Annotated in this window: 44 protein-coding genes and 2 tRNA genes (1 of these 46 running past the window's edge); 27 read left to right on the forward strand and 19 right to left on the reverse strand. The window is 70.8% G+C overall.

Annotated elements, in window-relative coordinates; translation table 11 throughout:
* Positions 1-148 precede the first annotated feature (148 nt).
* From clpX to ACFRKB_RS33390, 5 genes are all read right to left on the reverse strand, one after another.
* Complete coding sequence (clpX, locus tag ACFRKB_RS33370; RefSeq protein ID WP_249949362.1) at positions 149-1,441, reverse strand: ATP-dependent Clp protease ATP-binding subunit ClpX; 1,293 nt, start codon at positions 1,439-1,441, stop codon at positions 149-151.
* Between the two features lie 144 nt (positions 1,442-1,585).
* The gene (locus tag ACFRKB_RS33375; protein WP_030352382.1) at positions 1,586-2,260 is read right to left on the reverse strand and encodes an ATP-dependent Clp protease proteolytic subunit; all 675 of its coding nucleotides are present in this window, start codon (positions 2,258-2,260) and stop codon (positions 1,586-1,588) included.
* Between the two features lie 46 nt (positions 2,261-2,306).
* Entirely contained in the window at positions 2,307-2,912 is a 606-nt protein-coding gene (locus ACFRKB_RS33380) for an ATP-dependent Clp protease proteolytic subunit (protein WP_365972746.1), read from the reverse strand.
* Between the two features lie 345 nt (positions 2,913-3,257).
* A complete protein-coding gene (tig, locus tag ACFRKB_RS33385) occupies positions 3,258-4,661 on the reverse strand; it encodes a trigger factor (protein WP_383110364.1) in 1,404 nt (467 codons plus the stop codon).
* A 180-nt stretch (positions 4,662-4,841) separates the two neighbouring features.
* Positions 4,842-4,918: transfer RNA gene (locus ACFRKB_RS33390), tRNA-Pro, on the reverse strand.
* Positions 4,919-5,069: 151 nt separating this feature from the next.
* Here ACFRKB_RS33390 and ACFRKB_RS33395 point away from each other — a divergent pair.
* Positions 5,070-5,140: transfer RNA gene (locus ACFRKB_RS33395), tRNA-Gly, on the forward strand.
* Between the two features lie 120 nt (positions 5,141-5,260).
* On the opposite strand, the gene ACFRKB_RS33400 is transcribed toward ACFRKB_RS33395, so the two are convergent.
* Complete coding sequence (locus ACFRKB_RS33400) at positions 5,261-5,455, reverse strand: hypothetical protein (RefSeq protein ID WP_030352385.1); 195 nt, start codon at positions 5,453-5,455, stop codon at positions 5,261-5,263.
* A gap of 456 nt (positions 5,456-5,911) precedes the next feature.
* Here ACFRKB_RS33400 and ACFRKB_RS33405 point away from each other — a divergent pair, with 456 nt between their 5' ends.
* Entirely contained in the window at positions 5,912-7,090 is a 1,179-nt protein-coding gene (locus tag ACFRKB_RS33405) for an acyltransferase family protein (protein WP_383110365.1), read from the forward strand.
* Between the two features lie 165 nt (positions 7,091-7,255).
* Positions 7,256-8,479 carry a cation:proton antiporter gene (locus ACFRKB_RS33410; RefSeq protein WP_383110366.1) on the forward strand — a complete coding sequence of 408 codons (1,224 nt, stop codon included), beginning with the start codon at positions 7,256-7,258 and terminating at the stop codon, positions 8,477-8,479.
* A 107-nt stretch (positions 8,480-8,586) separates the two neighbouring features.
* On the opposite strand, the gene ACFRKB_RS33415 is transcribed toward ACFRKB_RS33410, so the two are convergent.
* Positions 8,587-9,732 carry a PP2C family protein-serine/threonine phosphatase gene (locus ACFRKB_RS33415; RefSeq protein WP_365972681.1) on the reverse strand — a complete coding sequence of 382 codons (1,146 nt, stop codon included), beginning with the start codon at positions 9,730-9,732 and terminating at the stop codon, positions 8,587-8,589.
* 106 nt (positions 9,733-9,838) lie between these two features.
* Here ACFRKB_RS33415 and ACFRKB_RS33420 point away from each other — a divergent pair, with 106 nt between their 5' ends.
* Positions 9,839-11,074, forward strand: coding sequence for a GNAT family N-acetyltransferase (locus ACFRKB_RS33420; RefSeq protein ID WP_383110367.1), 1,236 nt, complete (start codon positions 9,839-9,841; stop codon positions 11,072-11,074).
* An 8-nt stretch (positions 11,075-11,082) separates the two neighbouring features.
* Here the strand turns inward: ACFRKB_RS33420 and ACFRKB_RS33425 are convergent, their stop codons facing one another.
* Both ACFRKB_RS33425 and ACFRKB_RS33430 read right to left on the reverse strand, forming a co-directional pair.
* Positions 11,083-11,892, reverse strand: a complete 810-nt coding sequence (locus tag ACFRKB_RS33425) for an Fpg/Nei family DNA glycosylase (RefSeq protein WP_383110368.1) — start codon at positions 11,890-11,892, stop codon at positions 11,083-11,085.
* A gap of 97 nt (positions 11,893-11,989) precedes the next feature.
* Positions 11,990-12,478 carry a ribose-5-phosphate isomerase gene (locus ACFRKB_RS33430; protein WP_326612247.1) on the reverse strand — a complete coding sequence of 163 codons (489 nt, stop codon included), beginning with the start codon at positions 12,476-12,478 and terminating at the stop codon, positions 11,990-11,992.
* 188 nt (positions 12,479-12,666) lie between these two features.
* Between ACFRKB_RS33430 and ACFRKB_RS33435 the strand changes: the two genes are divergently transcribed.
* A complete protein-coding gene (locus ACFRKB_RS33435; RefSeq protein ID WP_383110369.1) occupies positions 12,667-14,112 on the forward strand; it encodes an amino acid permease in 1,446 nt (481 codons plus the stop codon).
* Between the two features lie 5 nt (positions 14,113-14,117).
* Here the strand turns inward: ACFRKB_RS33435 and ACFRKB_RS33440 are convergent, their stop codons facing one another.
* A complete protein-coding gene (locus ACFRKB_RS33440; RefSeq protein WP_383110370.1) occupies positions 14,118-14,702 on the reverse strand; it encodes a biotin transporter BioY in 585 nt (194 codons plus the stop codon).
* 266 nt (positions 14,703-14,968) lie between these two features.
* On the opposite strand from ACFRKB_RS33440, the gene ACFRKB_RS33445 reads away from it, so the two are divergent.
* Positions 14,969-15,610, forward strand: a complete 642-nt coding sequence (locus ACFRKB_RS33445) for a superoxide dismutase (RefSeq protein WP_383110371.1) — start codon at positions 14,969-14,971, stop codon at positions 15,608-15,610.
* 321 nt (positions 15,611-15,931) lie between these two features.
* On the opposite strand, the gene ACFRKB_RS33450 is transcribed toward ACFRKB_RS33445, so the two are convergent.
* Positions 15,932-16,555: a mycothiol-dependent nitroreductase Rv2466c family protein gene (locus ACFRKB_RS33450; protein WP_383110372.1), complete on the reverse strand. Its 624-nt coding sequence runs from the start codon at positions 16,553-16,555 to the stop codon at positions 15,932-15,934.
* A gap of 149 nt (positions 16,556-16,704) precedes the next feature.
* Here ACFRKB_RS33450 and pepN (ACFRKB_RS33455) point away from each other — a divergent pair, with 149 nt between their 5' ends.
* The 5 genes from pepN (ACFRKB_RS33455) to pepN (ACFRKB_RS33475) all read left to right on the forward strand — a co-directional run bounded on the left by pepN (ACFRKB_RS33455) (position 16,705) and on the right by pepN (ACFRKB_RS33475) (position 28,212).
* Positions 16,705-19,305 (forward strand): aminopeptidase N, encoded by a 2,601-nt coding sequence (gene pepN, locus ACFRKB_RS33455; protein ID WP_383110373.1) that lies wholly within the window; start codon positions 16,705-16,707, stop codon positions 19,303-19,305.
* A 133-nt stretch (positions 19,306-19,438) separates the two neighbouring features.
* Complete coding sequence (locus tag ACFRKB_RS33460) at positions 19,439-20,578, forward strand: hypothetical protein (protein ID WP_383110374.1); 1,140 nt, start codon at positions 19,439-19,441, stop codon at positions 20,576-20,578.
* Positions 20,579-20,842: 264 nt separating this feature from the next.
* A complete protein-coding gene (locus ACFRKB_RS33465) occupies positions 20,843-24,163 on the forward strand; it encodes a S8 family serine peptidase (RefSeq protein ID WP_383110375.1) in 3,321 nt (1,106 codons plus the stop codon).
* A 255-nt stretch (positions 24,164-24,418) separates the two neighbouring features.
* Entirely contained in the window at positions 24,419-25,447 is a 1,029-nt protein-coding gene (locus ACFRKB_RS33470) for an aspartate-semialdehyde dehydrogenase (protein ID WP_383110376.1), read from the forward strand.
* Positions 25,448-25,635: 188 nt separating this feature from the next.
* Positions 25,636-28,212, forward strand: coding sequence for an aminopeptidase N (gene pepN / locus ACFRKB_RS33475; RefSeq protein ID WP_383110377.1), 2,577 nt, complete (start codon positions 25,636-25,638; stop codon positions 28,210-28,212).
* A 201-nt stretch (positions 28,213-28,413) separates the two neighbouring features.
* Here pepN (ACFRKB_RS33475) and ACFRKB_RS33480 read toward each other — a convergent pair whose 3' ends face one another.
* From ACFRKB_RS33480 to ACFRKB_RS33490, 3 genes are read right to left on the reverse strand one after another with little or no spacing between them, the layout of a single operon-like run.
* The gene (locus ACFRKB_RS33480; RefSeq protein ID WP_129771144.1) at positions 28,414-28,644 is read right to left on the reverse strand and encodes a hypothetical protein; all 231 of its coding nucleotides are present in this window, start codon (positions 28,642-28,644) and stop codon (positions 28,414-28,416) included.
* Between the two features lie 57 nt (positions 28,645-28,701).
* Positions 28,702-30,891 (reverse strand): 4-alpha-glucanotransferase, encoded by a 2,190-nt coding sequence (gene malQ / locus ACFRKB_RS33485; RefSeq protein WP_383110378.1) that lies wholly within the window; start codon positions 30,889-30,891, stop codon positions 28,702-28,704.
* A 19-nt stretch (positions 30,892-30,910) separates the two neighbouring features.
* Positions 30,911-31,144 (reverse strand): hypothetical protein, encoded by a 234-nt coding sequence (locus ACFRKB_RS33490; RefSeq protein ID WP_383110379.1) that lies wholly within the window; start codon positions 31,142-31,144, stop codon positions 30,911-30,913.
* 289 nt (positions 31,145-31,433) lie between these two features.
* On the opposite strand from ACFRKB_RS33490, the gene ACFRKB_RS33495 reads away from it, so the two are divergent.
* Complete coding sequence (locus tag ACFRKB_RS33495; protein WP_383110380.1) at positions 31,434-34,475, forward strand: beta-N-acetylglucosaminidase domain-containing protein; 3,042 nt, start codon at positions 31,434-31,436, stop codon at positions 34,473-34,475.
* On the opposite strand, the gene ACFRKB_RS33500 is transcribed toward ACFRKB_RS33495, so the two are convergent.
* Positions 34,472-35,011 carry an HNH endonuclease gene (locus ACFRKB_RS33500; RefSeq protein WP_365972665.1) on the reverse strand — a complete coding sequence of 180 codons (540 nt, stop codon included), beginning with the start codon at positions 35,009-35,011 and terminating at the stop codon, positions 34,472-34,474. The two genes, ACFRKB_RS33495 and ACFRKB_RS33500, sit on opposite strands and share 4 nt — an antisense overlap.
* Before the next feature lie 293 nt (positions 35,012-35,304).
* Between ACFRKB_RS33500 and ACFRKB_RS33505 the strand changes: the two genes are divergently transcribed.
* The 14 genes from ACFRKB_RS33505 to ACFRKB_RS33570 all read left to right on the forward strand — a co-directional run bounded on the left by ACFRKB_RS33505 (position 35,305) and on the right by ACFRKB_RS33570 (position 54,717).
* Positions 35,305-36,369: a mechanosensitive ion channel family protein gene (locus ACFRKB_RS33505; protein WP_383110381.1), complete on the forward strand. Its 1,065-nt coding sequence runs from the start codon at positions 35,305-35,307 to the stop codon at positions 36,367-36,369.
* 270 nt (positions 36,370-36,639) lie between these two features.
* On the forward strand, positions 36,640-37,803 hold the full coding sequence (locus ACFRKB_RS33510; protein WP_383110408.1) for an ROK family transcriptional regulator: 1,164 nt from the start codon (positions 36,640-36,642) through the stop codon (positions 37,801-37,803).
* Positions 37,804-37,896: 93 nt separating this feature from the next.
* Positions 37,897-39,231: an ABC transporter substrate-binding protein gene (locus ACFRKB_RS33515; RefSeq protein ID WP_383110382.1), complete on the forward strand. Its 1,335-nt coding sequence runs from the start codon at positions 37,897-37,899 to the stop codon at positions 39,229-39,231.
* Between the two features lie 19 nt (positions 39,232-39,250).
* Positions 39,251-40,192, forward strand: coding sequence for a carbohydrate ABC transporter permease (locus tag ACFRKB_RS33520; protein WP_383110383.1), 942 nt, complete (start codon positions 39,251-39,253; stop codon positions 40,190-40,192).
* Position 40,193: 1 nt separating this feature from the next.
* Positions 40,194-41,105: a carbohydrate ABC transporter permease gene (locus ACFRKB_RS33525; protein ID WP_383110384.1), complete on the forward strand. Its 912-nt coding sequence runs from the start codon at positions 40,194-40,196 to the stop codon at positions 41,103-41,105.
* A 5-nt stretch (positions 41,106-41,110) separates the two neighbouring features.
* The gene (locus ACFRKB_RS33530) at positions 41,111-42,376 is read left to right on the forward strand and encodes a 6-phospho-beta-glucosidase (protein ID WP_383110385.1); all 1,266 of its coding nucleotides are present in this window, start codon (positions 41,111-41,113) and stop codon (positions 42,374-42,376) included.
* A 2-nt stretch (positions 42,377-42,378) separates the two neighbouring features.
* Complete coding sequence (locus ACFRKB_RS33535) at positions 42,379-43,389, forward strand: N-acetylglucosamine kinase (protein WP_383110386.1); 1,011 nt, start codon at positions 42,379-42,381, stop codon at positions 43,387-43,389.
* Positions 43,390-43,652: 263 nt separating this feature from the next.
* Entirely contained in the window at positions 43,653-45,095 is a 1,443-nt protein-coding gene (locus tag ACFRKB_RS33540) for a hypothetical protein (protein ID WP_383110387.1), read from the forward strand.
* Positions 45,096-45,106: 11 nt separating this feature from the next.
* Positions 45,107-46,165 (forward strand): glutamate ABC transporter substrate-binding protein, encoded by a 1,059-nt coding sequence (locus tag ACFRKB_RS33545; protein WP_383110388.1) that lies wholly within the window; start codon positions 45,107-45,109, stop codon positions 46,163-46,165.
* 144 nt (positions 46,166-46,309) lie between these two features.
* Positions 46,310-47,641, forward strand: coding sequence for a hypothetical protein (locus ACFRKB_RS33550; protein WP_383110389.1), 1,332 nt, complete (start codon positions 46,310-46,312; stop codon positions 47,639-47,641).
* Between the two features lie 46 nt (positions 47,642-47,687).
* A complete protein-coding gene (locus ACFRKB_RS33555; protein WP_383110390.1) occupies positions 47,688-50,534 on the forward strand; it encodes a serine/threonine-protein kinase in 2,847 nt (948 codons plus the stop codon).
* Between the two features lie 3 nt (positions 50,535-50,537).
* The gene (locus ACFRKB_RS33560; RefSeq protein WP_383110391.1) at positions 50,538-51,947 is read left to right on the forward strand and encodes a PP2C family serine/threonine-protein phosphatase; all 1,410 of its coding nucleotides are present in this window, start codon (positions 50,538-50,540) and stop codon (positions 51,945-51,947) included.
* A gap of 117 nt (positions 51,948-52,064) precedes the next feature.
* A complete protein-coding gene (locus ACFRKB_RS33565; protein ID WP_383110392.1) occupies positions 52,065-53,423 on the forward strand; it encodes a vWA domain-containing protein in 1,359 nt (452 codons plus the stop codon).
* A 106-nt stretch (positions 53,424-53,529) separates the two neighbouring features.
* On the forward strand, positions 53,530-54,717 hold the full coding sequence (locus ACFRKB_RS33570; RefSeq protein WP_383110393.1) for an FHA domain-containing protein: 1,188 nt from the start codon (positions 53,530-53,532) through the stop codon (positions 54,715-54,717).
* On the opposite strand, the gene ACFRKB_RS33575 is transcribed toward ACFRKB_RS33570, so the two are convergent.
* A complete protein-coding gene (locus ACFRKB_RS33575; protein ID WP_383110394.1) occupies positions 54,698-55,813 on the reverse strand; it encodes a methyltransferase domain-containing protein in 1,116 nt (371 codons plus the stop codon). The two genes, ACFRKB_RS33570 and ACFRKB_RS33575, sit on opposite strands and share 20 nt — an antisense overlap.
* A gap of 145 nt (positions 55,814-55,958) precedes the next feature.
* On the opposite strand from ACFRKB_RS33575, the gene ACFRKB_RS33580 reads away from it, so the two are divergent.
* Positions 55,959-56,363, forward strand: coding sequence for a globin (locus ACFRKB_RS33580; RefSeq protein WP_383110395.1), 405 nt, complete (start codon positions 55,959-55,961; stop codon positions 56,361-56,363).
* A 6-nt stretch (positions 56,364-56,369) separates the two neighbouring features.
* Here the strand turns inward: ACFRKB_RS33580 and ACFRKB_RS33585 are convergent, their stop codons facing one another.
* The 3 genes in view from ACFRKB_RS33585 to ettA are tightly spaced (at most 1 nt apart) and all read right to left on the reverse strand, a layout consistent with a single transcriptional unit that may run on beyond the window.
* Complete coding sequence (locus ACFRKB_RS33585; protein WP_383110396.1) at positions 56,370-57,068, reverse strand: serine/threonine-protein kinase; 699 nt, start codon at positions 57,066-57,068, stop codon at positions 56,370-56,372.
* Entirely contained in the window at positions 57,065-57,541 is a 477-nt protein-coding gene (locus ACFRKB_RS33590; protein WP_383110397.1) for an acyl-CoA thioesterase, read from the reverse strand. The genes ACFRKB_RS33585 and ACFRKB_RS33590 overlap by 4 nt, the downstream gene beginning before the upstream one ends.
* A 1-nt stretch (position 57,542) precedes the next feature.
* Positions 57,543-57,671, reverse strand: the final stretch of a protein-coding gene (gene ettA / locus ACFRKB_RS33595) for an energy-dependent translational throttle protein EttA (RefSeq protein WP_365972646.1). The gene runs 1,536 nt beyond the window's last position; 129 of the gene's 1,665 nt are visible here — the last part of the coding sequence; the start codon falls outside the window, past its right edge — the gene reads right to left on this strand; its stop codon occupies positions 57,543-57,545.

A 57,671-nucleotide genomic window follows, 5' to 3' on the forward strand; every position in this document is an offset into this window, starting at 1 on the left:
GCGACGGCCCCCATGGGGGGCCGCCTCTTCACAAGGTGCGGGGCACCGGCCACGGCCCGACACCCGCCGGGGGGGGGGGCCCCCCCCGGCCCCCCCGGCCGGGCGCCCCTCTGTGCCGGGTACGCGGATGTGTCGGGTACGCGCACCGCTACGCGGACTTCTCGTGGCGGCCGTCGCTCTTCACGATGCGCGGCTCGCGCGGGACCAGCGTCGGGTTCACGTTGTCGCGGACGACCTCCGCCGTGATGACGACCCGGGCGACGTCCTTGCGGGACGGCACCTCGTACATCACCGACTGGAGCACCTCTTCGAGGATGGCGCGCAGACCGCGCGCGCCCGTGCCGCGCAGGATCGCCTGGTCGGCGATGGCCTCCAGGGACGGGCGGTCGAAGTCCAGCTCCACACCGTCGAGTTCGAAGAGCCGCTGGTACTGCTTCACCAGCGCGTTGCGCGGCTCGACGAGGATCTGGAGAAGGGCCTCGCGGTCCAGGTTGTGGACGGAGGTGAGGACCGGCAGGCGGCCGATGAACTCGGGGATCATCCCGAACTTCACCAGGTCCTCCGGCATGACCTCCTGGAACTGGTCGCTCGCCTCGATCTCGCGCTTCGAACGGATCGTCGCGCCGAAGCCGATGCCCTTCGCTCCCGCGCGCGACTCGATGATCTTCTCCAGGCCGGCGAAGGCGCCGCCCACGATGAAGAGCACGTTCGTCGTGTCGATCTGGATGAACTCCTGGTGCGGGTGTTTCCGGCCGCCCTGCGGCGGTACGGAGGCGGTGGTGCCTTCCAGGATCTTGAGCAGGGCCTGCTGGACGCCCTCGCCGGAGACATCGCGGGTGATCGACGGGTTCTCGCTCTTGCGGGCGACCTTGTCGATCTCGTCGATGTAGATGATCCCGGTCTCGGCCTTCTTGACGTCGTAGTCCGCCGCCTGGATCAGCTTCAGCAGGATGTTCTCGACGTCCTCACCGACATAACCGGCCTCGGTGAGCGCGGTGGCGTCGGCGATCGCGAACGGTACGTTCAGCATGCGCGCCAGCGTCTGGGCGAGGAGGGTCTTGCCGGAGCCGGTCGGGCCCAGCAGGAGGATGTTGGACTTGGCGAGTTCGATCGCGTCCTCGCGTCCGGACACCCCGCCGTTCTCGCCGGCCTGAACGCGCTTGTAGTGGTTGTAGACCGCCACGGAGAGGGCCTTCTTCGCGGGCTCCTGCCCGACGACGTACCCCTCAAGGAACTCGTAGATCTCGCGCGGCTTGGGCAGTTCCTCCCACCGCACCTCGGAGGTCTCCGCGAGCTCCTCCTCGATGATCTCGTTGCAGAGGTCGATGCACTCGTCGCAGATGTACACACCGGGACCCGCGATGAGCTTCTTCACCTGCTTCTGGCTCTTCCCGCAGAACGAGCACTTGAGCAGATCGCCGCCATCACCGATGCGTGCCACGAGGTGCTTCCCCTTCGCCTGGGAGCAGCCTGGTTCAGCGGCTCCTGTGCCTCATATCCGACGGTACCTTGCCCGGGCCCCCGTTCGGGCCCCCCTTGGCGCGGTTCACGTGGTCGTGGCACCGCGCCAAGGGCGCCGGGTGTGTCAGGCGGCCGCAGCGGCCGTGGTCTTGCGGGTCGACACGATCTGGTCGACCAGGCCGTACGCGAGCGCGTCCTCGGCGGTGAGGATCTTGTCGCGCTCGATGTCGTCGCGGACCTTCTCGATCGGCGTCGTCGAGTGCTTCGCCAGCATCTCTTCGAGCTGGGCGCGCATCCGCAGGATCTCGTTGGCCGCGATCTCCAGGTCGGAGAGCTGCTCCCGGCCGGTCTGGCTGGACGGCTGGTGGATGAGCACGCGCGCGTTCGGCAGCGCCAGCCGCTTGCCGGCGGTGCCGGCGGCGAGCAGGACGGCGGCGGCGGAGGCGGCCTGTCCCATGCACACCGTCTGGATGTCCGGCTTCACGAACTGCATCGTGTCGTAGATGGCGGTGAGCGCCGTCATCGAGCCACCGGGGCTGTTGATGTAGATCGAGATGTCGCGGTCCGGGTCCATCGACTCCAGGCAGAGCAACTGCGCCATGACGTCGTTGGCGGAGGCGTCGTCGATCTGCACCCCGAGGAAGATCACGCGCTCCTCGAAGAGCTTCGCGTACGGGTCGTACTCACGCACGCCCTGCGAGGTGCGCTCCACGAAGCGCGGGACGACGTAACGGTTGTCCACCTGCGGGCCGGTGTAGAGGCCGCTCGCGGAGTAGTTGTTCATGTGGGTGTTCACCATCCTGTGGCGTTCGGTGGGCTGGGCCGGCTGGTCGGGGCTGGTGATCTCAGGCCCCGGTACCGCCGCCGCCCGGAACACCCGAAGCAGCGGAGATGATCTCGTCGATAATGCCGTAGGCCTTGGCCTCCTCGGCGGTGAACCAGCGGTCGCGGTCACCGTCGCGGATGATCGTCTCTTCCGTCTGGCCGGTGTGGCGCGCGGTGATCTCGGCCATGCGCTTCTTCGTACGGAGCAGCTGCTCGGCCTGGATCTTGATGTCGGAGGCGGTGCCGCCGAGGCCCGCGGAGCCCTGGTGCATGAGGATGTCGGTGTGCGGCAGCGCGAAGCGCTTGCCGGCGGTGCCGCCCGTCAGCAGGAACTGGCCCATCGAAGCGGCGAGGCCCATACCGATGGTGACCACGTCGTTCGGGATGTACTGCATGGTGTCGTAGACGGCCATACCGGCGGTCACCGAGCCACCGGGGCTGTTGATGTAGAGGTAGATGTCCTTCTCGGGTTCGGCCGCGAGGAGGAGGAGCTGCGCCGTGATCTTGTTGGCGATGTCATCGTCGACCTGCTGGCCGAGGAAGATGATCCGCTCTCCGAGCAGCCGGCTGTAGACCTGGTCGCCGAGGCCACCACCGAGGGACGGCTCACCGGCGGCGTAAGGCATCAGATTCGTCACGTATACACCTGCTCGTCTCTGACGGCTGCGGCCGTCTCAGCGTCTTCGTACCGGGGACGGGAGACTCCCCTGCCCTCGTATTCATGGACCCTAACGCGCTGGTCGGCGCGGGCCATCCCGCTTCCGTGGCTGTTCGCTGGGAGCGCAAGGCAGTTGGGGCTCCATACGGCCCTGAGCGGGCCTGCCGGCCTTCTCCCGGGCCCCGGTGCCACCCCTGGCGCCGTCGGGCGCGCTGCACGGCTCCGGGGGGGGTACGGCTCCTGGGGGCGGACAGGACGAGCCCCGGTCGCGTGGTGCGTCCGGGGCCCGTCCTGGCGTTCAGAGCGAGACGGCTCAGGCCTCGTTCTTGTCGGCCTTCTCCTCGGCCTTGGCGTCGGCCTCGACGGCCTCGGTGGAGTCGGCGGCCTCGGTGGCCTCGGCCTCGTCCTCGTCGTTCAGGTTGACGATCTCACCGTTCGTGTCGGTCACCTTGGCGGCCTCGACGACCACCGCGAGCGCCTTGCCGCGGGCGACCTCGCCGACCAGCATCGGCACCTGGCCACCCTCGACGACGGCCTGGGCGAACTGGTCGGGGGACATGCCGGAGGACTGGGCGCGCCGCATGAGGTGCTCGGTGAGCTCCTCCTGGTTGACGTTCAGCTTCTCCTTGTTCACCAGCTCATCCAGGATGAACTGGGTCTTGATGCCCTTCTCCGCCTGCTCCTTGGTCTCGGCGTCGAACTCTTCCTCGGTCTTGCCCTGGATCTCCAGGTACTTCGCGAGGTCGAGGCCCATCTGACCGAGCTGGTGGTGCTCCAGGTTGTGCTTGCGGGTGTTGATCTCCTCCGCGAGCAGCTTCTCCGGGATCGGCACCTCGGCCAGCTTCAGCAGCTCGTCGAGGACGCGCTCCTGCGCCTGGGTGGCCTGGTCGTACTGCTTGCTGCTCTCCAGGCGCTTGCGGCTGTCCGCCTTCAGCTCGTCGAGCGTGTCGAACTCGCTCGCCATCTGCGCGAACTCGTCGTCCAGCTCGGGCAGCTCGCGGGCGGCGACCTGGCTGACCTTGACGGTGACCTCAGCGGCCTTGCCCTCGGCGGCGCCGCCCTTCAGCTCGGAGGTGAAGGTGGCCTCGCCGCCGGCCTCCAGGCCGGTGACGGCCTCGTCGATGCCGTCGAGCAGCTCGCCGGAGCCGATGGTGTACTGCACGCCGGTGGCGACACCGTCGGGCAGGACCTCGCCGTCGACCTTGGCCTCCAGGTCGATCGTCACGACATCGCCCTCGGCGGCGGCGCGCTCGACCGGGTTGGTGGACGCGAAGCGGTCGCGCAGCTGCTCGACCGACTTGTCGACCTCTTCGTCGCTGACTTCGATGGAGTCGACGGTGACCTCGATGCCGGAGTAGTCCGGGATCTCGATGACCGGGCGGACGTCCACCTCGGCGGTGAAGGCCAGCAGCTCGCCGTCCTTGAGCTCGGTGATGTCGACCTCGGGCTGGCCGAGGACATTGAGCTCACCCTCGTTGACAGCGTCGGTGTAGAACTTCGGGAGGGCGTCGTTGACGGCCTCCTCCAGCACAGCACCACGCCCGAACCGCTGGTCGATGACGCGGGCCGGGATCTTGCCCTTGCGGAAGCCCTTCACCGTGACCTGCTGGTTGATCTTCTTGTACGCCGCGTCGAGGCTGTCCTTGAGCTCCTCGAAGGGCACCTCGACAGTGAGCCGAACCCGGGTCGGGTTCAGGGTCTCCACGGCGCTCTTCACGGTTCGGTCTCCTTGGTGGCTGAATTCTTGGGTTCTGCCGGTCCGCCGCGGTGCGGCGCGATCCAGCGGATCGGCCCGGTTCCTCAGAGACTCTTCAGACACACGGGCACTCAGCTTGCATAGTAACCGCAAGCGGGAAGCGCCCCACAATGTGATCTTGCGGATGCGATCTTGAAAAGATGGTCGGGGTGGCCGGATTCGAACCGACGACCTTCCGCTCCCAAAGCGGACGCGCTACCAAGCTGCGCCACACCCCGCCGGTGCGACACGTAGGGTACATGCCCGCGAGGATGCGGCCGACCGCTTTGACCGGTGCTTTGACCGCCGCTTTACCGGTGTGCGGCGAGCGCCCGGGACCCGCTACGATGTGGTCCGTGCCGAGGCCGCATGACCTGCGGCACGACGCGTGCGGGCGTAGCTCAATGGTAGAGCCCTAGTCTTCCAAACTAGCTACGCGGGTTCGATTCCCGTCGCCCGCTCTTGGCAGGAACACCCGGTGGAACATACGGGTGGGAGCCGGTTTCCGTACGACACGGAGACCGGCTCTCCTCGTTTCCGGCGCTCGTTTCGTTTCCGCCGCTCGTTCGCGCCGCCGGGGCTCAGAAGCGGATCTGGTTGATCGTGTCGGCCAGGGAGTTGAGGAACCTGTTCACCGACGGAGCGATGTTGGTGGAGGCGAGGAAGAAGCCGAACAGGATCGCGACTATCGCGGGGCCGGCCTTGATCGAGCCACCACGTATGAGCACCACGAGGATGACCGCCAACAGAACCACCACAGACAGCGAAATGGCCACACTGATCACACCCTCGGTCGGTCGCCTGGCCCAGCCCGGGGGAGCGCGCACGCCACACCCCCCGCTCCGACCATCGTGCCATCAACCTCCGCGCGGATGTTGGCCGGTGACGAATCAATGTGATCGCGATCGCGCCAACCGCGCCCCCCGCGCGCCGGGTTCCGCGCGACCGCGGCGCGCGCGGGCCGCCCGCGCGTGAAGAGGCCGGGACGCGCATTCGAATTGATCGTTTCCCTATGCACACAGCTCATTCACGAGCCATTTCCCCGGCGTCGAACGACCGGCCGACGGACACATTGAGCCGGGCCGCAGCCACACGGTCAAACCCAACGATATGCCCCCTTTAACACTGATTAACCAGGGCATATCGCCCGGTTGTCGGCGGTTTCAGATTCGAATGGGTTACCTGTCGAGGAGGTTTTACGAATTGGTTTGAGCGCGGCTAGGGTGCCTCGAATGTTCTCGGCGCCACACCCCTATGAGACGTCCCCTCTCCCCCGCTCCTCCCCGGCCGCGGAGGTGGATCCCGCCGCCGGAACCGGACCGTCGCCGGTGGCCGACACGCCGGTGCCGACCGGGCAGCGGCCCGCCGCTCCGGCCATGGATCCGCACGCGACGTCCACCAGGCGGGACCCGTTCTTCGACAACGCCAAGTATCTGGCGATCGTTCTGGTGGCGGTGGCGCACTTCTGGGAACCCGTCATGGACGGCAGCCGGACGACACGCGCGCTCTATCTGGTCGTCTACGCCTTCCACATGCCCGCGTTCATCCTCATCTCCGGCTACTTCTCCCGGAGTTTCGCCGCCCGCCCGCACCAGATCAGGCGGCTGGTGACCGGGGTCGCCGTGCCGTACGTGGTCTTCGAGGTGGCGTACTCGCTCTTCAAGCGGTACGCGGACGACAGCCCGGACCAGCCCATCAGCCTGCTCGACCCCTGGTATCTCACCTGGTTCCTGGCCGCGTTGTTCGTCTGGCGGCTGACCACGCCGCTCTGGCTCACGCTGCGCCACCCGCTGACGGTGGCGCTCGCCGTCGCCTCGCTGGCGTCGCTCACACCGGGCATCGGCGAGGACCTGAACCTCCAGCGCGTGCTCCAGTTCGCGCCGTACTTCGTCCTGGGGCTGCTGCTCAAGCCCGAACACTTCCAGCTGGTGCGGCGGCGCGAGATCCGGATACTCGCGGTGCCGCTGTTCGCGGGCGCGCTGGCCTTCGCGTACTGGGCGGCCACCCGGATGAAGGCCGGCTGGCTCTACCACAGCTCCAGCGCCCAGCAGTTGGACGCCCCCTGGTGGGCCGGGCCCGTGATGACGTTCGCGCTCTTCGGCTGCTCACTGCTGCTCACGGCCGGGTTCCTGGCGTGGGTGCCCCGCCGCAGGACCTGGTTCACGGCGCTGGGCGCGGGCACGATCTGCGGCTATCTGCTGCACGGGTTCCTGATCAAGGGCGCGGTGTACGGCGGCCTCTTCGACGCGTACCCCTGGCTGTCCGGTCCCGCCGGGAAGATGGTCGTGACCGTCGTCGCCGCCGCCGCGGTGACGCTGCTGTGCACGCCCCCGGTACGGCGGCTGCTGCGCCGCGTCACCGAGCCCGAGATGCGGTGGGCGTTCAAGCGGGAGACTCGTACTTCCCGGTAGGCCACGCGCGGCCATCCGTTCCGTTCCGCCCGGTCCGTCCGGTCCGTTCCCGCGTCCACAGTTGCTCAGTAAACCGTTTGGTAAACTAATTACTGACGATTCCTTGACGCATCTTTGACTTGACGGAGGAACGATCCCATCGGACACGCAGAGACCCTCATAGCCATGGGCGGCGCCTTCCTCGCCGCCGCCGTACTCGCCCGTCTGGGCAGCCGTATCGAGCTCCCCACTATTCCCCTCTTCATCCTCGCCGGGATCCTGCTCGGCCCGCACACCCCCGGCATCGTGCTGGTCAAGGACCCGCACGAGCTGGAGATGCTCTCCGCCCTCGGGCTGGTCCTGCTGCTCTTCTACCTGGGCCTGGAATTCCATCTGGACGACCTCAAGGCGGGCGGCCGGAAGATGGCCCTCGCCGGCGGCGCGTATCTCGCGCTGAACGTGGGCGCCGGCCTCGGCTTCGGCTTCGCGCTGGGCTGGGGTACGTCGGAGGCGCTGGTGCTCGCCGGTGTGCTCGGTATCTCCTCGTCCGCGATCGTCACCAAGGTCCTGGTCGACATGGGGCGGATCGGCAATCCGGAGACCAAACCGATCCTCGGCATCATCGTGGTCGAGGACATCTTCCTCGCCCTGTATCTCGCCGCGCTCCAGCCCATCCTGTCGGGTGCGGACAGCGCCTCGGCCGCCGTCATGGACGGCGGGAAGGCGTTCGGCTTCCTGCTGCTGCTGGCGCTCGCCGCCCGGTTCGGCACGAAGGTCGTCGGACGGCTCATGAACACCAAGGACGACGAGCTGCTCGTCATCTCCTTCCTCGGCGCGGCGGTCCTCGTGGCCGGTGTCTCCGAGTGGTTCGGGGTCGCGGACGCCATCGGCGCGTTCATGGTCGGTCTGATGCTCGGCGGCACCACCTCGGGCCCCCGGATCCGCAAGCTCGTCCACCCGCTGCGGGACGCGTTCGGCGCGATCTTCTTCTTCGCCTTCGGGCTGTCGATCAACCCGGGCGATCTGCCGACGGTGCTGTGGCCCGTAGTCATCGCGGCGGCCGTGACCCTGGTGATGAACGTCGCCGCGGGGCTGACCGCGGCCAGGATCTTCGGCTTCGGCGCCCAGCCGGCGGCGAACATCTCGACGACCCTGCTGGCCCGGGGCGAGTTCGCGCTGATCCTCGCCACGATGGCGGCGGGCGCGGGCCTCGACAGCCGGCTCGCTCCGTTCATCGCGGGATACGTCCTGGTCCTCGCTGTCCTCGGCCCGCTGGCGGCGGGCAGGTCGCACTGGCTGGCCCGGATACTGCCGGGTGGCGGGAAGGGCGGCGACGGCCCGGGGCCCGGGGGCGACGCGCCCTCGTACGCCAAGGATTCGGGCATCAGGGGGGCACCGGTGACGAGCTGACGCCCATGCTTTTACCACCACCCGCGACGGCCCGCACCACCCACCGCACTCCCCTCCGCCCCTGACGGCGGAGGGGAGTTCTGTGTGCGGATCCGTACCGGGGGCGGTTATGCCTCGCGGCAGATCAGGAGCAGCGCGCGGTCGTCGTTCACATCCTTCGCGACCGCCTCGATCAGATGCCAGGCCGCGCCCTCGAAGCCCGGCACGACATAACGGTCGGCCTCGCCCGTCAGGCGGTCGATGCCCTCGCCCAGATCACGGCCGGGGGCCTCGACCAGCCCGTCCGTGAAGAGCATCAGCACGTCGCCGGGGCGCAGGGAGCCCTTGACCGGGTCGAACTGCGCCCCGTCGTACACCCCGAGCAGCGGGCCCTCGCCCGACTTCTCCTCCCAGCGGCCACTGCCCGCGTGCAGCTGGAGGGCGGGCAGATGGCCCGCCGACAGCAGTTCGAAGTCGCCCGAGTCCAGATCGAGGACGAGATGGATGGAGGTGGCGAAGCCCTCGTCCCAGTCCTGCCGGAGCAGATAGCCGTTGGCCGCCGGAAGGAAACTGTGCGGCGGGAGCGAGCCGAGGAGTCCGCCGAAGGCGCCCGAGAGCAGCAGGGCGCGGGAGCCCGCGTCCATGCCCTTGCCCGAGACATCGGTCAGGACGACTTCGAGCGTCCGGCCGCTGTTCGTACGGGCGGCCACCACGAAGTCGCCGGAGAAGGACTGGCCGCCGGCCGGGCGCAGCGCCATCTCGTGGTGCCAGCCCTTGGGGAGCCGGGGCAGGGCGCTCTGCACCCTGATCCGTTCGCGCAGGTCGAAGAGCATCGTCCCGCCGCGCCGCCAGGGCACCCCGACCCGCGCCCGGAACTGGGCGATCAGCAGTCCGAAGAGCCCGCAGGCGGCCACCACGAGCACCGTGCCCGGGGTGACCCGCGCCGGGCCGTCCGGATACGGGCCGAGCACCATCGACTCGACGATCAGCGCGGCGGCGGCCGCCGCGTACAGACTGAGCAGGCTCGCGGGCCGCAGCAGCAGCCCGCCGGCCACGATCGGGAGGACGAGCGCGGAGGGCGCGCACCAGACGGGGACGGCGATGGTGGTGAGCGTGATGGCCGGGATGGTGAGCAGCAGACCGACGAGCGCGATCCAGTCGGAGCCGTCGCCGCGGAAATAGTCGACCCCGGATTTGCGCACGCCGTTGCGGACCCGGTGCAGCTTCCTGCGCATCCGGGCCGAGTACGACTCCGCTCCCGCGACACCGGCCATTGTTGTGGACCCTATCGATCCGTCCGCCCGGCGTGCAGGGGGACCCCTGTGACATTGCGTTCGAAATCGGGTCGCCTCGTTGTCGTACCCCTGGTACTCATGGCATATGACTATCGAGCTACGGGTACTGGAACCGGCCGAATGGGACACCTGGTACGGGGCGTTGGAGCTCGCCTTCGGCGGTGTCCCGGAGACTATCGGGGAGACCCGGCTGATGCGGGATCTCACCGAGTTCGACCGCTCACTCGGGGTCTGGGACGGCGACGAGCCCGTGGGCACGGCGGGGGCCTTCAGCTTCCGGCTCTCGGTGCCCGGCGGCGCTCAGGTCCCCACGGCCGGCGTGACGATGGTGAGCGTGGCGGCGACGCACCGCCGGCGCGGGGTGCTGACGTCGATGATGCGGCGCCAGCTCGATGACGTCAGGTCGTGGGGCGAACCGCTCGCCGTGTTGACGGCCTCCGAGCCGGTGATCTACGGACGGTACGGATACGGCGTCGCGACCGAGCAGCTCTCGGCGGAGATCGACACCTCCCGGGTACGGATCTCGGTTCCCGGCGGAGCGGACGAGATACGCCTTCGCCGGGTGAAACCGGACGACCCGGCCGTACGTGACGCGTGCGAGGCGGTGTACGCCGCGGAGGTCGCGGCACGGCCGGGGATGCTCGCGCGCCGGCCGGGCTGGGAGCGGCATCCGGTCGTCGACGCCGGGAAGGCGAGGGACGGCAAGTCGGCGCTCCAGTGCGTGCTGGCGGAGCGGGACGGCGAGGTGGTGGGGTTCACGCTCTTCCACAACAAGCCGGAGTGGGACGAGTCGGGCCCCAAGGGCACGATCGAGCTGCGGGATCTGTACGCCCTGGATCCGGTGGCGTACGCGTCGCTCTGGGACTTCCTCTTCTCGATCGATCTGACGTCGACGGTCCGGGCGGGCAACCGGCCGGCGGACGACCCGTTCCAGTATCTGGTCTCCGATGTCCGGCGGTGCCGGCGGCAGTTGCGGGACTCGCTGTATCTGCGGCCGGTGGAGGTCGGCGCCGCGCTGGAGGCCCGTACGTACCGGGCGCCGGTGGATGTGGTGTTCGAGGTGACGGACGCGTTCTGCCCCTGGAACGAGGGGCGTTGGCGGCTGTCGGGCGACGCGAAGGGCGCGTCCTGCGAGCGCACCGCCGACCAGGCCGATCTCGCCCTGTCCGTCAACGAGTTGGGCGCGGCGTATCTGGGCGGTGTCTCCCTGGCGGCGCTGGCGCGCGCCGGGCGGGTACGGGAGATACGTTCCGGAGCGCTGGCCGAGGCGTCCACCGCGTTCTCGTCGGAGATCGCGCCCTGGCTCCCCCACGGGTTCTGAGCCGGGGCTCAGCGCTGCTGGCAGCCCGGACACCAGAACAGATTGCGGGCGGCGAGGGTCGCGGTGCGGATCTCGCCGCCGCAGAGCAGACAGGGCATCCGCGCCCTGCGGTAGACGTACACCTCGCCGCCGTGATCGTCGACGCGCGGCGGGCGGCCCATCGCCTCGGGGGTGTGCTCGGGACGGACGGTGTCGATCCGGTTGTTCCGTACCCCCTCCCGCATCAGCGCCACCAGATCCGCCCAGATCGCGTCCCACTCGCGGCGGGTGAGGTCCTTGCCCGCGCGGTACGGGTCGATGCCGTGCCGGAAGAGGACCTCGGCGCGGTAGACATTGCCGACGCCCGCGATCACCTTCTGGTCCATCAGCAGGGCGGCGACGGTCGTACGGGACCGGGAGATCCGGGCCCACGCCTTCTCGCCGTCGTCCGTGCGGCGCAGCGGGTCCGGGCCGAGGCGGTCGTGTATCGCCTGCTTCTCGGGGGCGGTGATCAGGGCGCAGGTGGTGGGGCCGCGCAGATCCATGTACGCCGTGTCGGAGGCGAGCCGCAGTCTGACCGTGTCCGTGGGCGGCGGGGCGGGCGCGTCGCCGAAGCCGACCTTGCCGAACAGGCCGAGGTGGATATGGACCCAGTCCTGGTCGCCGAAGCCGAGGAAGAGATGTTTGCCGTGAGCGTCGACGGCGTCGAGGACCCGGCCGTCGAGGAGCTCCGCGCTGTCGGAGAACTTGCCCTGCGGGCTGCTGACCCGGGCCGGCCGGCCGCCGAAACGGTCGAGATGGTCCTCGGCGAGCCGGTGGATCGTATGCCCCTCGGGCACGGGGTCTCCTCTGTGACAGGTCCTCGGTGCGCGGACGGGCCGCGGCATGGCTGTGCCGCCGGGGGCGGGCCCGGCGGCACCTGGTGAATCGGGGCCCTCAGTCCTGCTGGGGGTGGTGGGCGGGGACGGGCGGCAGCTCGTGGGTCGACTCGTAGTCGGTGAGCATCTTGATACGGCGCGCGTGACGCTCCAGGCCCGAGTACGGCGTGGCCAGGAAGATCTCGACGAACTTCGTCGCCTCGTCCTGCGTGTGCATCCGGCCGCCGACGGAGATGACGTTGGCGTCGTTGTGCTCGCGTCCGAGAGCCGCGGTCTGCTCGCTCCAGGCGAGGACGGCGCGGACGCCCTTGACCTTGTTCGCGGCGATCTGCTCGCCGTTGCCGGAGCCGCCGATCACGACACCGAGGCTGTCCGGGTCCGCCGCCGTGCGCTCCGCGGCGCGCAGGCAGAACGGCGGATAGTCGTCCTCGGCGTCATAGATGTGGGGTCCGCAGTCGACGGGGTCGTGGCCGTGGGCGGTGAGCCACTCGACGAGGTGGTTCTTGAGTTCGTAGCCGGCATGGTCGGAACCGAGATACACGCGCATGGACCGAAGTGTGGCACGCGGGGTGTGGCTCGCGCTCCGCTGGGTAGCGGTCAGCGGGGTCAACCCTCCGGTAACCCCACGTACGGCCCCGGGTAACGAAACGGAATCATTGCTTCCGTTTCTGGGGGCCGAACGTTTGAATGCCGGAACTCATCAAGTGAGTGGACCGTAGACGTAAGGATTGCCGCATGACCTCCCTGCCGTCCCCCACGAAGGAAGGCGGAACACCCAGCGAGCCTGGGATTCCGCAGTCCTCCGACGGCCTGCAAGCCGGACTCAAGAACCGTCATCTGTCCATGATCGCGATCGGCGGAGTGATCGGCGCCGGGCTGTTCGTCGGCTCCGCTTCCGGTATCGCCGCCGCCGGTCCCGGCATCCTGCTGTCGTACGCGCTGGTCGGCCTGATGGTCGTACTCGTCATGCGCATGCTCGGCGAGATGGCTGCGGCGCGGCCCAGCTCCGGCTCCTTCTCCGCCTACGCGGACCAGGCGCTCGGCCGCTGGGCCGGGTTCTCCATCGGCTGGCTCTACTGGTTCTTCTGGGTGGTGGTGCTGGCGGTCGAGGCGACCGCGGGCGCCCAGATCCTGGAGGGCTGGATACCGGCCGTGCCGCAGTGGGCCTGGGCGCTGATCGTGATGGTCGTACTGACCGCCACGAACCTCGCGTCGGTGGCCTCGTACGGCGAGTTCGAGTTCTGGTTCGCCGGCATCAAGGTCGTGGCGATCGCGGGGTTCGTCGTCATCGGTCTGCTCGCCGTCTTCGGGCTGCTGCCCGGGTCCGACAATCCGGGCGCCGGTCTCGCGCATCTCACGGACACCGGCGGGTTCCTGCCCAAGGGGCCCGGCGCGATCCTGACCGGCGTGCTGATGGTCGTCTTCTCCTTCATGGGCAGCGAGATCGTCACGCTCGCCGCCGGGGAGTCCTCGAACCCGCAGCGGGCCGTCGCCAAGGCGACCAACAGCGTGATCTGGCGGATCGCCGTCTTCTATCTGGGCTCCATCTTCGTCGTGCTGACGCTGCTGCCCTGGAACGATCCGTCGATCCTCAAGGAAGGCTCGTACGTCGCGGCGCTGAACTCGATCGGGATCCCGCACGCCGGGCAGGTGATGGACTTCATCGTGCTGACGGCCGTGCTGTCCTGTCTGAACTCCGGTCTCTACACGGCGTCCCGGATGGCCTTCTCACTCGGCCTGCGCGGGGACGCGCCCAAGGCGTTCGCCCGGACGAACGCGCGCGGTGTCCCCACGGCCGCGATCCTGTCGTCCGTCCTCTTCGGGTTCGTCGCCGTCTTCTTCAACTACCAGTGGCCCGACACGGTCTTCGCGTTCCTGCTCAACTCGTCGGGCGCGGTGGCGCTGTTCGTCTGGCTGGTGATCTGCTTCACGCAGCTGAGGATGCGCGGGATCATCCTGCGCGAGGCGCCGGAGAAGCTGGTCGTACGGATGTGGCTCTTCCCGTATCTGACCTGGGCGACGATCGCGATGATCTCGTTCGTGCTGGTCTACATGCTGACCGACGACACCGCGCGCGAGCAGGTGCTGCTGTCGCTGCTGGTGGCGGCGCTCGTGGTGGCGATCTCGCTGGTGAAGGAGGCGCGCGGGCGGCGGGAGAAGGCGGCGGCTGCCGACAGCTGAGACCTTCAGCCGCGGCGGCCGATGAGCTTCCACGCGGCGGGCAGGGCGCCCATCGCCAGGGCGGCCTTGAGCGCGTCCCCGAGCAGGAAGGGCACGAGACCGGCGCTGACGGCGGCACTCAGTGACATCCCGGTGTACAGCGCGAGGTAGGGCACGCCCACCGCGTAGATGATCACCGAGCCGAGCACCATCGTGCCCGCCGTACGCGGTACGGAGCGGTCGCCGCCACGGCGGGCCAGCGCGCCCACCACCGTGGCGGCGAGCAGCATGCCGAGGACATAGCCGAACGAGGCGAAGCTCAGACCCGAGCGGCCCTCCGCGAACCACGGCATCCCGGCCATGCCGACCACGGCGTAGAGCGCGAGGGAGAGGAAACCGCGGCGGGCGCCCAGGGCGGTGCCGACGAGCAGCGCGGCGAAGGTCTGGCCGGTGACCGGGACGGGCGAGCCGGGGACGGGGACGGCTATCTGTGCCGCCACTCCGGTGAGCACAGCTCCCCCGACGACCAGGGCGATGTCCCGGGTGCGGGTGGCGGGGAGCAGATCGGCGAGGACCGCTCCGGGACGGGGGGCTACGGCAGCAGTGCTCATGGGGTCTCCGCGGTCGTGGTAGGTCGGGGTTCCGACGTCGGGTTGCTCGGGTTACTCGGGTTACGGGCTTCGGGCGAGGCATCGAACAGCCCGACGGTAGCCGACGGCCTCGCGCCGCATCACCGTCAGTCGCCCACAAAGGGGAGGTCAGCGCGTTGTCGGAGATGGCACAAAGTGCCGCTCGCCATCGCCTGACCGACAGGTGACCCTGTTGCTGTTAGCGTGCACTTGCACAAGATGTGCAATAAGAGCCGGAGGGTCTGACCATGGCGGTATACACGCTTCCTGAACTTCCCTACGACTACGCGGCACTCGAACCGGTCATCGATCCGCAGATCATCGAGCTGCACCACGACAAGCACCACGCGGCCTACGTCAAGGGCGCCAACGACACGCTCGACCAGCTCGCGGAGGCGCGCGACAAGGAGTCCTGGGGCGCGATCAACGGGCTGGAGAAGAACCTCGCGTTCCATCTCTCCGGCCATATCCTCCACTCGATCTACTGGCACAACATGACCGGTGACGGCGGCGGAGAGCCGCTCGCCGCGGACGGTGTCGGCGATCTGGCGGACGCGATCGCCGAGTCCTTCGGCTCCTTCGCCGGCTTCAAGTCCCAGCTGACCAAGGCCGCCGCGACCACCCAGGGCTCGGGCTGGGGCGTGCTGGCGTACGAGCCGGTCAGCGGCCGGCTGATCGTCGAGCAGGTCTACGACCACCAGGGCAATGTCGGCCAGGGCTCGGTGCCGATCCTGGTCTTCGACGCCTGGGAGCACGCCTTCTACCTCCAGTACAAGAACCAGAAGGTGGACTTCATCGAGGCCATGTGGCGGGTCGTCAACTGGCAGGACGTGGCGAAGCGTTACGCGTCCGCCAAGGAGCGCGCCCACAACCTGCTGCTCGCGCCCTAGACGAGTAAGTCCGAAGTCCCGTCTGCCCGGGAACGTCTGGCACGCACGCTCGCCGCGTTGCCGACATGCCCTAGTAGCTCCGCTACGAGGACACACCGGCGCCTTGCGATCGCACGCACCAGACGCCCCCGGGCCCGCCCTCCGGGCGGACGACGCCACTTCGGACTTACTCGTCTGGGCCCGGCGGGCCGCGCCGCCCCGGGCCGTACGCGTCCTGCTCGTGATCGTCTTCTCACCTTTCACGTGCGGGCGGAATGAGGAAGGACCCCCGCGAGGACGTGACTCGCGGGGGTCCTTCTGTGGAATCGGACAGCCAACGGGTCAGTCGAAGATCGGGCCCTGCGTACGCGTCCTCTTGATCTCGTAGAAGCCCGGGATCGACGCGACCATCAGCGTGCCGTCCCAGAGCTTCGCGGCCTCCTCGCCCTTGGGTGCCGGGGTGACGACCGGGCCGAAGAAGGCGATCTGCTCGCCGTCCGCGCCGGGGACGGCGATGACGGGCGTACCGACCTCCTGGCCGACCTTGTCGATGCCCTCCTTGTGGGAGGCACGCACTTCGGCGTCATAGGTGTCGGAATCCGCGTATTTGATCAAGTCAGCGGGCAGACCGGCGTCGTCCAGCGCGGCGACGATCGCCTCGCGGGTCGCGCCCTCGCCCTGATTGTGGAATCGGGTGCCCAGCGCGGTGTACAGCGGTCCCACCACCTTGTCACCGTGCTGCTGCTGGGCGGCGATGACCACACGCACCGGGGCCCAGGCCTTGGCAAGGCCCTCGCGGTACTCCTGGGGGATGTCCTTGTCCTCATTGAGGACGGCCAGGCTCATCACATGCCAGCGGACCTCGATATCGCGGACCTTCTGCACTTCGAGGACCCAGCGGGAGGTCATCCAGGCCCAGGGGCACAGCGGGTCGAACCAGAAGTCAACGGGAGTCTTCTCGGACATGTCTCTCCTCATGAACGGCTGCGAACGCACCTCACGTCAACAACGTCCGGCCCGGTCGGGGGCATTCCCGGATGCCGCGCGTCCGTGGCACATGCGAGGATCGTGGCTGTTTCGGACGAGCCACGAAGGCGAGCCACAAAGGAGTGACCGTGCCCGGTGAGAACCTGTCCCGCGAAGAGGCCCGCGAGCGGGCCGGCCTGCTGACCGTCGACGGGTACGAGGTGGACCTCGACCTGCGCTCGGCGGTCGGCGAGGTGCCGGGGCCGGCGGAACCGGGAGCGGACACTCCGCCGCGGACCTTCCGCTCCGTGACGACGATCCGGTTCCGCTGCGCCGAACTCGGGGCCGCCACGTTCGCCGATCTGATCGCCCCGAGCGTGAATGCCGTGACGCTCAACGGGACGGAGCTGGACCCGGCCGCCGTCTTCGACGGCTCGCGGATCGCGCTGGACGGACTGCTGGCGGAGAACGTACTGGTGGTGGACGCGCAGTGCGCGTACAGCCGGACCGGCGAGGGCATGCACCGCTTCGTCGACCCGGAGGACGGCGAGGTCTATCTCTACACGCAGTACGAGCCGGCCGACGCGCGGCGGGTCTTCGCCAACTTCGAGCAGCCGGACCTCAAGGCCCCGTACCGCTTCCGGGTGACCGCGCCCGAGGGCTGGACGGCGTGGAGCAATGGCGCGGGCACGCTCACCGACGGGGTCTGGCACTTCGCGGAGACGAAGCCGATCTCGACATACATCACGGCGGTTCTGGCCGGCCCGTACCACTATGTGACCGATTCCTATCGCCGTACGTTCGACGACGGCACGGTCCTGGAGATCCCGCTCGGCGCGATGTGCCGCAAGGGGCTCGCCCGGCACTTCGACGCGGACGATGTCTTCCTGATCACCAAGCAGGGCCTGGACTTCTTCCACGACCACTTCGACTACCCGTATCCGTTCGGGAAGTACGACCAGGCGTTCGTGCCGGAGTACAACCTCGGCGCGATGGAGAACCCCGGTCTCGTGACGTTCCGCGAGGAGTACATCTTCCGCGGGCATGTGACCCAGGCGTCGTACGAGCGCCGGTCGAACACCATCCTGCACGAGATGGCGCACATGTGGTTCGGCGATCTGGTGACCATGCGGTGGTGGGACGACCTGTGGCTGAAGGAGTCGTTCGCGGACTTCATGGGCTCGTTCACACAGGTGGGGGCGACCCGCTTCACCAACGGCTGGACAACCTTCGCCAACAACCGCAAGTCGTGGGCGTACCGCGCGGACCAGCTGCCGTCCACCCATCCGATCACGGCCGACATCCGTGATCTGGAGGACGCCAAGCTGAACTTCGACGGCATCACGTACGCCAAGGGCGCGTCGGTGCTGAAGCAACTGGTGGCGTACGTGGGGCAGGACGCGTTCCTGGAGGGCGCCCGGCGCTACTTCAAGCGGAACGCGTACGGGAACACCCGGCTGGAGGATCTGCTCTCCGTACTGGAGGAGACGTCCGGGCGGGACATGGCGGGCTGGTCCCGCGCATGGCTGGAAACCGCCGGGCTCAACTCCCTCACCCCGCAGGTGATCTTCGACTCCGAGGGGCGGATCACCGAGCTGGCCGTGGTGCAGGACGCCGCGGAGTCGCATCCGGAGCTTCGGCCGCACCGGGTGGCCATCGGGCTGTACCGGCGTACGCCGGAGGGCGAGCTCGTACGGTTCGCCCGTACCGAAACGGATGTGGCCGGGCCGCGTACGGTCGTCACCGAACTGGCGGGCGCGGAGCGGCCGGAGCTGATCCTCGTCAATGACGACGATCTGACCTACTGCAAGATCCGCTTCGACGCGGGCTCGCTGGACACCCTGCGCGCGCATCTCGCGGACCTCACCGACCCGCTCGCCCGCGCCCTGTGCTGGTCCGCGCTCTGGAACCTCACGCGCGACGCGCTCATGCCGGCCCGGGACTTCATCGGTCTGGTGCTCACCCACGCGGGCCGTGAGACGGGCATCGGTGTGCTCCAGATGCTGCACGCCTGGGCCGAGTCGGCGCTCACGCACTACGCGGCGCCCGCCTGGCGCGAGGAGGGCGGGCGGCTGCTGGCCGAGGGCGCGCTGCGCGAGCTGCGACTGGCCGAGCCGGGCAGCGAACACCAGCTGACCTGGGCCCGCTTCTTCGCCGCCGTCGCGTCGTCGGACGCGGACTTCCAGCTGCTGCGCGGGCTGCTGGACGGTACGGCGAAGATCGACGGTCTCGATGTCGACCAGGAGCTGCGCTGGGCCTTCCTGGGGCCGCTGGCCGCGCACGGGCGGGCGGACGAGGCCGTCATCGACGCCGAACTGGCCCGCGACGACACGGCGTCGGGCAAGCGCCATCAGGTGCGCTGTCTGGCGGCCCGGCCCTCGGCCGCCGTCAAGGCGCAGGCGTGGGCACAGGTCGTCGAGTCGGACGCGCTGTCGAACGCGCTGGCCGAGGCGACGATCGCCGGTTTCGGCCGGCCGAACCAGCGGGAGCTGCTCGCGCCGTACGCCGCGACGTACTTCGAGGTGATCGAGCGGGTCTGGGCCGAGCGCTCGATCCAGATCGCCATGGATGTGGTGCGCGGGCTGTTCCCGGGGCTCCAGGGAGACCGCCGGACCCTGGACACGGCGACGGCGTGGCTGGATTCACACCGTGACGCGGCCCCCGCGCTGCGCAGGCTGGTGCTGGAGGCGACGGACGATCTGGCGCGGGCGCTGCGCGGGCAGGAGTGCGACACGGCGGCGGCCGGCTGACGGCACGGGAACGTCCGGGCGGGCCCCTGATCGGCAGTCGAACGCCCTTACTTTAGGACGATCTTGTCCGGTTTTGCCGACAAACGGGTAACGGGGGTTAGAGGGACGCCTGAGTAGGGGGAGACACCGGGACATGAACAACAACACCCCGGCCTCCCCCCGCCTCCTCAGCCACCTCGGCCACCTCTCCGACGATGTGCGGAGTCGTGTGCTCTCGCTCGCGCAGCTGCGTGAGCGCGGTGTCCCGGGTGGCCGGGCCACCGCTCAGTGCCGGCCCGGCGGCCCCTGGCAGCAACCGCTGCCGGGAGTCTTCCTGTTGCACGCGGGCCCGCCGACCGCCGAGGAGCGGCTCCAGGCGGTCCTGCTGTACGCGGGGCGGCCGAGCGCGGAGAGCTCCCGGGGGGTGCCCGCCCAGCCCGGCCGGCTCGCGCCGTCCGCCACCGCCGCCGCCGCCGCCACCTCAGCGTCCTCGTCCGCGACTTCGCTGTCTCCGTACGGCGCGGTGATGATCACGGGGCTGGCGGCGCTGGCGCTGTACGGGTTCTCGTCCGCTCCCCCGCTGCTCTCGCTGGACCACGTCGATGTGCTCGTACCGCGCACCAGGCGGCTGAGGTCCACGGGGTACGCCCGGCTGATCCGCGCCCACTCCCTGCCGCGGCCCGAGCGGATCGACGGGATGCCGGTGGCTCCGGTGGGCCGTGCGCTGGCCGACGCGGTCGCGGAGTCGTCCGACGCGGACACCGTCGTCGCGCTGCTGACCGAGGCGGTCCGCGCCGGTCACTGCGAACCGGCCCTGGTGGTACGGGAGCTGAGCCGGTCGGGGCTGCTGGCGCGGCAGCATGTGGTGGACGCGGTGGACACCCTGCTCGCCGAGGGGCGGACGCTGGCCGAGGGCCGGCTGTATGAACTGGTGCGGGTGTACGGGATCCAGGAGCCGCTGTGGAACGTGGATCTGCGGCTGCCCGGCGGACCGCGTCTGGGCGGAGTGGACGCCTACTGGCCGGACCAGGCGGTCGCCGTCGAACTGGACACCCGGGCACCGAGGCCGGGCGGCCGGGCCGCCGACCGTACGGACGACGAGGACGAGGACGAGCAGTGGTCGGCGGCCGTCCGTAAGCGCGAGCATCTGGAGCGGCTCGGGATCACGGTCGTCCATCTCACGCCCAGGAAGCTGCGGGAGGCGCTGGATCAGCAGGCGACGGTGGTCCGTACGGCCCTGAGGGCGGCGAACGACCGGGATCCGGCCGCCCAGGTGGTCATCCTGCCGAGATGAACGCGGCGAAGGCGCGGGCCGGTGCCGGGGTTACGGCCCGGACCGGCCCGCGCCCACCGGCATCCGGCCCCGCACGTCGGCTCCAGCACCAGCACCGGAGCGGATTTCGCCCCATTGGTCCCCGGTGGCGCACACGCCGCACTGGCGGGTGTACGCCATGACCAAAACTCGCCCCTGACAACCCTCCACAAACCCCTGTCACTTACGAAAAGCTGAGCGGTCATCCGGTACCGAATTCCGGACTGTCTCCTTCACGACACAGGGATGCTGATGACCTCCGAATCCGAGAGCTCCATATCCGGGCCGAGACGCGTGGCCAGGGTCGCGGCGGCCGCCGGTCTGGTGGCCGCGCTGATAGCCACCGGCGCGGTGCCCGCCTTCTCCGCGACGGGGGCCGATGACCCGGCCGCACCCGTCAAGTCGTCCCCCGCTTCCGGCACTTCCGACAAGCTCGGGGCGGCCGACGCCGATCTGCTCGCCAAGGCGAAGGCCAAGGGCGAGAAGAACATCACGATGATGGTCGCCACCGCACCGGGGGCGACCGGGCAGGTCGCCGGTCAACTGGACGCCGTCGAGGGCGCCGTGGTCGGCAAGACGTACGACAAGCTCGGCTACGTGCGGGCCACGCTCCCCACCGCCAAGGCGGACGCCGCGATCAGGGCGGCCCAGAAGCTCTCCTCCGTCCACGGCATCGATCTCAACCAGGAGATCATGCTGGACGACCCGACGCCCGCGGCGGACACGGCGAAGGCCGCGAAGGGCGCGAGCGGTTCGGCCGCCACGAAGTACCCGGCGCCGAGCAGCAAGACCCCGGCGAAGAACCCGTACAACCCGTCCTTCGAGACCGGCGCGGTGGACTTCGTCAACAAGAACCCGAAGGCGGACGGCCGCGGTATCACCATCGGCATCCTGGACTCGGGTGTCGACCTGGGCCACCCCGCGCTCCAGAAGACCACCACCGGCGAGCGCAAGATCGTCGACTGGGTGACCGCCACGGACCCGGTGTCCGACAACGACGGCACCTGGCGCCGGATGGACACCACGGTGTCGGGTCCGTCCTTCACGGCCGACGGCCGTACGTGGAAGGCCCCGGCCGGCTCGTACAAGTACCGCGTGTTCCGCGAGGACGCCACCCTGGGCGGCGACATGGCGGGCGACCTCAACCGTGACGGTGACACCACCGACACCTGGGGCGTGCTCTACGACCCGGCCAACGGGACCGTACGCGTCGACCTGAACAACGACGGCGACTTCACCAACGACGCCGCCATGAAGCCGTACAAGGACGGCTTCCAGGTCGGCTACTTCGGCACGGACAACCCGGCCACCCCGGTGGTCGAGCGCATCCCGTTCGTGGTCGAGATCCGCAAGGACGTCGTCTACAACGCGGCCGGCGCCACGTCCGACTTCGTCAACATCGGTGTCATCGAGGGCGCGCACGGCACGCACGTCGCCGGGATCACCGCCGCCAACGGCCTCTTCGGCGGCAAGATGAACGGCGCCGCCCCCGGCGCCAAGCTGGTGTCCTCGCGCGCCTGCTCCTGGAGCGGCGGCTGCACCAGCGTCGCGCTGACCGAGGGCATGATCGACCTCGTCGCCAACCGCGGTGTGGACATCGTCAATATGTCGATCGGCGGTCTGCCGCCGCTCAACGACGGCAACAACGCCCGCGCCCAGCTGTACACGCGGCTCATCGACACGTACGGCGTGCAGCTCGTGATCTCGGCCGGCAACGACGGTCCTGGCACCAACACCATCAGTGACCCGGCCCTGGCCGACAAGGTCATCTCCGTCGCCGCGTCGATCTCCAAGGAGACCTGGGCCGCCAACTACGGCTCCGGTGTGACGACGAAGTACGGCCTGCTGCCGTTCTCGGCCCGCGGCCCCCGCGAGGACGGCGGTTTCACGCCGACCCTCACCGCTCCGGGCGCGGCCATCAACACCACCCAGACCTGGACCGCCGGCGGTCCGGTCGCCGAGGCGGGCTACCAGCTGCCGCCCGGCTACTCCATGCTCCAGGGCACCTCGATGGCCTCTCCGCAGGCCGCGGGCGCGAGCGCGCTGCTGCTCTCCGCCGCCAAGCAGAAGAAGATCGATCTCACCCCCGCCGCGCTGCGGACGGCGCTCACCAGCAGCGCCACCGAGATCGCCGGCCTCCAGGCTCATGAGCAGGGCGCCGGTCTGATCGACGTCGTGCGCGCGTGGAAGTCGATCGAGAAGGGCGCCACCGCCCACGAGTACGCGGTCAAGGCCCCGGTCGACACGGCGCTTGACCAGTATCTGAAGACCCCGGGCTTCGGCACCGGTCTGTACGACCGCGAGGGGGGCCTGACGGCCGGCAAGAGCCGGACGTACGACATCACCCTCACCCGGACCACCGGCGCCAAGGGCGCGCTGGAGCACCGGCTGAAGTGGAAGTACGACAACAAAAAGGACAAGACCTTCCGGCTGCTCGGCAGCGACCGGATCAAGCTGCCGCTGAACCAGCCGGTGACCGTGACCGTGCAGGCCAGGCCCGGTACCGCCGGGGTGCACAGCGCGATTCTGGAGATCGACGACCGCCGTACGGAGGGCGTGGACAAGCAGGTCCTCACCACCGTGGTCGTCTCGAAGGAGCTGGCCAAGCCGGCGTACGCGTTCGCGGCGGCGGGCTCGGTGCAGCGCAACGCCTCGAAGTCGTACTTCGTGACGGTGCCGGCGGGTGCGAAGACCCTGGAGGTGGCGCTCGGCGGACTCGCCAAGGACAGCCAGACCCGGTTCATCGCCATCAGCCCGTACGGCGTGCAGATGGAGGACAGCTCGACGATCTTCTGCTACCCGAACTACCCGAACCCGGCCAACACCTGCCGTCCTGACGTGCGCTCGTACCCGGACCCGCAGCCCGGTGTCTGGGAGATCGAGGTCGAGTCGCGCCGTACGTCGCCGCTGCTGGACAACCCGTACAAGCTGGACGTGTCGCTGATGGGCGCGGACTTCGACCCGGCGGTCACCACGATCCCCGAGGCGAAGATCGGCACCCCGGCGCAGGTGTCCTGGAAGGTCAGCAACGGCTTCGCCGCCATCGACGGCACGCTCGGCGGCGGCTCGCTGGGCTCGGCGAAGGTCTCCCGTCCGACGATCGCGGACGGCGAGCAGCAGGAGACGACCGTCACCATCGGTGCGGGCGTCGAGCGGCTCGACGTCGCGATCGGCGGCTCGGCCGACACGGGCGCCGACCTCGACCTCTATGTCGTGAAGGACGGCCGGACCCTCGGCCAGTCCACGACGGCCGGCTCGGTGGAGTCCGTCAGCCTGGTCAACCCGGCGGCCGGTACGTACACGATCATCGTCGACGCCTACGCGGTCCCGGCCGGGTCCACGGCGTACGACTACCGTGACGTGTACTACTCGGCCTCGCTCGGCTCGGTCAAGGCGGACGGTCCCGTCAAGCTCGCGAGCGGCGCTTCGGCGCAGGTCGCGGCCGAGGTGCTGGTGAACAGCGCGGCTCCGGCGGGCCGGCAGTTCTTCGGCGAGGTCCAGCTGCTCAACGCGCGCGGTACGGCCGCGGGCACCGGCAGTGTGATCATCGAGAGCGTTACCCCGTAACGGGATGTAACGGGCGAAACTGAGCGGTACCAGGGGGCGGGCGTCCATACGGGCGCCCGCCCTTTCTGCCCGCCTCCCCTGCCCGCCTCCCCTGCCCGTCTCCCCTGCCCGTCTCCCCTGCGCGCCTTCCTGCCCGCCCTGCCTGTCCGGCCCTTTTGTCCGCTCCCTGGACAATGGATTGGACAAGCCGCCCCGGGACAGACGCATGATGAAGCGGGACATGTGCCCGGGACAGTCGCGAATGAAGGAGCCCCAGTGAAGGTCGGAATCGTCGGAGCCACCGGTCAGGTCGGCACAGTCATGCGCAGGGTCCTGGCCGAGCGGAACTTCCCGGTCGCCGAGCTGCGGCTCTTCGCCTCCGCGCGGTCGGCGGGGTCCGTCATCGAGTGGCAGGGCACGTCGATCACGGTCGAGGACGCGTCCACCGCCGACTACTCGGGGCTGGATATCGTGCTCTTCTCCGCCGGGGGCGCCACCTCGAAGGCGCTCGCGGAGAAGGTCGCCGGCCAGGGCGCCGTCGTGATCGACAACTCCTCCGCCTGGCGCCGTGACCCCGAGGTCCCGCTGGTCGTCGCCGAGGTCAACCCGCACGCGATCAAGAACCGTCCCAAGGGCATCATCGCCAACCCGAACTGCACCACCATGGCCGCCATGCCCGTGCTGCGGCCGCTGCACGCCGAGGCCGGGCTGACCGCGCTGGTCGCCACGACCTACCAGGCCGTCTCCGGCTCCGGACTCTCCGGCGTGGCCGAGCTGCACGGCCAGGCGCAGAAGGTCGTCGCCGAGGCCGACAGGCTCACCCATGACGGCGCGGCCGTCGACTTCCCGGAGCCCGCCGTCTACCAGCGCCCCATCGCCTTCAACGTGGTCCCGCTCGCGGGCAACCTCGTGGACGACGGCTCCTCCGAGACCGACGAGGAGCAGAAGCTCCGCAACGAGTCCCGCAAGATCCTGGAGATCCCGGAGCTGAAGGTCTCCGGGACCTGTGTCAGGGTGCCGGTCTTCACCGGCCACTCCCTCCAGGTCAACGCCCGCTTCGCCCGCCCGGTCAGCGTGGAGCGCGCCTATGAGCTGCTGAAGGACGCGCCCGGCGTCGAGCTGTCCGAGATCCCGACGCCGCTCCAGGCGGCCGGCAAGGACGCGTCGTACGTGGGCCGGATCCGGAACGACGAGACCGTGGAGAACGGGCTGGCGCTGTTCCTCTCCAACGACAATCTGCGCAAGGGCGCGGCGCTCAACGCGGTCCAGATCGCCGAGCTGGTCGCGGCCGAGCTCAAGGGCTGACGGCCGGCGGGCCGAGCGGTCCGCTCAGCGCGTCGGGCAGGCGGGGCGGGGTCCCTCACGTACGAGCCGTACGGGGATCCCGCCCCGCACCGGTTCGACGTCGGTCAGCCGGTAAAACCGGCTACCGCACGCCCGGGGGCGGCATGGAAGGATGTCGGAAAAAGTCACATACCGAGGAGATGACCCGGGTGCCTGGCACAAATCTGACCCGCGAAGAGGCGCAGCGGCGCGCACGCCTCCTCACCGTGGACTCGTACGGGATCGAGCTCGATCTCAGCGGCGCACAGGAGGGCGGCACCTACCGGTCCGTGACCACGGTGCTTTTCCGGAGCGCGGAGGCCGGGGCGGAGACCTTCATCGATCTGGTGGCGCCCGCCGTCCATGAGGTCGTGCTGAACGGCACCTCTCTGGACGTCGCCGCCGTCTTCCGGGACTCGCGGATCGCGCTGACGCATCTGCACGAGGGCCCCAACGAGCTGAGGGTCGTCGCGGACTGCGCCTACACCAACACCGGCGAGGGGCTGCACCGCTTCGTCGACCCGGTCGACGAACAGGCCTATCTGTACACGCAGTTCGAGGTGCCCGACGCGCGGCGCGTGTTCGCCTCGTTCGAGCAGCCCGACCTGAAGGCGACCTTCCAGTTCACCGTGAAGGCCCCCGAGGGCTGGACCGTCGTCTCCAACTCGCCGACACCCGAGCCCAAGGACCATGTCTGGGTCTTCGAGCCGACGCCGCGCATCTCGTCGTACATCACCGCGCTGATCGTCGGTCCGTACCACTCGGTGCACAGCTCGTACGAGAGGGACGGGCAGTCCGTGCCGCTGGGCGTCTACTGCCGGCCCTCGCTCGCGGAGTATCTGGACTCGGACGCGATCTTCGAGGTCACGCGGCAGGGCTTCGACTGGTTCCAGGAGAAGTTCGCCTACGACTACCCCTTCGCCAAGTACGACCAGCTGTTCGTGCCGGAGTTCAACGCGGGCGCGATGGAGAACGCGGGCGCGGTGACCATCCGCGACCAGTACGTCTTCCGTTCGAAGGTGACGGACGCGGCGTACGAGATGCGGGCCGAGACGATCCTGCACGAGCTGGCGCACATGTGGTTCGGCGATCTCGTCACCATGGAGTGGTGGAACGATCTGTGGCTGAACGAGTCGTTCGCCACATACACCTCGATCGCCTGCCAGGCGTACGCGCCGGGCTCGAAGTGGCCGCACTCCTGGACCACGTTCGCCAACTCCATGAAGACCTGGGCCTACCGGCAGGACCAGCTGCCCTCCACGCACCCGATCATGGCGGACATCCGCGATCTGGACGATGTGCTGGTCAACTTCGACGGCATCACCTACGCCAAGGGCGCGTCCGTGCTGAAGCAACTGGTCGCGTATGTCGGCCAGGACGAGTTCTTCAGCGGCGTGCAGGCGTACTTCAAGGCGCACGCGTTCGGGAACACCCGGCTGTCCGATCTGCTGGGCGCGCTGGAGGAGACCTCCGGGCGTGATCTGAAGACCTGGTCGACGGCGTGGCTGGAGACGGCCGGCATCAATGTGCTGCGCCCGGAGATCGAGCTGGACGCGTCGGGCCGGGTCAGCTCGCTCGCCGTACGGCAGGAGGCCCCGGCGCTGCCGGCGGGTGCCAAGGGCGCGCCCGTACTGCGTCCGCACCGGATCGCGATCGGCTGCTACGACCTGGACGGGAACGGCAAGCTCGTCCGTACGAACCGGATCGAGCTGGACGTGGAGGGCGAGCGCACGGAGGTGCCGTTCCCGGCGGACACCCCGCGTCCGGCCGTCATCCTGCTCAACGACGACGACCTGTCGTACGCGAAGGTCCGGCTCGACGAGGAGTCGCTGCGGGTCGTCACGGAACACCTCGGCGACTTCGAGGAGTCGCTGCCGCGCGCGCTGTGCTGGGCGTCGGCCTGGGACATGACGCGCGACGGCGAGCTGGCCACGCGCGACTATCTGGAGCTGGTGCTCTCGGGCATCACGAAGGAGTCGGACATCGGGGTGGTGCAGTCGCTGCACCGCCAGGTGAAGCTGGCGCTCGACCTGTACGCGGCGCCCGAGTGGCGCGAGGCGGGGCTGACCCGGTGGACGGACGCCACACTGGCGCATCTGCGGGCGGCCGAGCCGGGCAGCGACCACCAGCTGGCGTGGGCGCGCGCGTTCGCCGCGACGGCGCGCACGCCGCAGCAGCTCGACCTGTTGCAGGGCCTGCTCGACGGTACGGAGACGGTCGAGGGCCTGGCCGTCGACACCGAGCTGCGCTGGGCGTTCGTACAGCGGCTGGCGGCAGTGGGGCTGCACGACGAGGAGGAGATCTCCGCGGAGTACGAGCGCGACCGCACGGCGGCGGGCGAACGTCACGCCGCCGCGGCCCGCTCGGCGCGCCCGCTGGCCGAGGCGAAGGCGGAGGCATGGGCGTCGGTGGTGGAGAGCGACAAGCTGCCGAACGCCCTCCAGGAGGCCGTGATCAGCGGCTTCGTCCAGACCGACCAGCGTGAGCTGCTGGCCCCGTACACGGAGAAGTTCTTCGCGGCGGTCGGGACGGTCTGGGAGTCGCGCTCGCACGAGATGGCCCAGCAGATCGCGGTCGGTCTGTACCCGTCGCTCCAGGTCTCCGGCGCCACGCTGGAGGCGACGGACGCCTGGCTCGCCTCGGCGAGCCCGAACGCGGCGCTCCAGCGGCTGATCTCGGAGTCGAGGTCGGGCGTCGAGCGCGCGCTGAAGGCGCAGGAGGCGGACGCGGCGGCTGCCGTCGCGTAGCGCCGTTTCGAGAGCGGGCGGGCCGGGGCGGGTCCTGCGGGACCGTTCCCCGGCCCGCCCGTCTCCGTATGGAGGCCGGCCGGTCCGCCGGTCAGCCGGTCGGCTCGCCCCGTACAGCATCGGCAGGACGCACAGAAGCGCCGCCCGGCACATGAGGTGCCGGGCGACGCCCAGAGAGTCCCGGTGGGAAGTCCCGGTGGGTCAGGCCTGCTTGCGCGACTTGTCGAGCACCATCACCAGACCGGCGATGATGCCGAAGATCACCAGCGGCGCGACCACGAACAGGCCGAGGGTCTCGCCCACACTCAGGCCCGGACCCGGGTCGTCGCCGTCGTCCCGGGTCAGCGCGAGCGCCGGGGACGACATGAGCAGCATCATCAGCGTCGTACCGGTCGCCAGGGCGCCGGCGCGCAGAGCGTTCTTCTTGTCCACGGTGCAAACGTAGCGAACCCGTCCGCGGGCCGCGCGCCCGGGGTGCCGTACCGCGATTCAGGGGGCGCGCAGAACCTCCATCAGGCCGTGCAGCCGGGGCGAGGCGGCCAGTTCCTCCAGGCTCACCGGGCGGCCCTCGGCGTCGGCCACCGGCAGTCGCCAGTTGGGGTACTGGTTCCAGGTGCCCGGCAGGTTCTGCGGTCTGCGGTCACCGACCGCGTCGGGCAGCCAGACCCCGGTCATCCGTGCCGGTGTGAGCGTCAGGAAGCGGTAGAAGGCGCGGATCTCCTCCTCCTCGTCCCCGCCGCCCCCGGGCAGCAGCCCCAGGCGCGCGAGGGAACCCAGCCACTCCGCGAGCTCCGCCTGCTCCTCCGCCCGCTCCTGCTCCAGCGGGCGGGTGAGCAGACCGAGCCGGTGGCGCAGCTCCGCGTACTCACCGGTGAGCCGGGCCGCCGTGGGCGGCAGATCATGGGTGGTGACGGTGGCCACACAGCCCTCGCGCCAGCTCTCGGGCGGCAGCGGGCGGCCCGTACCGCCCCAGTCGCGCTCGAACCAGAGCACGGACGTGCCGAGCACCCCGCGCCGCCGGAGCGCCTCGCGGACGCCGGGCTCGACCGTGCCCAGGTCCTCCCCTATGACGACGGCGCCCGCGCGGTGCGCCTCCAGGGCGAGGACCGCAAGCATCGCCTCGGCGTCGTAGCGGACATACGTTCCCCGGGTGGGGTCCTGGCCCTGGGGCACCCACCAGAGCCGGAACAGTCCCATCACATGGTCGATCCGCAGCGCTCCGGCGTGCCGCAGCAGGCCCTGGAGCAGCCCGCGGAACGGGGCGTACCCGGACGCGGCCAGTACGTCGGGGCGCCAGGGCGGCAGGCCCCAGTCCTGGCCGAGCGCGTTGAAGGCGTCCGGCGGCGCGCCGATCGAGATGCCCGCGGCGAAGGCGTCCTGCTGGGCCCAGGCGTCGGCGCCGCCCGGATGGACCCCGACGGCGAGGTCATGGACGATGCCGACGGCCATCCCCGCGTCCACGGCGGTCCGTGACGCGGCGGCCAGCTGCTCGTCGGTCAGCCAGGCCAGCCGGCAGTGGTAGTCGATCCGGTCGAGCAGCTCCCGGCGGGCCGCGGCCGTCTCGGCGGAGCGCGGGTCCCGCAGCGCCTCCGGCCATTCGTGCCACTCCGGGCCGTGCACCTCGGCGAGCGCGTACCAGGTGGCGTGATCCTCCAGGGCCCGGCCCTGCGCGGCCAGGAAGTCCCAGTAGGCGGCGCGCCGCCCGGGGCCGAGCGGGACCGTGTCCAGGATGTCCAGGGCCGCGCGCTTGAGCGCCCACACGGCGTCGCGGTCGATCAGCGCGCCCTTGCCCGGGGTCTTGTCGAGGACGGACTCCCGCAGGGCAGCGGCCCGCTCCACCAGCGCGTCGAGGCGCGCGCGGTCGGCTCCCCGTACATACGCGTACTCGGGGACGTCCTCGATCCGCAGATGCACCGGGTCCGGGAAGCGGCGGGAGGAGGGGCGGTACGGGGAGGGGTCGGTGGGATCGCCCGGTACGGCCGCGTGCAGCGGGTTGATCTGGACGAACCCGGCTCCCAGGGTCCGGCCCGACCAGCCGGCCAGCTCGGCGAGGTCGCCCAGATCGCCCATGCCCCAGGAGCGGGCGGAGAGCAGGGAGTAGAGCTGCACCAGGAAGCCATGGGTGCGGGCGGGCGGCTGCGGCACCCGCGCGGGCGCGATGATCAGCACCACCCAGGCCGTACGCCCGTCGGGGGCCTCGACGGCCAGCCGGTGCACCCCGAGCGGGAGTTTCGCCCAGGCTGCGGGGTCCTCGGGGGCGGAGTGCGGCAGCTCCACCGACTCGCCCTCCTCCGTCTCCACCCTGAGCACGGAGCCCGGTGGAAGCGTGGCCAGGGCGGGCGGCAGCTCGGGGGGCGGCGGGGGCGCGGCAAGGGGGACAGGGGATTCGAGGGCGGGGGACTCGGGGACGGGGGACTCGGGGACGGGGGACTCGCCCGGGGCGCCCGGCGCACGGTCCCGTGCGGTCCACAGCACCAGCGTCGCGGGCAGCAGCCGCCTCGCCCCGGCGGACTCGGCGCTGCTGAGCGCGTCGTCCACCGCCTCGGGCGTGGACGCGTCGACGCCCAGCGCGGCGAGCACCGCGATCACGGTGTCGTCGGGGACCGGGACGGTGACGCCCGGGGAAGGTGAGTGCGCGGTGGCGACACCGTGCAGCTCGGCGAGCCTGGCCAGACCCATACGCACTCCGTTCGGACGGTCAGACTCCTGGGGACTCCGTGCCACCCGCCATGCCGGGAGCGGTCGGCTCGCTGGTCAGCGGGGCGGCGCCGGCGAGCGGGGGCTCACTGGTGAGGGGCGCCGCGTCGGCGAGGGGCGGCTCGCTGGTCAGGGGTCCCGCACCGACGCCACCGAGCGGGGGCTCGCTGGTCAGCGGGGCGGGCCCCGCCTGTTTGGAGAGGGCGGAGAACAGGAGCTGTGCGGATGCGGCCATGACGGCGCCTCCAAGGAACAGGGAACAGGTCACAGCAGCCCTACCCAGCGGGCGGAGCGGCAGACGTGTACGCCCCGTAAACGTGTGTCGAGTCACGATCCGTTCCCCGTGCGGCAGTTGAAGGTCCTGCCTATCACAAACGGGCATTTGCGACACAACGGCCACGCGCATTGACACCCTCACCACGGGGGTGGTGGGCTCGGTGCCGCTCGACGGCTCGCTTGTCGGGACTCCGGCGGGACGTTGGCGGTGTCAGGAAGCGAAACCAGTGCGCATGAGGGGACAAGGCATGCAGCTCGGGCGCGGAAAGCGGACCACGACCGCCGTCGCGGTCGCCGTGATCGGCGGACTGCTCGGCACCGCGCCGAGCGCGCAGGCCGCCCCCCGGCCCCCCGGATCGCCCGCGGCCACCACCCCCGACCGCGAGGGCGAGGTGGCGGTGCCCGCGGTCTGGCCTCGGCCCCAGACGATCAGGGCGGCCGGGAGCGCGGTCACCCTCGGCAACGAGGTGACCGTCGTCGCCGGGGCGGACGCCGACCCGTACGCCGTACAGGCCCTGGCGGATCTGCTGCGGGCGGCCGGGGTGCGTACCGTCCGCACCGCCTCGTCCTCGGGGACGCCGTCTCCGGCCGGCGGGCCCGTCGTACTCGCGGGCGGCAACGGCGCGCGGGACGCGCTGCGCGCCCTGCGCGCGCCCGAGCGCGCCGACCTTCCCTCCGGCGGCTACCGGATCGCCGTGGGCACCGTCGCGGGCCGCGGGACGGTCGCCCTGGACGGCGTCGGCGAGGACGGCCTCTTCCATGCCGCGCAGACCCTGCGCCAGCTGATCGTGCGCCGGGCGGCCGACCGGGCCGCCGTCCCCGGCGTGGTCGTGCGCGACTGGCCCGGAACCGCCGTACGCGGCACGACGGAAGGGTTCTACGGGCAGCCCTGGGACCACCGGCAGCGGCTGGCGCAGCTCGACTTCATGGGCCGCACCAAGCAGAACCGGTACCTCTACGCGCCGGGCGACGACCCGTACCGGCAGGCGCGCTGGCGCGATCCGTATCCGGCGGCGCAGCGCGCGGAATTCCGTGAGCTGGCCGAACGCGCCCGGCGCAATCATGTGACGCTCGCCTGGGCCGTCTCCCCCGCCCAGTCCATGTGCATGACCTCGGACGCGGACCTCAAGGCGCTCATCCGCAAGATCGACGCGATGTGGGCGCTGGGCGTGCGCGCGTTCCAGCTCCAGTTCCAGGACGTCAGCTACAGCGAGTGGCACTGCGACCAGGACGCGGAGACCTTCGGCTCGGGACCGGCGGCGGCGGCCGAGGCACAGTCCCGGATGGCGAACGCGCTGGCCGGGCATCTGGCGGACCGGTACGGAGGCGCCGAGCCGCTCACCGTCATGCCGACCGAGTACTACCAGGACGGCGCCACGGACTACCGCACGGCGCTCGCCGGGGCGCTCGACGCGCGGGTGCAGGTCGCGTGGACGGGCGTCGGGGTCGTCCCGCGCACGATCACCGGCCGCGAACTGAGGGGCGCGCGTGCGGCGTTCAGGCACCCGCTGGTCACCATGGACAACTACCCGGTCAACGACTACGAGCAGGACCGGCTCTTCCTCGGCCCGTACACCGGCCGGGAGCCCGCCGTGGCGACCGGTTCCGTCGCGCTGCTCGCCAACGCGATGGAGCAGGCGTCGGCGTCCCGTATCCCGCTGTTCACGGCGGCCGACTACGCCTGGAACCCGCGCGGCTACCAGCCGCAGACGTCCTGGCGGGCGGCGATAGACGATCTCGCGGGCGAGGACGAGGGGGCGCGCGAGGCGCTGGGCGCGCTCGCGGGCAATGACGCCTCGTCGATTCTCAGCCCGTCGGAGTCGGCGTATCTGAAGCCGCTGCTGGGCGCGTTCTGGCGGTCCCGTACGGGCACGGACACGGCGGCCAGAAGCGCGGCGGCGAGCAGGCTGAAGGCCGCGTTCACGGTGATGCGGGAGGCCCCGAGGCGGCTCTCCGGGGCGGCCGGCGGGCAGCTGGACGACGAGGTGCGGCCCTGGCTCGACCAGCTCGCGCGGTACGGCACCGCGGGCGAACTGGCCGTCGACATGCTCCGGGCCCAGGACCGCGGCGACGGCGCGGCGGCATGGCGGGCCTCGGTGGATCTGGAGCCGCTGCGCGAGGCCGCGGCGGCGAGCCCGGTGACGGTCGGCGACGGCGTGCTGGGGCCGTTCCTGAAGCGGGCGGCGAAGGAGTCGTCGGCCTGGACGGGAGCGGATCGCGCGGCGGGCGGCGCGCGCGCGGGTCGCGCGGGCGTCGCCCAGGACGCGCGGTCCTACACCGTCGAGCTGGGGCGGGCCAGGCCCCTGGAAGCGGTCAACACGATGACCGAGCCCGGCACGGGCGCCGGCGCGGCCGTCGAGGCCCGGGTCCCCGGCCAGGGCTGGCGCGCGCTGGGGCCGCTGTCGACGAGCGGCTGGACCGAGTCGGCCGCGAAGGGGCTGAACGGGCAGCGGGTCGACGCGGTACGGATCGTCTGGCCCGGTGCGGGCGCCGGGCCCGGGGGTCCCGGTGGGGCCGCGCCGTCCGTACGGCATGTCGTGCCCTGGTTCGCCGACGAACCGCGGGCCAGCCTCGACCTGCCGCGCGGCGCCGCGGACGCCCAGATCGGCGGGGAGCCGGAGACGGTCGAGGCGCGGCTGGCCGCGCGGCGGCCCGGCGAGGTGCGGGGCGCGCTCAAGGCGAAGCCGCCTTCCGGCATTCGGGTGACGGTGCCCAAGGAGACGACGGTGCCGCGCGGCTCCCGTACGAACGTCCCGGTGCGGGTCAGTGTCCCCGCGGGCACCCCGGCCGGTACGTACGAGGTGCCGCTCACCTTCGCCGGCGAGGAGCGCACCCTCACGGTACGGGCCGCGCCCCTGACCGGCGGCCCGGATCTGGCGCGTACGGGCACGGCTGCGTCGTCAGGCGACGAGACGCCCGACTTCCCGGCCGCCGCCGCGATCGACGGCGACCCGGTCAGCCGCTGGTCCTCGCCCGTGGAGGACGGCGCCTGGTGGCAGGTCGAGCTGGCACGGCCGGCCAGGGTGGGCCGGGTGGTACTGCACTGGCAGGAGGCGTACGCGAGCGCCTACCGGATCCAGGTCTCGCCGGACGGGCGCACGTGGCGGACGGCCGTGGCAGTCGAGGACGGCGAGGGCGGACGGGAGTCGGTCGGGATGGACGCGAAGGACACGAGGTTCGTGCGGGTGCAGGGAGAGGGGCGGGGGACGCGGTTCGGGTACTCGCTCTTCTCGGTGGAGGTGTACGGGGTGGCGCCTCCCCCGCCCCGCACCCCCGCGGACAGGCCCTAAGAGGCCCTCGGTGCGTCGATGCGCGCCACCGCGTCCTCCGCGCCGTACGGCTGGAGGTACGGCATCCAGCGTGGATCCCGGTGGCCCGTGCCGATGATGCGCCAGGCCAGGCCCGACGGCGGGGCGGGCTGGTGGTTGAGGCGCCAGCCCAGTTCCCGCAGGTGGCGGTCCGCCTTGACGTGGTTGCACCGGCGGCAGGCCGCCACCACGTTGTCCCACCGGTGCTGCCCGCCGCGGCTGCGCGGGATGACGTGGTCGACGCTGGTTGCGACGCCACCGCAGTACATACAGCGACCGCCGTCACGGGCGAAGAGCGCACGGCGGGTCAGCGGAACGGGCCCCCGGTAGGGGACCCGCACGAAGCGCTTCAGCCGTACGACGCTGGGGGCTGGGATGACACGGGTTTCGCTGTGCATGAAGGCGCCGGATTCCTCGAGGCAGAGTGCCTTGTTCTCCAGGACGAGGACGAGCGCGCGGCGGAGCGGTACGACGCCGAGCGGCTCGTACGACGCGTTGAGGACCAGGACATGCGGCACGGATGCCTCCTTGTACGCCGGCGGCACGTGGCTCGCGCCGGGACGATCTGCTCTCAGTCTCTCCTCATGCCTGGTCGAAACGCCACCACGTCCAGGTAACGGGCTATGAGTGTTTTCGACCACATGACGCCCACATGACGGCTCCCGCACGGCGTACAGGCCCTCCCGGGGGCCCCGGAAGGACCGTGGGTGACATACGTGAGGCGCGTCTCTCCGGCCTCCGGGGCGGCGGTCGGGCCCGACTGCCCCGTTAGTGTGGTGGGCGATCCCCGCGATACCTGGAGGTTTCTGTCGTGTCCTGGTCCGCCCTGCCGGCCGCCGGTCCGTCGTCCGACACCGTCACTCTCGACGAGGCCGCGGACCGGGCCAACGACGCGGCGAGCTGGGTGGAGGAGAACTGGGCTGTCTGGCTGAGCACCGGGTTGCGGATGGTGCTGATCCTGGTGATCGCGCTCGTGCTGCGCCATGTGATCCGGCGCGCCCTGACCAAGCTGATAGACCGGATGAACCGCAGCGTGCAGGCCGTGGAGGGCAGCACGCTCGGCGGGCTGCTGGTGAACGCGGAGCGGCGCCGGCAGCGGTCGGAGGCGATCGGTTCGGTGCTCCGGTCCGTCACCTCGTTCCTGATCCTGGGCACGGCGGCGCTGATGATGCTGGGCGCGCTCAATATCAATCTGGCCCCGCTGCTGGCCTCGGCGGGCGTCGCGGGGGTGGCGCTCGGGTTCGGGGCGCGCAATCTGGTGACGGACTTCCTGTCCGGGGTCTTCATGATCCTGGAGGACCAGTACGGCGTCGGGGACACCATCGACGCCGGGGTGGCCTCCGGCGAGGTGATCGAGGTCGGGCTGCGGGTCACCAAGCTGCGGGGCGACAACGGCGAGATCTGGTACGTACGCAACGGTGAGGTCAAGCGGATCGGCAACCTCAGCCAGGGCTGGGCGACGGCGGGTGTCGATGTGATGGTGCGCCCGACGGAGGATCTGGAGAAGGTCCGTACGGTCATCGCGGGCGTCGCCGAGAAGATGGCCAAGGACGACCCGTGGAACGAGCGGCTGTGGGGCCCGGTCGAGGTGCTGGGGCTGGACGCCGTGCTGCTGGACTCGATGACGGTGCGGCTCTCGGCGAAGACGATGCCGGGCCAGGCGCTGGGCGTGGAGCGCGAGTTGCGCTGGCGGATCAAGCGCGCCTTCGACGAGGCGGGCATCCAGATCGTCGGCGGCCTGCTCCCCGCGACGGAGACGGCCACGACGGCGGACCCCGCGGCGGGGGTGTCCGCGCCGTCGGCGCTGGCGAGCCCGACGTCCCCGCAGTCCATGGCGGCGGCCCCGATCACCCCGCCCCCGAACCTGGCGAAGTAGCGCGGCCCCTTCAGGCACAGCGCCTCCCCTTTCACGCATCCCCGCTTTCACGCACCCCCGCAGGTAACGCTTTGGTTGCCGCGGGGGTGTCGTGCGTCGGAGGGTATTGACGCCTTCGAGGCTTCCGGCCTACTTTCCTCGCACCCAATAGGAAACTTTCCTAACAGTGTCGTCGGGAGAGCGAGCAGTGGAAGGGCAGGTGCCGAGTCCGTGACCGATCCGACCGGATCACCCACTCCGTCACCGGGCACACCGCGTGTGCTGCGGGCCATGAACGACCGGGCCGCGCTCGATCTGCTGCTCGCCCACGGCCCGCTCTCGCGGACCCGGATAGGCAAGCTCACCGGGCTCTCGAAACCGACCGCCTCCCAGCTGCTCGCCCGTCTCGAAGCGGCCGGCCTGGTCGTCGCCACCGGGACCACCGAGGGGCGGCCGGGGCCCAACGCCCAGCTGTACGCGGTCAACGCGCGCGCCGCGTACGCCGGGGGGCTCGATGTGAGGCCGCGGCGGATCCTGGCCGCCGTCGCCGATATCACCGGTACGACCGTCGGGGAGTTCGAACTGCCCACGCCGGGGCGGCGCGCCGACAGTGTGGTCCGTCAGGTCACGGACGCGCTGGAGGGGGCCGTGAAGGCCGCCGGTCTCGCCGTCGCCGATGTGCGCCGGGTGGTGATCGGTACGCCCGGCGCGTTCGATCCGTCCACCGGCCGGCTGCGGTACGCGTCCCATCTGCCCGGCTGGCACTCCACCACGCTCCTCGACGAGCTGGCCGCGGCCCTGCCGATGCCCGTCGAGTACGAGAACGATGTGAACCTCGCGGCTGTCGCCGAGCAGCGCCTCGGAGTGGCCCGCGGCGACGAGGACTTCGTCCTGCTGTGGAACGAGGACGGCCTCGGCGCCGCCCTGTTCATCGGCGGGCGGCTGCACCGCGGCTTCACCGGCGGCGCCGGCGAGGTCGGCTTCCTGCCGGTCCCCGGAACTCCGCTGGTACGCCAGGTGGTCCGGGCGAACAGCGGCGGCTTCCAGGAGCTGGCGGGTGCCCAGTCCGTGCCACGGCTCGCGAAAACGCTCGGCATCGACACCCCCGAGACGCCGTACGCCGAGGTGGCGGCCGGGCTGCTGCGCCGGGCCGCGGCCGGGTACGAGCGGGACGACCGGCTGGCCGAACTGCTGCGGCTGTACGCCCAGCGGCTCGCCACCGGTCTCGCCTCCGTGACCGCCGTACTCGACCCCGAACTGATCGTCCTGGCGGGCGGGGTGACCGCCGCCGGCGGTGAGCCGCTGCGCGCACTCGTCCAGGCGGAGCTGGCCGAACTCGCCGCGTCCCGCCCCCGGCTCCTCATCGGTGAGGTCCAGCACCGTCCCGTACTGCGGGGCGCGCTGGAGAGCGCCCTCGCGACCACGCGCGACGAGGTCTTCGACACCGCCCGCTGATCACCGCCACCTGATCACCGCCACCCGATCACCGCCCGACGCACCCTCGTATCTCCCTTACCGACCCCCGTACCCACCACCGGGAGTACCGCCATGCTCAGAAACCGTCGTTTCGCCGTCTCCGCCGTCGCGGTGGCCGCGATATCCGTTCTCGCCACGTCCTGTACCGGACAGTCCGGCGCCGGCGCGTCCGACGATCCGAACGCCAAGACCTCCATCACCTTCTGGCACGGCTGGAGCGCGCCCGCCGAGGTGAAGGCCATCCAGGAGAACATCGACCGGTTCGAGAAGGCCCACCCGAACATCACGGTGAACGTCGTCGGCAACATCAATGACGACAAGCTCAACCAGGCGCTGCGCGCGGGTGGTTCCAAGGGGCCCGATGTGGTGTCCTCCTTCACCACCTCGAACGTCGGCAAGTTCTGCTCGTCGGGCGCCTTCGCCGATCTGGCCCCGTTCATCGAGAAGTCCGGGCTGGACCTGGCGAAGACCTTCCCCAAGGTGCTGCTGGAGTACACGCAGTTCGAGGGCAAGCGCTGCGCGCTGCCGCTGCTCAGCGACGCGTACGGGCTCTACTACAACAAGGACGCCTTCGAGAAGGCCGGGATCACCTCCCCGCCGAAGACCATGTCGGAGCTGGCCTCCGTCGCCAAGAAGCTCACGAAGACCAAGGGCGACAGCTACGAGCAGGTCGGTCTGATGCCGACGTACCACGGCTACGAGACGGTCGTCGACCACTACATGTCGAGCTGGGACCACGCGTACTTCGACAAGGACGGCAAGTCCAACATCGCCAAGGACCCGGCCTTCGCGGAGATGTTCACGTACCAGAAGAAGCTGGTCGACGACCTCGGCGGCTACGAGAAGCTGGAGAAGTTCCGCTCCACGTTCGGTGACGAGTGGGGTGCCAAGCACCCGTTCCACACCGGCCAGGTGGCCATGCAGCTGGACGGCGAGTGGCGGCTCGGCATGGCGGAGGACGCCAAGGTGCCCTTCGAGATCGGGGTCGCGCCGATGCCGGTGGCGGACGACGAGGCGGACAGTTACGGCAAGGGCTTCCTCTCCGGCACGATCATGGGGATCGCGCCGCGGAGCGAGAAGCAGAACGCCGCGTGGGAGCTGGTGAAGTACATGACGTCCGACACCGAGGCGGTCGTCCAGTTCGCGAACGGCATCCGCAATGTGCCCTCGACGCTGGAGGCGCTCACATCGCCCGGCCTGAAGTTCGACCCGCGGTTCAAGACCTTCCTCGACATCGCGCGGCACCCCGAGTCCAGCACCCCGCCGGCCGCGGTCAACGGCTCGACGTACCAGCAGACGCTCCAGGACTTCGGGTTCCAGTACGAGCAGGGCAAGGTGAAGGATCTCCAGGCGGGTCTGGAGCAGACCGCCCGGCAGATCGACCGTGACATCGAGCAGGCCAAGTAGCGGGCCGGGAAGTCAACCGATGTCCACGCACTCGCTCCGTTCGAAGCGCCGCAGGTCGGCGCTTCGGACGGCGGCGTTCATGTCGCCCTGGCTGATCGGCTTCACCGTCTTCTTCGCGTATCCGCTGGTCTCGACCGTCTACTTCTCCTTCATGAAGTACGACGGGTTCAACTCGCCCGTCTGGAACGGTCTGGGGAACTGGTCGTACGTCTTCAGCGACTACCCGATGTTCTGGCCGTCCCTGCGCAACACCCTCTGGCTCGTTGTGATCATGGTGACCTGCCGGGTGGTCTTCGGTCTCGGCGTCGGCATGCTGATCACCAGGATCAAGACGGGTACGGGGATCTTCCGCACCCTCTTCTATCTGCCGTATCTGGCGCCGCCGGTGGCCGCGACGCTCGCGTTCGTCTTCCTGCTCAACCCCGGTACGGGACCGGTCAACACCATTCTCGGGGAGCTCGGCCTGCCCACCCCCGGCTGGTTCAACGACCCCGGCTGGTCCAAGCCCGCGCTCACCCTGCTGGCCGTCTGGGGCATCGGCGACCTGATGGTGATCTTCATGGCCGCGCTGCTCGACGTACCGAAGGAGCAGTACGAGGCGGCCGAGCTGGACGGCGCGTCGGCCTGGCACCGCTTCCGGTACGTGACCCTGCCGAACATCTCGCCGATCGTGATGTTCGCCGTGGTCACCGGAGTCATCTCGGCGATGCAGTACTACTCCCAGCCGCTGGTCGCGGGGAAGGTCGCCTCCGGTGTCATCGGCGGTTCCGGGCAGCAGTTCGAGCCCGGCTACCCGGACAAGTCCACGCTGACGCTGCCGCAGCTGGTCTACAACCTGGGCTTCCAGCGCTTCGACTACGGCGCCGCCTGTGTGGTCGCGCTCGTCCTGTTCGCGCTGGCCATGGCCTTCACGGCGCTGCTGATGCGGCGGCGCGGCGGACTGATCGGATCGGGTGACTGAGATGACACAACTCCTCGGCCGGCCCGGCTCGCCGACGACGGCCACGCCCGGCGCGGCGGACCGTACGCCCGCCGCCCGCACCGCGCGCCGCAAGGCGCTGCTGCACTGGATCGCCGTGCACGCGCTGGGGGTCGCGGCGGCGCTCTTCTTCGTGCTGCCGTTCGTCTTCCTCTTCCTGACCTCGGTGATGAGCGACCACCAGGCGCTCACCCGCGATCTGACCCCCAACTCCTGGGAGTGGGGCAACTACGCGAAGGTGTTCGACACCCCGGGCTTTCTGACCTGGTGGCGGAACACCCTGCTGTACGCGGGGCTGGGCACGGTCCTGTCGGTGCTCTCCTCCATCCCGGTGGCGTACGCGCTCGCCACGTTCCGCTTCCGCGGCCGGCAGCTGTCGCTGATGCTCGTCATCTCGATGATGATGCTGCCGCCCCAGGTGATCATCATTCCGATGTATCTGTTCTGGGCGAAGCGGCTCGATCTGTCGGGCTCGCTCTGGCCGCTGATCATCCCGATGGCGTTCGGTGACGCGTTCTCCATCTTCCTGCTGCGCCAGTTCCTGCTGACGATCCCGAACGAGTACCTGGACGCCGCGAAGGTCGACGGCTGCGGGGAGTTCCGTACGCTGATCAGGGTCGTCCTGCCGATGGCCAGGCCCGGGATCGCGGCCGTCGCGCTGTTCCAGTTCTTCTATGCCTGGAACGACTACTTCGGCCCGCAGATCTACGCCTCGGAGAACCCGGCCGCCTGGACGCTCAGTTACGGCCTGGAGTCCTTCAAGGGCGCGCACCATACCGACTGGAATCTGACCATGGCCGCGACCGTACTGGTCATGGCCCCTGTGATCCTCGTGTTCTTCTTCGCCCAGAAGGCGTTCGTCGAGGGAGTCACACTGACCGGAGTGAAGGGCTGAGAACCATGAAGCTCGCCGTGGTAGGCGGAGGATCGACCTACACACCCGAACTCATCGACGGATTCTCCCGGTTGAGGGAGACTCTGCCGATCGAGGAACTCGTGCTGGTCGACCCCGCGGCCGGCCGTCTTGAGCTGGTCGGGGGACTGGCCCGGCGCATCTTCGCCAAGCAGGGCCATCCCGGCCGTATCACCACCACCTCGGACGTGGACGCGGGTGTCGCCGGCGCCGACGCGGTCCTGCTCCAGCTGCGGGTCGGAGGGCAGGCCGCGCGGAACCAGGACGAGACCTGGCCGCTGGAGTGCGGCTGTGTCGGGCAGGAGACGACGGGCGCGGGCGGCCTCGCCAAGGCGCTGCGTACGGTCCCGGTCGTCCTCGACATCGCGGAGCGTGTGCGGCGCGCCAACCCCGACGCGTGGATCATCGACTTCACCAACCCGGTGGGGATCGTGACCCGGGCGCTGCTCCAGGCCGGCCACAAGGCCGTGGGCCTGTGCAATGTGGCGATCGGCTTCCAGCGCAGGTTCGCGAAGCTGCTCGACGTCGCGCCCGCCGAGGTGTACCTGGAGCATGTGGGGCTCAACCATCTGACCTGGGAGCGTGGCGTACGGCTCGGCGGCCCCGACGGCGCCGACCTGCTGCCCAAGCTGCTGGCCGAGCACGGCGACTCGCTCGCGGCCGATCTGCGGCTGCCACGCGCGCTGCTGGACCGGCTCGGGGTGGTGCCCTCGTACTATCTGCGCTACTTCTACGCGCACGACGAGGTCGTCCGGGAGCTGCGGACGAAGCCGTCGCGGGCCGCCGAGGTCGCCGAGATGGAGAAGCGGCTGCTGGAGATGTACGGCGACCCGTCGCTGGACGAGAAGCCGGAGCTGCTGTCCAAGCGCGGCGGCGCCTTCTACTCGGAGGCGGCGGTGGATCTGGCCGCTTCGCTGCTGCGCGGCGGCGGCAGCCCCGTCCAGGTGGTCAACACGTACAACAACGGCACGCTGCCGTTCCTGGCGGACGACGCGGTGATCGAGGTCCAGGCGCGGGTGGGCACGTCGGGCGCGGTGCCGCTCCCGGTGTCGACGCTGGATCCGCTGTACGCGGGCCTGATCGCGAATGTCACGGCGTACGAGGACCTGGCGCTGGAGGCCGCGCTGCACGGCGGCCGGGACCGGGTCTTCACGGCCCTGCTCTCGCATCCGCTGATCGGTCAGTACGAGTACGCCGAGGCGCTCACCGACCGGCTGATCGCGCACAACCGGGAGCATCTCACGTGGGTGTGAGCGTGGCGGTGAGCACTGCCGGCGAGGCGGCGGGGCGCGCGAGCGTCCTGGCCGTCGACGCCGGGAACAGCAAGACCGATGTGGCCGTGATCGGCGCCGACGGCTCGGTGCTGGGCACGGCCCGCGGGGGCGGCTTCCAGCCGCCGGTCGTCGGGATCGGGACGGCGGTCGACGCGCTGGCGGCGACGGTCGCCGAGGCCGCGGCGGCGGCCGGGCTGCCGGAGCGCGGTCTCGTCGGCCATGTGTCGGCGTGTCTCGCCAACGCCGATCTCCCGGTCGAGGAGCGCGAGCTGGCCGAGGCCGTACAGGCGCGCGGCTGGGGGCGTACGACGGAGGTGCGCAACGACACCTTCGCGATACTGCGCGCCGGTCTGCCGACCGGCGCGGAGCCGCGGGGTGTGGCCGTCGTCTGTGGCGCGGGCATCAACTGTGTGGGGATGCTGCCGGACGGCCGTACCGCGCGGTTCCCCGCGATCGGGCGGATCTCCGGTGACTGGGGCGGCGGTTCGGGCCTGGCGGAGGAGGCGCTGTGGTTCGCGGCGCGGGCCGAGGACGGCCGAGGCGAGCCGACGGAGCTGGTACGGACGCTGCCGGGCCACTTCGGGCTCGGCTCGATGTACGAGCTGATCGAGGCGCTGCATCTGGGGCATATCCCGTTCGTACGCCGGCATGAGCTGACGCCGGTGCTGTTCGCGACGAGCGCGGCGGGCGACGCGGTGGCCCGTTCCGTGGTCGACCGGCTGGCCGAGGAGGTCGTCGTGCTGGCCTCGGTGGCGCTCGGCAGGCTCGGGCTGCTCGACGAGGAGGTACCGGTCCTGCTGGGCGGCAGTGTTCTGGCGGCCCGTCATCCGCAGCTGGACGACGGGATCTCGGAGCTGCTGGCGGCCAGGGCGCCCAAGGCGGTCATCGGGGTGGTGACGGCGCCGCCGGTGCTGGGGGCCGCGCTGCTCGGTCTCGACCGGGTGGGAGCGAGCGCGGAGGCGCATGCCAGGCTCGGGGCCCATTACGCCTGACCGCGAAGCCGCCGGCCGGCTCCGGCCGCGGAACGCGTACGTAAGCCCCGTGAACGGGAACCGCTCACGGGGCTCCGGCGTATTCATGAGGGGAACGGCGGGAAACGGCGGAGAAATCGACCGGCCGCGGTCGGCGCGAGAAGGACAAGATCCAGTCAACCCTGGTGTAGTTGTCAGTGCCTGCGGCCATACTGCTGACCTGGAGTTGTCCCCCGACCCGCAGGGGACGGGCCGCCGTCGTCCATGACCGAGGGGGAGGTCACGTGACAAACCCGCCGAATGTGCGCCCCGCGCCACCGTCGGCCCCGCAGCACGCGCCCGCGCGGCCTCCGCTGCCTCCGTCGGCCGCGCAGGCCGGTCCGCCGCCCGCGCGCCGGGCGGCGTGGGCGGAGACGACGGAGCGGCTGCGCGCCGCCGCGACGACGGAGCCCGGCCGGCTGCGGATCATCGGCGCGGCCCTGGCCCTGCTGGTCGTGGCCTTCGGTGCGGTGACGGCATGGGAGGCGTCGGACCGGTTCACCGCCGCCGATGACGTGGTGAACCGCAGTCAGCCGCTCAGCGTGGACGCGGCCGACATCTACCGCTCGCTGGCCGACGCCGACACGGCCGCGGCGAGCGGCTTCCTGGCGGGCGCGCCCGAGCCCGCCGACGTACAGAAGACGTACCGTACGGACATCACGACCGCGTCCGGGCTGCTGATCACCGCCGCCACACACACGGACGGTGCCAGCGAGTCGGGCCGTCAGATCGCCACGCTCAACGAGGGACTGCCGCGCTACACCGGCCTGATCGAGCAGGCCCGCGCCTACAACCGGCAGGGGCTGCCGCTGGGCGGCGCCTATCTGCGGTACGCGAACCAGCTGATGACCAACGAGCTGCTGCCTGCCGCCGAGAAGCTGTACGCGGCGGAGACGGACCGGCTCGCGACGGACAACGACGACGCGCGGCTGTGGCCGTTCGTCTCGACGGCGCTGGGCGCGCTGGCGTTCGGCGGTCTCTTCTGGGCGCAGCGGCACAACTACCTGCGGACGAACCGGGTGTTCAACCACGGTCTGCTCGCCGCCACCGCCGCCTCCACGGTCCTGCTGCTCTGGCTGGCCGCCGCGCAGACCGTCGCGCGCTCGGACCTGGAGAACGCGCAGACGCACGGCCAGGCGTCGCTCAAGGTCCTCAACGACGCGCGGATCAACTCGCTCAAGGCCCGCGCGAATGAGAACCTCACCCTGGTCGCGAGGGGCGCCGTCCTCAACGAGGACAACAAGGACAAGTACGAGACGGACTACAACACGGGCATGGACAAGCTCAGCGTCGCGCTCGGCAGGGCCAAGGAGCTCGCCGACAACAGCGACGGCCGTACACCGGTGAACGACGCGATCGCCTCGGTCTCCGAATGGCGCGGGCGCCACGCCCTGGCCAGCAAGGCGGACAAGACCGGTGACTACAAGACCGCGCTGGCGAAGGTGATCGGGACGAAGGACCCGGCCGGCGAGTCGTTCCGCCAGGAGGACTCCACCGGCGAGTCCTTCCGTCAGGTCGACTCGTCGCTGAAGCTGGCGATCGATCTGGAGCAGAAGGAGTTCGACACCTACGCCTCGGACGGTCTCGGCGCGCTGAACGGTCTGGCGATCGGGGCCGGCGCACTGGCGCTGGTGGCCGCGCTCGGCGCGATCCTGGGGATCGGCCGCAGGCTTTCGGAGTACCGGTGAGAGGGGGAGGGATGACCTCGACGGACAGGCCGCGCCGGCCGCGCGGCCCCGGCCCGTTCCGCGGACTCCGCGGCTGGGGCGGTGTCTCGGCGATGGCGGGCGCCTGTGTGCTGACGGCCGTGCTCACCCTGCTGCCGCTGGCTCATACGACCTCGGAGGAGACGGAGAGCTCCGAGCAGCGCATCGCCACGGCCACACCCGCGAAGGCCGACGACTGCCCGTCCCCGGAGGCCAGTCTCCGGCCCGTCGACGACAACAACGCGCCCGGCGTCAAGGCGATCAGAGACCGTACGGGTGATGACCGCAAGCTGATCGTCGGGGTCGACCAGAACAGCTACCGCTGGGGCGCCCGGAACCCGGACACCGGCGATCTGGAGGGCTTCGACATCGATCTCGCGAAGGCCATAGCGGCGGACATACTGGGCAGTCCGGACGCCATCGTCTTCCGTACCATCCCCACCAACCAGCGGATCGAGGCGCTGGAGAGTGGCACGGTGGACCTGGTCGTCCGGACGATGACGATCACCTGCGACCGGCTCAAGGACGTCTCCTTCTCCACCGCCTACTTCCAGACGGGCCAGCAGATACTGGTCCCCAAGGGGTCGGCCATCACGGGGTACGACGAATCGCTGGCCGGGAAGCGGGTCTGCACGGCCGAGGGTTCGATCGCGAACGAGACACTGAAGAGTGAATCGTTCGGCGCGATATTCGAGGACGAGAATGAGGGGAAGCCTTCGGACAAGGACCAGTTGACGGTGCCCAACCAGCTCGACTGCCTGGTCCGGCTCCAGTTGGACGAGGTCGACGCGCTGATGACGGACAACGCCCTGGCGGCCGGCCAGGCGGCCCAGGACCCGGCGGTCGAGCTGCGCGGGAAGCCGCTCAAGCCGGAGTACTACGGTGTCGCCGCCAAGCGGGGCAACGACGACCTGGTGCGCCGGGTGAACCATGTGCTGGAGGAGTACCGCGCGGGCGGCCCCAACAGCCCCTGGATGACGTCGTACAGGAACTGGCTGGCGGCGGGGCTGCCGGGCATCACGAAGCCGCCCGCGGCCACGTACAAGGACTGAGGGGCCGAGGACTGAGGGGCCGGGGACCGGGCGGCCAGGGACAGAAGGGCCAGGGGCCGGGGACCAGCGGCCGAGGATCATCGGGATGTGTCGCGCCGGGCCGGTGTTCCGGCAGGGCCGAAGAGACGAGCGGAGAGGTGAGCGATGGGCGTCACGGGTTCCTTCCCCGACTCGACGGGGAGGTCACCGGGACCGGTGATGGACCGGGACGAGGTGGACCGCGCCCTGTCGCGCCTCGAAGCGGAGTACGAGGCGATCGAGACCTCGCTGCTCGCCCTCCAGGACCACGCGGGCCGCAGACTCCTCGAAGGCGCCGAGCTGACCGGCGTCACCAGGGACCGCTGGGCCTCCGCCGAGCTGTCGATCACCCTGCTCTGGACGTACTTCGACAGCTACACCGCGGCGCTGAACGGGGCGCGCGAGGCGCGCGCCAGACGGCGCTGGCCCAGCCGGGACGATCTGCTGGAGCTGACGGAGGCGCTGCGCGGCCGTGCTGTCGTGGTCGCCGGAGCCGCCGGGCAGCGGCCCGCGTCCCTCGCGGGCCCGGCGAAACTCTCCGAGCGCTTCACGCTCGCGGAGCTGGTGACCAGGATGAACGAGCTGTACGCGTCGTCCCTGGACATGGTCGTGGCCGCCGACTCGGTGTGGTCCGCGCTGCCCGCGCGCATCGATCTGCTCTCCGCGGAGCTGCGGCGCACCCGCTCGCTGGCGCACTCCGTCGGCGTACGGCCCGGTGAGCACCCGGCCGGTGACGACCTGGAGTCGATCACGCGAGAGCTGAGCACGCTGCGCGATCAGGTGGTCTCCGATCCGCTGGCGTTCTGGCGCCCCGCGCCCGGCAGTTCGGCGCCGGGCGGCGGCCGTCCCGACACCGAGCGCTATGACCGGGCCGCCCGCGCGCTGGAGGACGTACGGCGCGAGATCGAGGCGGTCCTGCGGGTGCGGCAGGACTCCGAGGAGCGGCTGATGCGGCTGCGGGACGTACTGTCGCGCGCGGACCGCACGCTCACCGAGGCCCGGTCGGCGCGCGGCGAGGTGCTGGCGAAGATCGCCGCCTCCGAGGTGCCCGCGGTGAGCGGTCCGCCGACGGCCCTTCAGGAGCGCCTCTCGACCGCCGCCGAGTACCGCAGACATGCCCAGTGGCACCGGCTCTCGCCGCTCCTGGAGTCGCTGGAGCGGGACGCCGAGGACGAACTGCTGCGGGCCCGCGAGTCCTTGACCGCGGTCACGGCGCCGCTGGCGGTCCGCGCGGAGCTGCGCGGCCGGCTGGACGCGTACAAGGCGAAGGTCGCCCGGCACGGACTGGCCGAGGACCCGGTGCTGATCGAGCGGTACGACGCGGCGCGCCGGATGCTGTGGAGCGCGCCCTGCGATCTGCGCGTGGCCGAGGAGGCGGTGCTGCGCTATCAGCGGGCGGCGGCGGATGTGCTCGTCCCCCGCGGGCCCGGCCCCGCCGGCCACAGGGGGGACTCATGACAGAGGGAGACGCGACAGGGATGCCGGCGGGCCGACGGGGGGACAGATGAGCGGGACGAACGCATGCCAGCGCCCCGGCTGCGAGGGTTCGTACGAGGACATGGGCGGCGGTGAGCTGTACTGCGACACCTGCGGTCTGGCGCCCGTCGTCTCACCCAACGGATCGCTGTCCTCGCCGCCCACCGGCATCACGGGCGGCGGCATCACGGGCGGCGGCCGGAGCAGCGGTTCCGGGCGTGGCTCGCGCTCGTCCTCGCGCTCGTCGTCCGGCTCCTCCGCACGGGCCTCCTCGCGGAGTTCCTCACGCTCCTCCACGTCCCGGCGCTCGGTCTCCGGCCGCCTCTCGCGCACCCTGTCCGGGCGGCTGTCGACCCAGTCGGTGTCGGTCCGCAGCTCCGGCTCGTCCACGGCCGCGTCGGGCCGCAACCGGCTGGGCGCGGGCCTCGTCTCCGTACCGGACGTACCGCGCCCCGACCCGCGTTCCGCGGTGATGGAGCACCCGGAAGTGCCCGAGCGCAAGCGGTTCTGCTCGCGCTCGGACTGCGGGGCGCCGGTGGGCCGCGCGCGGGGGGACCGGCCGGGGCGGACGGAAGGGTTCTGCACGAAGTGCGGGCACCCGTACTCGTTCGTGCCGAAGCTGCACGAGGGCAATATCGTGCACGGCCAGTACGAGGTGGTGGGGTGTCTGGCCCACGGCGGGCTGGGCTGGGTCTATCTCGCGATCGACCGCGCGGTCTCGGACCGCTGGGTGGTGCTCAAGGGTCTGCTGGACACCGGCGACCAGGACGCCATGGAGGCGGCGATCTCCGAACGCCGCTTCCTCGCGGAGATCGAGCACTCCAACATCGTCCGTATCTACAACTTCGTGGAACATCTCGACCAGCGCACCGGCTCCATGGACGGCTACATAGTCATGGAGTACGTCGGCGGCAAGTCGCTCAAGGAGATCGCCAACGAGCGGCGCACGGCCGCCGGCAGGCGCGATCCGCTGCCGGTGGAGCAGGCGTGCGCGTACGGCATCGAGGCGCTGGAGGCGCTCGGCCATCTGCACAGCCGCAACCTGCTCTACTGCGACTTCAAGGTCGACAACGCGATCCAGACCGAGGATCAGCTCAAGCTCATCGACATGGGCGCGGTCCGCAGGATGGACGACAACGAGTCGGCGATCTACGGCACCGTCGGCTACCAGGCACCCGAGGTCGCGGAGACCGGCCCGTCGGTGGCCTCCGACCTGTACACGGTCGCGCGCACCCTGGCGGTGCTGACCTTCGACTTCCAGGGCTATACGAACGTGTTCGTGGACTCGCTCCCGGACCCGGACAACATCGAGGTCTTCCGGACGTACGAGTCCTTCTACCGGCTGCTGGTCCGGGCGACGGACCCGGATCCGGGGCGCCGGTTCTCGTCGGCGCGGGAGATGGCGGAGCAGCTGACGGGCGTGCTGCGGGAGGTGGTGGCGCTGCAGACAGGGCGTCCGCGTCCCTCGCTGTCGACGCTGTTCGGTCCCGAACTGCGGGTCACGGACACGGAGCTGTTCGCGGAGCTGACCGAGGAGGTCTCACGGCTGGGGGCGCGTCCCGAACCGGCGCGGGGCGGCGGCCTGTTCGGGCGGCGCGCCAGAGCGACGGGCCCGGCCCTCGCGGGCGGCGACGGGACGGGGACCGGGGCGGTCCTGCCGCCGGGGGGCGGTGCCGGGGCCGGCCCTGGGGGCGGCACGGTCGCGCTTCCGGCGCCGGGCGCGCGGCCCGGCGTGCCCGGCGCCGGCGGACTCGCCCCGGCGGCCCCGCCGTATCTGCCGGCGCCCCGTGGCGAGGCGGCCCCGGGCGCGATGGCTCCCGGCGCGATGGCTCAGGGCGCGATGGTTCCGGGCGCGATGGCTCCCGTGGCGGGCGTCCTTGGTACGGCGGGCACCACGAGCCCCACGGACTCGGACGTGCCGCGGCTCGCGCCGCTCGACACCCGCGCGGTCGCGCTGGCGCTGCCCGTACCGCGAGTCGATCCGAACGATCCGAACGCCGGATTCCTCGCCGGTCTGCTCGCCTCGGCCCCCGCCGAGCTGATCACCGCGCTGGCCGCCGCCCCCGCCGACTCCGTCGAGCGCGGACTGCGCGAGCTGCGCGCCCGGCTGGAGATGGGTGAACTGACCACGGCCGCCGCGTCGTTGGCGGCCCTGGAGGAGCGGCGTCCGGACGACTGGCGGATCGTCTGGTATCGCGGCGTCGCCTCGCTCGCCACGGGTGACCACGAGACCGCGGCGCTCTCCTTCGACGCGATATACGACGCGTTCCCCGGCGAGCCGGCCCCCAAGCTGGCCCTGGGCGTCTGCGCCGAGGTGCTCGGCCAGCTGGACAACGCCGCCGAGTACTACCACCTCGTCTGGACGACCGATCCGAGCTATGTCAGCGCGGCGTTCGGTCTCGCCCGGGTGCAGCTGGCCGCCGGTGACCGGCCCGGTGCCGTACGGTCCCTGGAGTCCGTGCCCGAGGCGTCGATCCACTACACGGCGGCGCGGGTCGCGGCCGTACGGGCCAGGCTGCGGCAGCGCGGGGCGACGGCGGCGGCTGTCGGCCCCGGCCAGGAGCGGCCGCTGATCGACGATCTGACGGCGGCGGCCCATCAGGTGTCCGCGCTCCAGCAGTTCGGTCTGGACGCGGTACGGCGCGAGCAGTTGGCGACGGAAGTACTGGGGACGGCCCTGGACTGGGTACTCTCCGGTAGTCCCGGCTCCCGTCCCGTGCGGGCCGTCCTGCTCGGCAGTGAACTGGACGAGCGTGGGCTCCGTTTCGGACTGGAACGCTCGTACCGGGTACTCGCCCGGCTCGCTCAGCGCGGCGAGGAGAGGATCGAACTGGTGGAGCGGGCCAACCGTTTCCGCCCCCGGACGTGGGTGTGATTGATGTCCCAGAAGCCCGAGTCGGCGCAGCTGCCGACCTGCCCCAGCTGCGAGGAGCCGCTGGAGTCCGGCGACCTGTTCTGCGGCGCGTGCGGCTATGACCTGTCGGTCGTGCCACCGCGCCCGGACGACAGACCGACCCTCGTGATGAACGGTCCGGGACCGGCGGAGTCCGGGGGCCGGGTGCCTGACGGCCCGGTGGCCGGTGTGGAGTGGCCCACGGTCACGGGTACGGACAGCTCGGGTACGCCGGCGCCGGTGCATCTGCCGGAAGAGCTGCTGGGGCTGGAGTCGAGCGGCTCGCGGCTGCCCGCCCATCCAGGTGATTTCGAGCTGGCCGCGCCCGGCAAGCCCGGCGCCGTGGTCCGGGACAGCTCGGCGCGCGACTACGCGGGCCGGGAGAGCGCCGGCCCGGAGACCCCGAACCCGGACGCCGCCGATCCGCGCACCGCGGACCCCGGCGCGGCGGTCCCGTCCGGCGGCAAGCTCTGTGTCGCCTGCCGGGCGGGACGGGTCGACACGGACGGCTACTGCGAGAACTGCGGACACGCCCAGCCGCGCGAACGTGACCATGTGGAGCAGGAGTTGGGCGCGGTGGCGGCCGTCAGCGACCGCGGGCTGCGCCATCACCGCAACGAGGACGCGTTCGCCGTGTCGTCCGCCGCCCTGCCGGACGGCTCCCCCGCCGTGGTCGCGGTCGTCTGCGACGGTGTGTCGTCCGCGACCCGGCCCGACGAGGCGTCGGCCGCGGCGGCCGCCTCGGCGAACGAGTCCCTGCTGGCCGCGCTGGAGCGCGGTACGCATCCGCAGCAGTCGATGCACGAGGCGATCGTGGTCGCGGCCGAGGCGGTCAACGCCCTCGCCACGGCCCCGGGAGGCGGGCCGGAGCACGACCCGCACCGCCATCAGAACGCCCCCGCGTGCACCATCGTCAGCGCGGTGGTCGCGAGCGGTCTGCTGGTCGTCGGCTGGATCGGCGACAGCCGGGCGTACTGGATCCCCGACGACCGCGGCGGCCCGCCCGCCCGGCTCACCGAGGACGACTCCTGGGCCGCGCAGATGGTCGCGGCGGGTCTGATGAACGAGGCGGAGGCGTACGCGGACGCCCGCGCCCACGCCATCACCGGCTGGCTCGGCGCGGACGCGTACGAACTGGAGCCGCACACCGCCTCGTTCAAGCCGGACCGGCCCGGTGTGGTGGTGGTCTGCACGGACGGTCTGTGGAACTACGCGGAGGGCGCGGACGAGATGGCCAGGGCCCTGCCCGCCGACGCGGCGCAACGGCCGTTGCACGCCGCCCAGGTACTGGTCGGGCACGCGCTCGACGGTGGGGGCCACGACAACGTAACAGTGGCGGTGCTGCCGTTCGCCCTGCCACCGCAAGGGGCAGGATCCGCCTACAGCTCGGCGTGAGTCCCGATCTCGATCACACATGCCCTGAACTGACCGATCACTGATCAATTGAAGACCTTTTACTGCCCCTTTCACTGACTTGTCTCTGCTGCGTGGAGCGTCAAGGAGCCGATACAGATGGCGAACTTCTCCAAGTCGAACGTGCCGCGGTTCTCCGTCGACGTGTACCAGAACGAATACCTGCCGGAAGGCGGGCGCGAGGTCAACGCGATCGTCACGGTCACCTCGACGGGGGGCGGCACCACCGGTGGAGTGCCACTGGCGGGAGCCTCGTCCACGCCTTCCGCCCTTCCCGGGAACGGCCCGAACGCGGCCGTGGTGATCATGGTCGACTGTTCGGGGTCCATGGACTACCCGCCGACGAAGATGCGCAACGCGCGCGACGCCACGGCCGCCGCCGTCGACACCCTGCGCGACGGCGTCGCCTTCGCGATCGTCGGCGGTACGCATGTGGCGAAGGAGGTCTTCCCGGGCAAGGGGAGACTCGCGATCGCGGACAGCGGGACCAGAGCCCAGGCCAAGGAGGCGCTGCGCCGGCTGAGCGCGGGCGGCGGTACGGCCATCGGCACCTGGCTGCGGCTCGCCGACCGGCTGCTGGCCACGGCCGATGTCCCCATCCGGCACGGCATCCTGCTCACCGACGGCCGTAACGAGCACGAGGCGCCGGAGGATCTGAAGGCCGCGCTCGACTCCTGCGCCGGACGGTTCACCTGTGACGCCCGCGGTGTCGGCACGGACTGGGAGGTGAAGGAGGTCACGGCCATCGCCTCCGCGCTGCTCGGGACGGCCGATATCGTCGCCGATCCGGCGGGCCTGGCCGCGGACTTCACCAGCATGATGGAGAACGCGATGGGCAAGGAGATCGCGGATGTGGCGCTGCGGCTGTGGACCCCCGTCGGCGTGGAGATCGCCTTCGTCAAGCAGGTGGCGCCCACGGTCGAGGAGCTGACCGGCCGGCGCACGGAGGCGGGGCCGCGGGCCGGGGACTATCCCACCGGGTCCTGGGGTGACGAATCGCGCGATTACCACCTGTGTGTACGGGTTCCGGAGGCCGGCATCGGCCAGGAGATGCTGGCCGCGAGGGTCTCGCTGATCCTCCCCGCGCCGGGCGGCGGCGCCCCCGAAGTGCTGTCGCAGGGGCTGGTACGGGCGGTGTGGACGGACGACATGGCGGCCTCCACCTCGATAAACCCCCAGGTCGCGCACTACACGGGTCAAGCCGAACTGGCGCAAGTCATCCAACAGGGTCTGGATGCGCGTAAGTCGGGCGATTTCGACGGCGCGACCGCGAAACTGGGACGTGCGGTGCAGCTCGCCGCGTCGTCGGGGAACGCCGATACCGCGAAACTGCTTTCGAAGGTGGTGGACGTCGTCGATGCGGCGACAGGTACTGTGCGACTGAAGGCGAAGGTCGCGGACGCGGACGAGATGACTCTCGAAACGCGCTCCACCAAGACCGTTCGCGTCAAGAAGTAACCGCGCGACGAAGCGCGCCACGAAGCATCCGCGCGAAGACATCGCGGCACGGACACACGGAGAACGGCGGCCTGCGGGCCGGACGAGGAGAGGGGGAAGCGCCGACATGCCGACCTGCCCGAACGGACACCAGTCGGGTTCCGACGACTGGTGCGAGGTCTGCGGCCATCGCATGGCCGGTCCTGGCGCTCCCACGGGGGCCGTGCCACCGCCGCCTCCCCCGCCGCCGCCCGCGCCCGGCTACGGCTACCCGCCGGGCCCCGACGCCACGGCCCAGGCCGAGCTGTGCCCGCAGTGCCGCACTCCGCGCGAGCCGATGGCTCCGTTCTGCGAGGAGTGCCGCTGGAACTTCCTGACGAACACGGCGACGTCCTACACCCCGCTGGCTCCGCAGCAGCCGAGCCCGGGCAGTCCCGTCCCCGGGCTGAACCTGCCGCCCGGCTTCCAGGCCCAGCAGCCGCCCCGGCCGCCGGATCCGTACGAGTACCAGAGCTCACGGCCCTCACAGCTGAACCGGCCCGCCGAGCCGCTGTCGCCCGAGCCGCCGTCGCCGCCTCCGGTGCCCTCGCCGCAGAACCCGCACCAGCAGGGACCGCCGCCCCCGCCGCCGTATCAGCAGCAGGGACCGCCGCCCCCGCCCGTCTTCCAGCAGCAGTCGCCCGCCCCGCAGGCGCCCTCGCCGGCCCGGCCGGCCGAGGACGACTGGATGCTGCCGCCCCCGTCGGCGGCATCGGCCCCGGCTCAGTCCCAGGCTCAGCCCCACGCCCCGGCCCAGCCCCATGCTCCGCAGTCACAGCAGCAGTCGCAGTCGTCGCAGCAGTCGCAGGCACACGCTCAGGCGCAGGTGCCCCAGCAGCACGACCCGATGCGGCAGTACCAGCAGCCACCGGCCACCTGGACGGCGGTCATCGGCCCCGACCGTGAGTACTTCATGGCGATGATGCAGCGCAGCGGCCCCGAGGCCACCGGGCTGAATCTGCCGGCGTACTCCCCCGAGCAGCATCTTCCGCTCGCCGGGAACCAGGTCTCCATCGGCCGCCGCCGGCACTCCACCGGTGAGTCCCCGGAGATCGACCTGTCCGTCCCGCCGGAGGACCCGGGCGTCTCGCACCAGCACGCGGTCCTGGTCCACCAGCCGGACGGCAGCTGGGCCGTGGTCGACCAGAACTCCACCAACGGCACCACGCTCAACGGCGCCGAGGACCCGATACAGCCCTATGTCCCCGTCCCGCTCAAGGACGGCGACCGAGTGCATGTCGGCGCCTGGACGACCATCACGATCCGTCGAGGCTGACGCCTCCCGGGCTGAGGGGCCATACGTACGGCCCCGCCGGGTCGTCCAGCCAGGCCCACTGACGCCCACCGGTGATGGTGACGCCGAACCGGTCCCGCTCCGGGCGGCGCTCGCGCTCCCAGAGGGAGAGCGCCTCGTGCGGATCCAGGCTGCCCGAGGTCAGGGTGAGCAGGAAGCGGAAGAGTTCGTTCTCGCTCGCGCGCCTCGGCAGTCCGCCGAGGGGGCGGCGTGCCAGGGCCCTGCTCCCGGGCACGCCGCGCAGCGGTACGAAGTAGGCGGCGGTGTTCAGGAAGTGCCCCTCCGCGCAGGTGCCGCGCTCCCCTTCGCCGCGCCCTCTCACGCCGCCCTGCGCCCCGTGCCCGCGGGCGCCGTTGCCGTGCGTGCCGTTCGCGTGCGCGCCGTTGCCGTGCGTGCCGTTGCCCACAAGCAGGTTGATCAGCCCGGTGGCGAGCGGCGCCAGGATCCGCGCCCCCGGCCGGCACTGCACCAGCCAGGCCGTCGGCACGGACGGCAGCGTGCAGGTCGCGATGATCCGGTCGAACGGAGCGCGCTCCGGGCAGCCGCGCGCGCCGTCGCCGGTGATGACGGCGGGCCGGTAGCCGGCCGTGGCGAGATGGCTGCGAGCGGATTCGGTGATCTCGGGATCGACATCGACGGTGGTGACGCGTTCGTCGCCCAGCCGGTGACAGAGGAGAGCCGCGTTGTAGCCGCTGCCCGCGCCGATCTCCAGGACGCGGTCCCCGTCCCGTACGTCCAGCTCCGCCAGCATCCGGGCCATCAGCGAGGGCTGGCTGCTGGACGAGATCAGCTCGCCGTCGCGCACCCGGGTCGCGAGCGGTCCGTCCGCGTACGCCCCGCGCAGCCAGCGCCGGCGCCGCGCCGGGTCGGGGTCACCGCGCCACAGCCGGTCGTAGCCACCGGGACGGCCGACGAAGTAGTAGGGCACGAAGAGATGGCGCGGTACCGCCTCGAACGCCGCCCGCCAGGCCGGGTCGTCGAGCGCCCCGGTCGCGGCGATCTCCCGGATCAGCCCGGCGCGTGCGTCGGCGACGTCCGCCTCGTCCGGCCCGTACACGTCCTCCCGGTGTGCGCCCATCTCTCCACTGTCCTGGGTGAGCGGCCGGGAAGCGAGTGGGCCTGGGCATCTGCGCGCCAGTATCGGACAGGCCGGGCCAGGCGGGACTTTGAGGACAGGCCCTAGGCCGGAGGTCCTCCGCCGGGCCGTCTGAGACCATGGAGGGGTGAACGAGATTCCGCGGGGCGCACTTCAGGAGCAGACCTTCTACGAGCAGGTCGGCGGCGAGGAGACCTTCCGGCGCCTGGTCCACCGGTTCTACCAGGGGGTGGCCGAGGATCCGCTGCTGCGGCCGATGTACCCCGAGGAGGATCTGGGCCCGGCCGAGGAGCGGCTCGTGCTCTTCCTGATGCAGTACTGGGGCGGTCCCCGCACCTACAGCGACAACCGCGGCCACCCCCGGCTGCGGATGCGCCACGCCCCGTTCACGGTGGACAGCGCCGCGCACGACGCCTGGCTCCGGCACATGCAGGTGGCCGTCGAGGAGCTGGGGCTCTCCGAGGCGCATCAGCGGCAGCTGTGGGACTACCTCACCTACGCCGCCGCCTCCATGGTCAACACCCCGGGCTGATCTCTCTCAGAGCGGGGTGACCGTGAGGCCGCCGATCCCCGCGTGCCGCAGCGCGATCGAGCCGTACGGCGTGCGGAGCCGGAGCCAGCTGCCCGATTCCAGCAGCGCCACCGGCTGTTCCCCGACGGGCGCGGCGGCCGGCACCATCGCGCGGACCGGCCGCAGGAACCCCAGCGACTGCGCGGCATGCACGGCCCGCAGCGGCAGACGCGTGTCGCCGAGGGTCCGGGACCAGATCTCCCGGCCTATCCGGTCGCGTTCCGCGCGGGTCCTGTCGCCGGGTGTCAACTGCTCGTCGCGGGACCGGAACTCGGCGACCGCGACGGTCAGCGCACGCCGCATGGCGTCCGTGCCGGGCAGCCCCGGAACCTGCCGCCAGCCGCCGCGCGGCGGCAGCACCCCGGCCCAGGGCGGGCCGGTGACGGCCGCCGGGACGACCGCGCTGCCCGCCGCCTCGTCGATCGCTTCGAGGAGTTCCCCGGCGGAGACGGTGGCATCGAGCGCGTACGGCGCGGCGAGCCTGGCCGTACGGATGGCGAGCACCTCGAAGGACGCCGGCCGGCCGAAGACGGCGAGCGGGCCGCCCCCGGCCTGGAGCCGTACCGCGGCGGCGCGGTCGTAGTGGATCAGCCGGGCGAGGAAGGCGCCGAGATCGGCCGCCTCCCGCGCGTCGGCGAACTCCACTGACCGCTCGTGCGCTGTCATGCCGCGAGCGCGTCCTTGTCCTTGTCCTTGGCGCTCTCGGCGCGCTCGCTTCTGCCGGTCGCGGCATCGTCGTCGAGGTACTTCAGGAGATACATCCTCTCCTCCTCGGTGATCCGCCGGGGCCGCCCGGCCGCCAGGTCGTACGGCACGACGACGGTCGAGGCCCGTACGTACACCTGGCCCTCGTCCTTGATCTCGTACGCGATCGTCAGCGACGCGGCGTTGATCTTCGTGACCCAGGACTCGATGGTCACCGGCTCGTGCCGGTGGACCAGCGGCCGCTTGTAGTCGATCTCGTGCCGGGCCACCACGGACCCGCCGGAGAAGGACGGCGAGCCGTCCCCCGGCGCCAGCCGGAACATGAAGTCGATGCGGGCCTCCTCCAGATAACTGATGAAGACCGCGTTGTTGACGTGCCCGAAGGCGTCCATGTCCGACCAGCGGAGCGGGCAGCTGTAGTAGTGGCGCGACATCTCAGCCTCGCGTCAGCTTCTTGTAGGTGGCGCGGTGCGGACGGGCGGCGTCCGCGCCGAGCCGCTCGACCTTGTTCTTCTCGTACGACTCGAAGTTGCCCTCGAACCAGAACCACTTGGACTCGCCCTC

The organism is Streptomyces scopuliridis (assembly GCF_042790125.1).
GTDB lineage: Bacteria > Actinomycetota > Actinomycetes > Streptomycetales > Streptomycetaceae > Streptomyces > Streptomyces scopuliridis_A.

Excerpts from the sequence above, each read along its gene's own strand:
- ACFRKB_RS33375 (WP_030352382.1), bottom strand. The coding sequence starts at position 2,260 with ATGGTGAACACCCACATGAACAACTACTCCGCGAGCGGCCTCTACACC.
- ACFRKB_RS33380 (WP_365972746.1), bottom strand. The coding sequence starts at position 2,912 with ATGCCTTACGCCGCCGGTGAGCCGTCCCTCGGTGGTGGCCTCGGCGAC.
- ACFRKB_RS33405 (WP_383110365.1), top strand. The coding sequence starts at position 5,912 with ATGTTCTCGGCGCCACACCCCTATGAGACGTCCCCTCTCCCCCGCTCC.
- ACFRKB_RS33410 (WP_383110366.1), top strand. The coding sequence starts at position 7,256 with ATGGGCGGCGCCTTCCTCGCCGCCGCCGTACTCGCCCGTCTGGGCAGC.
- ACFRKB_RS33415 (WP_365972681.1), bottom strand. The coding sequence starts at position 9,732 with ATGGCCGGTGTCGCGGGAGCGGAGTCGTACTCGGCCCGGATGCGCAGG.
- ACFRKB_RS33420 (WP_383110367.1), top strand. The coding sequence starts at position 9,839 with ATGACTATCGAGCTACGGGTACTGGAACCGGCCGAATGGGACACCTGG.
- ACFRKB_RS33430 (WP_326612247.1), bottom strand. The coding sequence starts at position 12,478 with ATGCGCGTGTATCTCGGTTCCGACCATGCCGGCTACGAACTCAAGAAC.
- ACFRKB_RS33435 (WP_383110369.1), top strand. The coding sequence starts at position 12,667 with ATGACCTCCCTGCCGTCCCCCACGAAGGAAGGCGGAACACCCAGCGAG.
- ACFRKB_RS33440 (WP_383110370.1), bottom strand. The coding sequence starts at position 14,702 with ATGAGCACTGCTGCCGTAGCCCCCCGTCCCGGAGCGGTCCTCGCCGAT.
- ACFRKB_RS33445 (WP_383110371.1), top strand. The coding sequence starts at position 14,969 with ATGGCGGTATACACGCTTCCTGAACTTCCCTACGACTACGCGGCACTC.
- ACFRKB_RS33450 (WP_383110372.1), bottom strand. The coding sequence starts at position 16,555 with ATGTCCGAGAAGACTCCCGTTGACTTCTGGTTCGACCCGCTGTGCCCC.
- ACFRKB_RS33460 (WP_383110374.1), top strand. The coding sequence starts at position 19,439 with ATGAACAACAACACCCCGGCCTCCCCCCGCCTCCTCAGCCACCTCGGC.
- ACFRKB_RS33465 (WP_383110375.1), top strand. The coding sequence starts at position 20,843 with ATGCTGATGACCTCCGAATCCGAGAGCTCCATATCCGGGCCGAGACGC.
- malQ (WP_383110378.1), bottom strand. The coding sequence starts at position 30,891 with ATGGGTCTGGCCAGGCTCGCCGAGCTGCACGGTGTCGCCACCGCGCAC.
- ACFRKB_RS33490 (WP_383110379.1), bottom strand. The coding sequence starts at position 31,144 with ATGGCCGCATCCGCACAGCTCCTGTTCTCCGCCCTCTCCAAACAGGCG.
- ACFRKB_RS33495 (WP_383110380.1), top strand. The coding sequence starts at position 31,434 with ATGCAGCTCGGGCGCGGAAAGCGGACCACGACCGCCGTCGCGGTCGCC.
- ACFRKB_RS33510 (WP_383110408.1), top strand. The coding sequence starts at position 36,640 with ATGAACGACCGGGCCGCGCTCGATCTGCTGCTCGCCCACGGCCCGCTC.
- ACFRKB_RS33515 (WP_383110382.1), top strand. The coding sequence starts at position 37,897 with ATGCTCAGAAACCGTCGTTTCGCCGTCTCCGCCGTCGCGGTGGCCGCG.
- ACFRKB_RS33520 (WP_383110383.1), top strand. The coding sequence starts at position 39,251 with ATGTCCACGCACTCGCTCCGTTCGAAGCGCCGCAGGTCGGCGCTTCGG.
- ACFRKB_RS33525 (WP_383110384.1), top strand. The coding sequence starts at position 40,194 with ATGACACAACTCCTCGGCCGGCCCGGCTCGCCGACGACGGCCACGCCC.
- ACFRKB_RS33530 (WP_383110385.1), top strand. The coding sequence starts at position 41,111 with ATGAAGCTCGCCGTGGTAGGCGGAGGATCGACCTACACACCCGAACTC.
- ACFRKB_RS33545 (WP_383110388.1), top strand. The coding sequence starts at position 45,107 with ATGACCTCGACGGACAGGCCGCGCCGGCCGCGCGGCCCCGGCCCGTTC.
- ACFRKB_RS33550 (WP_383110389.1), top strand. The coding sequence starts at position 46,310 with ATGGGCGTCACGGGTTCCTTCCCCGACTCGACGGGGAGGTCACCGGGA.
- ACFRKB_RS33555 (WP_383110390.1), top strand. The coding sequence starts at position 47,688 with ATGAGCGGGACGAACGCATGCCAGCGCCCCGGCTGCGAGGGTTCGTAC.
- ACFRKB_RS33560 (WP_383110391.1), top strand. The coding sequence starts at position 50,538 with ATGTCCCAGAAGCCCGAGTCGGCGCAGCTGCCGACCTGCCCCAGCTGC.
- ACFRKB_RS33565 (WP_383110392.1), top strand. The coding sequence starts at position 52,065 with ATGGCGAACTTCTCCAAGTCGAACGTGCCGCGGTTCTCCGTCGACGTG.
- ACFRKB_RS33570 (WP_383110393.1), top strand. The coding sequence starts at position 53,530 with ATGCCGACCTGCCCGAACGGACACCAGTCGGGTTCCGACGACTGGTGC.
- ACFRKB_RS33575 (WP_383110394.1), bottom strand. The coding sequence starts at position 55,813 with ATGGGCGCACACCGGGAGGACGTGTACGGGCCGGACGAGGCGGACGTC.
- ACFRKB_RS33585 (WP_383110396.1), bottom strand. The coding sequence starts at position 57,068 with ATGACAGCGCACGAGCGGTCAGTGGAGTTCGCCGACGCGCGGGAGGCG.
- ACFRKB_RS33590 (WP_383110397.1), bottom strand. The coding sequence starts at position 57,541 with ATGTCGCGCCACTACTACAGCTGCCCGCTCCGCTGGTCGGACATGGAC.